46 protein-coding genes and 1 pseudogene (1 of these 47 cut by a window edge) are annotated in these 57,671 nt (G+C 55.8%); 32 read left to right on the plus strand and 15 right to left on the minus strand.

Annotated elements, in window-relative coordinates; translation table 11 throughout:
• Window positions 1–160: 160 nt before the first annotated feature.
• From GSUB_RS19065 to tnpA, 9 genes and pseudogenes are all read left to right on the plus strand, one after another.
• Window positions 161–313 (plus strand): annotated as a pseudogene (locus tag GSUB_RS19065) (IS66 family transposase); the annotation flags it as partial.
• Window positions 267–1,157: a TetR/AcrR family transcriptional regulator gene (locus tag GSUB_RS08760; RefSeq protein ID WP_235269767.1), complete on the plus strand. Its 891-nt coding sequence runs from the start codon at window positions 267–269 to the stop codon at window positions 1,155–1,157. The pseudogene GSUB_RS19065 and the gene GSUB_RS08760, both read left to right, overlap by 47 nt.
• A 17-nt stretch (window positions 1,158–1,174) precedes the next feature.
• On the plus strand, window positions 1,175–1,705 hold the full coding sequence (locus tag GSUB_RS08765) for a carboxymuconolactone decarboxylase family protein (RefSeq protein ID WP_040200329.1): 531 nt from the start codon (window positions 1,175–1,177) through the stop codon (window positions 1,703–1,705).
• A gap of 125 nt (window positions 1,706–1,830) precedes the next feature.
• Window positions 1,831–2,163: an arsenosugar biosynthesis-associated peroxidase-like protein gene (locus tag GSUB_RS08770; protein WP_040200330.1), complete on the plus strand. Its 333-nt coding sequence runs from the start codon at window positions 1,831–1,833 to the stop codon at window positions 2,161–2,163.
• 13 nt (window positions 2,164–2,176) lie between these two features.
• Window positions 2,177–3,154 (plus strand): arsenosugar biosynthesis radical SAM (seleno)protein ArsS, encoded by a 978-nt coding sequence (arsS, locus tag GSUB_RS08775; protein ID WP_052464805.1) that lies wholly within the window; start codon window positions 2,177–2,179, stop codon window positions 3,152–3,154.
• 75 nt (window positions 3,155–3,229) lie between these two features.
• Window positions 3,230–5,371, plus strand: coding sequence for a dihydrolipoyl dehydrogenase family protein (locus GSUB_RS08780; RefSeq protein WP_040200331.1), 2,142 nt, complete (start codon window positions 3,230–3,232; stop codon window positions 5,369–5,371).
• Between the two features lie 14 nt (window positions 5,372–5,385).
• Window positions 5,386–7,032 (plus strand): acetolactate synthase large subunit, encoded by a 1,647-nt coding sequence (locus GSUB_RS08785; RefSeq protein WP_040200332.1) that lies wholly within the window; start codon window positions 5,386–5,388, stop codon window positions 7,030–7,032.
• Window positions 7,033–7,070: 38 nt separating this feature from the next.
• Complete coding sequence (locus tag GSUB_RS08790; RefSeq protein ID WP_158414067.1) at window positions 7,071–7,481, plus strand: aldehyde dehydrogenase family protein; 411 nt, start codon at window positions 7,071–7,073, stop codon at window positions 7,479–7,481.
• Window positions 7,482–7,589: 108 nt separating this feature from the next.
• On the plus strand, window positions 7,590–8,024 hold the full coding sequence (tnpA, locus tag GSUB_RS08795) for an IS200/IS605 family transposase (protein ID WP_040200334.1): 435 nt from the start codon (window positions 7,590–7,592) through the stop codon (window positions 8,022–8,024).
• A 106-nt stretch (window positions 8,025–8,130) separates the two neighbouring features.
• On the opposite strand, the gene GSUB_RS08800 is transcribed toward tnpA, so the two are convergent.
• The 5 genes from GSUB_RS08800 to GSUB_RS08820 are packed head-to-tail and all read right to left on the minus strand — an operon-like array spanning window position 8,131 to window position 15,541.
• Window positions 8,131–9,903, minus strand: coding sequence for an ABC transporter ATP-binding protein (locus GSUB_RS08800; RefSeq protein ID WP_040200335.1), 1,773 nt, complete (start codon window positions 9,901–9,903; stop codon window positions 8,131–8,133).
• A gap of 2 nt (window positions 9,904–9,905) precedes the next feature.
• Window positions 9,906–10,682: an ABC transporter permease gene (locus GSUB_RS08805; RefSeq protein WP_200890129.1), complete on the minus strand. Its 777-nt coding sequence runs from the start codon at window positions 10,680–10,682 to the stop codon at window positions 9,906–9,908.
• A gap of 49 nt (window positions 10,683–10,731) precedes the next feature.
• Window positions 10,732–11,694 (minus strand): ABC transporter permease, encoded by a 963-nt coding sequence (locus GSUB_RS08810; RefSeq protein WP_040200338.1) that lies wholly within the window; start codon window positions 11,692–11,694, stop codon window positions 10,732–10,734.
• A complete protein-coding gene (locus GSUB_RS08815; RefSeq protein ID WP_052464807.1) occupies window positions 11,691–13,304 on the minus strand; it encodes an ABC transporter substrate-binding protein in 1,614 nt (537 codons plus the stop codon). The genes GSUB_RS08810 and GSUB_RS08815 overlap by 4 nt, the downstream gene beginning before the upstream one ends.
• A gap of 17 nt (window positions 13,305–13,321) precedes the next feature.
• Entirely contained in the window at window positions 13,322–15,541 is a 2,220-nt protein-coding gene (locus tag GSUB_RS08820) for a TonB-dependent receptor (RefSeq protein WP_052464809.1), read from the minus strand.
• Window positions 15,542–15,749: 208 nt separating this feature from the next.
• On the opposite strand from GSUB_RS08820, the gene GSUB_RS08825 reads away from it, so the two are divergent.
• From GSUB_RS08825 to GSUB_RS08835, 3 genes are all read left to right on the plus strand, one after another.
• On the plus strand, window positions 15,750–17,603 hold the full coding sequence (locus GSUB_RS08825; protein WP_040200339.1) for an SLC13 family permease: 1,854 nt from the start codon (window positions 15,750–15,752) through the stop codon (window positions 17,601–17,603).
• Between the two features lie 346 nt (window positions 17,604–17,949).
• Window positions 17,950–18,948 carry a methyltransferase gene (locus GSUB_RS08830; RefSeq protein ID WP_040200341.1) on the plus strand — a complete coding sequence of 333 codons (999 nt, stop codon included), beginning with the start codon at window positions 17,950–17,952 and terminating at the stop codon, window positions 18,946–18,948.
• Between the two features lie 117 nt (window positions 18,949–19,065).
• Window positions 19,066–19,425: a c-type cytochrome gene (locus GSUB_RS08835; RefSeq protein WP_052464811.1), complete on the plus strand. Its 360-nt coding sequence runs from the start codon at window positions 19,066–19,068 to the stop codon at window positions 19,423–19,425.
• A 21-nt stretch (window positions 19,426–19,446) separates the two neighbouring features.
• Here the strand turns inward: GSUB_RS08835 and cls are convergent, their stop codons facing one another.
• Both cls and GSUB_RS19545 read right to left on the minus strand, forming a co-directional pair.
• Window positions 19,447–20,838: a cardiolipin synthase gene (cls, locus tag GSUB_RS08840; RefSeq protein ID WP_200890130.1), complete on the minus strand. Its 1,392-nt coding sequence runs from the start codon at window positions 20,836–20,838 to the stop codon at window positions 19,447–19,449.
• 46 nt (window positions 20,839–20,884) lie between these two features.
• The gene (locus GSUB_RS19545; RefSeq protein WP_162483922.1) at window positions 20,885–21,130 is read right to left on the minus strand and encodes a hypothetical protein; all 246 of its coding nucleotides are present in this window, start codon (window positions 21,128–21,130) and stop codon (window positions 20,885–20,887) included.
• 87 nt (window positions 21,131–21,217) lie between these two features.
• On the opposite strand from GSUB_RS19545, the gene hisF reads away from it, so the two are divergent.
• Entirely contained in the window at window positions 21,218–21,979 is a 762-nt protein-coding gene (hisF, locus tag GSUB_RS08845) for an imidazole glycerol phosphate synthase subunit HisF (RefSeq protein WP_040200343.1), read from the plus strand.
• A 68-nt stretch (window positions 21,980–22,047) separates the two neighbouring features.
• Here hisF and GSUB_RS08850 read toward each other — a convergent pair whose 3' ends face one another.
• Window positions 22,048–22,728, minus strand: a complete 681-nt coding sequence (locus tag GSUB_RS08850) for an ISAs1 family transposase (protein WP_040199265.1) — start codon at window positions 22,726–22,728, stop codon at window positions 22,048–22,050.
• Between the two features lie 41 nt (window positions 22,729–22,769).
• Window positions 22,770–23,771 (minus strand): Druantia anti-phage system protein DruA, encoded by a 1,002-nt coding sequence (locus tag GSUB_RS18050; RefSeq protein ID WP_052464442.1) that lies wholly within the window; start codon window positions 23,769–23,771, stop codon window positions 22,770–22,772.
• Between the two features lie 291 nt (window positions 23,772–24,062).
• Between GSUB_RS18050 and GSUB_RS08860 the strand changes: the two genes are divergently transcribed.
• The 4 genes from GSUB_RS08860 (at window position 24,063) to GSUB_RS08870 (ending at window position 28,018) form a co-directional block, all read left to right on the plus strand.
• Window positions 24,063–25,001, plus strand: coding sequence for a 1-phosphofructokinase family hexose kinase (locus tag GSUB_RS08860; protein WP_040200345.1), 939 nt, complete (start codon window positions 24,063–24,065; stop codon window positions 24,999–25,001).
• 313 nt (window positions 25,002–25,314) lie between these two features.
• The gene (locus GSUB_RS18610; RefSeq protein ID WP_158414068.1) at window positions 25,315–25,887 is read left to right on the plus strand and encodes a PEP-CTERM sorting domain-containing protein; all 573 of its coding nucleotides are present in this window, start codon (window positions 25,315–25,317) and stop codon (window positions 25,885–25,887) included.
• Between the two features lie 358 nt (window positions 25,888–26,245).
• Window positions 26,246–27,520, plus strand: a complete 1,275-nt coding sequence (locus GSUB_RS08865; RefSeq protein WP_040200346.1) for a 4Fe-4S dicluster domain-containing protein — start codon at window positions 26,246–26,248, stop codon at window positions 27,518–27,520.
• A 96-nt stretch (window positions 27,521–27,616) separates the two neighbouring features.
• Entirely contained in the window at window positions 27,617–28,018 is a 402-nt protein-coding gene (locus GSUB_RS08870) for a hypothetical protein (protein ID WP_040200347.1), read from the plus strand.
• Window positions 28,019–28,197: 179 nt separating this feature from the next.
• Here the strand turns inward: GSUB_RS08870 and GSUB_RS08875 are convergent, their stop codons facing one another.
• Window positions 28,198–29,862: a hybrid sensor histidine kinase/response regulator gene (locus GSUB_RS08875; RefSeq protein WP_040200348.1), complete on the minus strand. Its 1,665-nt coding sequence runs from the start codon at window positions 29,860–29,862 to the stop codon at window positions 28,198–28,200.
• Window positions 29,863–30,270: 408 nt separating this feature from the next.
• Here GSUB_RS08875 and GSUB_RS08880 point away from each other — a divergent pair, with 408 nt between their 5' ends.
• The gene (locus tag GSUB_RS08880; RefSeq protein ID WP_040200349.1) at window positions 30,271–30,609 is read left to right on the plus strand and encodes a P-II family nitrogen regulator; all 339 of its coding nucleotides are present in this window, start codon (window positions 30,271–30,273) and stop codon (window positions 30,607–30,609) included.
• A 134-nt stretch (window positions 30,610–30,743) separates the two neighbouring features.
• Window positions 30,744–32,153 carry a type I glutamate--ammonia ligase gene (gene glnA / locus GSUB_RS08885; RefSeq protein WP_040200351.1) on the plus strand — a complete coding sequence of 470 codons (1,410 nt, stop codon included), beginning with the start codon at window positions 30,744–30,746 and terminating at the stop codon, window positions 32,151–32,153.
• A 121-nt stretch (window positions 32,154–32,274) separates the two neighbouring features.
• Here glnA and GSUB_RS08890 read toward each other — a convergent pair whose 3' ends face one another.
• Window positions 32,275–33,174 (minus strand): AEC family transporter, encoded by a 900-nt coding sequence (locus tag GSUB_RS08890; protein WP_040200352.1) that lies wholly within the window; start codon window positions 33,172–33,174, stop codon window positions 32,275–32,277.
• A 191-nt stretch (window positions 33,175–33,365) separates the two neighbouring features.
• Between GSUB_RS08890 and GSUB_RS08895 the strand changes: the two genes are divergently transcribed.
• Window positions 33,366–34,499, plus strand: a complete 1,134-nt coding sequence (locus GSUB_RS08895) for a deoxyguanosinetriphosphate triphosphohydrolase (RefSeq protein WP_040200354.1) — start codon at window positions 33,366–33,368, stop codon at window positions 34,497–34,499.
• 344 nt (window positions 34,500–34,843) lie between these two features.
• Here the strand turns inward: GSUB_RS08895 and GSUB_RS18615 are convergent, their stop codons facing one another.
• Window positions 34,844–35,143 carry a YhbY family RNA-binding protein gene (locus GSUB_RS18615; RefSeq protein ID WP_235269768.1) on the minus strand — a complete coding sequence of 100 codons (300 nt, stop codon included), beginning with the start codon at window positions 35,141–35,143 and terminating at the stop codon, window positions 34,844–34,846.
• A gap of 179 nt (window positions 35,144–35,322) precedes the next feature.
• Between GSUB_RS18615 and GSUB_RS08905 the strand changes: the two genes are divergently transcribed.
• Window positions 35,323–37,338, plus strand: coding sequence for a bifunctional diguanylate cyclase/phosphodiesterase (locus GSUB_RS08905; RefSeq protein WP_158414069.1), 2,016 nt, complete (start codon window positions 35,323–35,325; stop codon window positions 37,336–37,338).
• Here GSUB_RS08905 and glgP read toward each other — a convergent pair.
• Entirely contained in the window at window positions 37,326–39,050 is a 1,725-nt protein-coding gene (gene glgP, locus GSUB_RS08910; protein WP_040200357.1) for an alpha-glucan family phosphorylase, read from the minus strand. The genes GSUB_RS08905 and glgP overlap by 13 nt on opposite strands.
• 226 nt (window positions 39,051–39,276) lie before the next feature.
• Between glgP and GSUB_RS08915 the strand changes: the two genes are divergently transcribed.
• Complete coding sequence (locus tag GSUB_RS08915) at window positions 39,277–40,176, plus strand: ExeA family protein (protein ID WP_084211907.1); 900 nt, start codon at window positions 39,277–39,279, stop codon at window positions 40,174–40,176.
• Between the two features lie 113 nt (window positions 40,177–40,289).
• On the plus strand, window positions 40,290–41,411 hold the full coding sequence (locus tag GSUB_RS08920; protein ID WP_040200359.1) for a hypothetical protein: 1,122 nt from the start codon (window positions 40,290–40,292) through the stop codon (window positions 41,409–41,411).
• Window positions 41,412–41,415: 4 nt separating this feature from the next.
• On the opposite strand, the gene GSUB_RS08925 is transcribed toward GSUB_RS08920, so the two are convergent.
• Entirely contained in the window at window positions 41,416–42,285 is an 870-nt protein-coding gene (locus tag GSUB_RS08925) for a ChaN family lipoprotein (RefSeq protein ID WP_052464816.1), read from the minus strand.
• Between the two features lie 14 nt (window positions 42,286–42,299).
• Window positions 42,300–44,384: a M1 family metallopeptidase gene (locus GSUB_RS08930; protein ID WP_040200360.1), complete on the minus strand. Its 2,085-nt coding sequence runs from the start codon at window positions 44,382–44,384 to the stop codon at window positions 42,300–42,302.
• A gap of 302 nt (window positions 44,385–44,686) precedes the next feature.
• Here GSUB_RS08930 and GSUB_RS08935 point away from each other — a divergent pair, with 302 nt between their 5' ends.
• The 9 genes from GSUB_RS08935 to GSUB_RS08975 form a co-directional block, all read left to right on the plus strand.
• On the plus strand, window positions 44,687–45,973 hold the full coding sequence (locus GSUB_RS08935) for a TolC family protein (protein WP_084211909.1): 1,287 nt from the start codon (window positions 44,687–44,689) through the stop codon (window positions 45,971–45,973).
• A 28-nt stretch (window positions 45,974–46,001) separates the two neighbouring features.
• The gene (locus GSUB_RS08940; protein ID WP_052464820.1) at window positions 46,002–47,510 is read left to right on the plus strand and encodes an efflux RND transporter periplasmic adaptor subunit; all 1,509 of its coding nucleotides are present in this window, start codon (window positions 46,002–46,004) and stop codon (window positions 47,508–47,510) included.
• A gap of 338 nt (window positions 47,511–47,848) precedes the next feature.
• On the plus strand, window positions 47,849–51,073 hold the full coding sequence (locus tag GSUB_RS08945; RefSeq protein ID WP_040200363.1) for an efflux RND transporter permease subunit: 3,225 nt from the start codon (window positions 47,849–47,851) through the stop codon (window positions 51,071–51,073).
• A gap of 42 nt (window positions 51,074–51,115) precedes the next feature.
• Window positions 51,116–51,658, plus strand: a complete 543-nt coding sequence (locus GSUB_RS08950) for a hypothetical protein (RefSeq protein WP_040200366.1) — start codon at window positions 51,116–51,118, stop codon at window positions 51,656–51,658.
• Between the two features lie 199 nt (window positions 51,659–51,857).
• Window positions 51,858–53,768, plus strand: coding sequence for a TolC family protein (locus GSUB_RS08955; RefSeq protein ID WP_084211911.1), 1,911 nt, complete (start codon window positions 51,858–51,860; stop codon window positions 53,766–53,768).
• Entirely contained in the window at window positions 53,765–55,294 is a 1,530-nt protein-coding gene (locus GSUB_RS08960) for an efflux RND transporter periplasmic adaptor subunit (protein WP_052464822.1), read from the plus strand. The genes GSUB_RS08955 and GSUB_RS08960 overlap by 4 nt, the downstream gene beginning before the upstream one ends.
• A complete protein-coding gene (locus GSUB_RS08965) occupies window positions 55,294–55,995 on the plus strand; it encodes an ABC transporter ATP-binding protein (RefSeq protein WP_040200368.1) in 702 nt (233 codons plus the stop codon). The genes GSUB_RS08960 and GSUB_RS08965 overlap by 1 nt, the downstream gene beginning before the upstream one ends.
• A gap of 3 nt (window positions 55,996–55,998) precedes the next feature.
• On the plus strand, window positions 55,999–57,270 hold the full coding sequence (locus GSUB_RS08970; protein ID WP_040200369.1) for an ABC transporter permease: 1,272 nt from the start codon (window positions 55,999–56,001) through the stop codon (window positions 57,268–57,270).
• A gap of 181 nt (window positions 57,271–57,451) precedes the next feature.
• Window positions 57,452–57,671: the 5' portion of a phage holin family protein gene (locus GSUB_RS08975; RefSeq protein ID WP_040200371.1), read on the plus strand. The gene runs 182 nt beyond the window's last position; 220 of the gene's 402 nt are visible here — the first part of the coding sequence; it begins with the start codon at window positions 57,452–57,454; its stop codon lies off the right edge, out of view.

Raw genomic sequence — 57,671 nt, forward strand, 5'->3', positions numbered from 1 at the left:
ACGCATCGGGTGGTGCGAATAAAGCATAACCTTGTGGCCTAGTCAATCAGGTCGAGACAATTGCATTGCCGTAGAGTTTTTCATGCAACCCGCCAGGTGATGTTGCTATAGACTTCTATGCCATGCACAGCCAGACCAGCTTTCAATCCTGTTATAATGGACCAAGGTTCAGCAGAAGATCTCAGGTTGCTTCCGCTCCTGGGAGGACGCAAAGATGTTCTGCCGAATTCGCAGCTACTTGTCTACATGCCGAAAGCAGGGACTGAGTGCCTCTGCTGCCTTGCGCCTGTTGTTTGAGGGCAGATCGCCTTGATTTATGGAATCGGACTGACCCATTTCCAGGCATCTATATTGCTCTGCTCGGCATGGTAACTTTTACTTGCGATCAAATAGGGAAAAGACCTCAAACTGTCATCCTGGTGACAGTTTTTTTGTTCCAGCCTAAGTTATTATCAAATTTCCATTTGACTTCTTTGGGGTCCACGATAAAAGTAAAGCAAGCAATAAACCAAACGGTATGTTTTTTTGTGGAGGAAAGAAGAATGGGAGCCAAGGGTGAAAAAACCAGGCAGAAAATTCTGGAAGATGCCGCGGAGCTGTTTCATACCAAAGGTTTTGGCGCAACCAGCGTGAGAGATCTGCTGCAGGTCACCGGCATGACCAAGGGCAGCCTCTATTTTCATTTCAGCGGCAAGGATGAGATTGGGCTGGAGTACCTGCGTCAGGCCGGCGAAAGATTCATGGCTTTTCTTGATGAAGGTCTCGAGGGGCCTTCGGCTGTTGAGAAGCTTGATAACTTTTTGCAGCAAGCTTTCGCTTATCACCGTGCGAGAGGTTTTGTGGGCGGATGCCTGTTTGGCAATACCGCATTGGAGACCAGCGATACGGCGCCCGCATTTGCCAGGGTGACGGCCGCTACGTTTAACCAGTGGCGTAAAAAATTGGCCGTCATTATCGAGCAGGCGCAGAATGACGGTACCGTTTGCAGAATTCGATCTGCCGACGAGCTGGCTGAGTTCGTGATCGCTGCTCTGGAGGGCGGTATCATGCAGTCGCGCCTGCATAAAAGCGAAGCGCCCATGAGAAACTGTGTCGAGACATTACGCATGATGCTCTATAGCGACAAAACGGATTTGCAACCTCATAAACCCCATTGAACCAAGGGAGAAAAATCATGACCCGTATCCATTCTTTTGATCCACAGAAAGCGCAGCAACAAACTGCGGAGATCTTTGCAGAAATCAAACAGGCCTTTGGCATGGTCCCCAACCTGTTTCGGGCTTACGCCAACCACCCTCCGCTGCTCGAAGCCAACTGGGTGAAAGTGAAGAAGGTGATGATGGAGGGCACCTTGTCGCGCAAAGCCAAAGAAACCATTGCCGTGCTGGTCTCCAAGGACAATGGCTGCAACTACTGCGTGGCCGCTCATGAGACGGCGCTGCGTTCCATCGGCGTTTCCAGCGAGGAAATCAACGCGATTGAAACGGATCTGCAGCAGTCCGACTTCAGCCCTAAAGAGCGTGAACTTATTGCTTTTGCACGCAAGGCGAACATTTCTCCCTTATCGATTAAGGATGAAGAGGTCCAGGCTCTGCGTGATCTGGGTGCCGTGGACGCCGAAATCGTTGAAGCCCTTGGGGTGATGGAACTTTTTGTCGGCTTCAACAAATTCCTCGATGCGCTGCAGGTCGAGATCGATTTCTGAAATGAGTCGAGGGGGCCATGCCCTTCGCTTTGTAAGCCGGACAACAGTTGTTGTCTCGCAAAGGCCCGTTAAAGGTATTAACATTTCCAGTGGAATAAATTATCCAAGCGTTCTGTGGAGGAACAATGGACACCTATTACGATCCCAGGGATTTGAACCTGTTTGAAAGCATTGGCAAGGATGCACCGGAGCTGGCGAAAAAGTTCTTCGATTATTACGGTGCCGTTTTTACCGAGGGCGCCTTGAGCGAGCGCGAGAAGGCTCTGATTGCGCTGGCTGTTGCCCACACGGTGCAGTGTCCGTACTGCATCGATGCCTACACGCAGGCATGTCTGGAAAAGGGTTCGGACCTTGAAGAAATGAGCGAGGCGATGCATGTCGCCGCGGCGATTCGCGGGGGCGCGTCACTGGTGCATGGTGTACAGATGCGCAAGATCGCTGAGAAGTTGTCGCTGTAAAAGGAAATCGATCATGCAAGAACCAAAAAAATCCGCTGGGCAGGAACCGGCCTCCGGTGTTGAACATTTCTCCTGCACGCTGAAACGCCATGACCTGCATTTTGCGCGCAGGCGGTGCCGCATCCTGCAGATCAATACCGGCCTGTTATGCGATCTGGCCTGCAAACATTGTCATCTGGAAGCCGGGCCGCAGCGCCGCGAGATCATGAGTGCGGAAACCATGCAGGAGGTGGTGGCTTTTGCACATCGCGGGAACTTTGAAATGATTGACGTGACGGGCGGTGCCCCGGAGCTGGTGCCGGGCATTGCCGGCTTTCTGTCTGAGCTTGCCGACTGCGCCCCCCATGTCCTGCTGCGCTCCAACCTGACCGCCCTTGGCGGCAAGGCGCGCGAAGAACTGCTGGCAACGCTCTGTCGCCATCGAATCGCCCTGGTGGTTTCTTTCCCTTCCCTGCGAGAGGCCCAGGTCGAAGCCCAGCGCGGTTCGGGTGTTTGGGAGAAAAGCCTGGCGATGCTCAACCGCCTCAATGAACTGGGGTATGGCCGTGCTGATTCAGGGCTGGAGCTGCACCTTGCGGTCAACCCCGGGGGTGCTTTTCTTCCCGCCAACCAGGAATCGATGGAAAAGCGTTACCGGCGCGAGCTTGAAAAGCGGTGGGGGATCGTCTTCAACCGCCTGTTTACCCTGACCAACGCACCGCTGGGGCGTTTCAAGCACTGGCTGGAAAAGTCGGGCAATTACCAGGGCTACATGCGCAAACTGGCTGAGTCATTCAATCCGGAGGCCGTTCCCGCTGTCATGTGCCGGGAACAGATCAGCGTCTCCTGGGACGGCACTGTTTTTGACTGCGATTTCCATCTGGCAGCCGGGATCTGCCAGGGCGAAAAGCGCACTCAGGTTCGCGATCTGCCCGGACCACCGCCTGAAGGAACGCCCATCGCCACCGCAGATCACTGCTATGCCTGCACCGCCGGTGCAGGCTTTACCTGAGGGGGCGAAATCGCGACCTAGTTAGGTCGCAGAAAAGCTTTACGATTATACACATTGGCATGAAAGGACCTCATCATGACAGGCAATGGCAAAAAAATTCTCATTGTCCTGGCCATTGCCATCGTGGTCGCGCTGTTCTTTGCTTTCGATCTGCAGCGTTACCTGACCCTGGCTGAGCTCAAGGCAAGGCAGGAGGCGTTTCAGGATTTTTACACCGCCAACCGCGCTCTGACTCTGGGGGCGTATTTCCTCCTCTATGTGATCGTCACCGCCCTGTCACTTCCTGGCGCCGCCGTCATGACTCTGGCCGGCGGCGCGCTGTTCGGTTTTCTGCCGGCGCTCGTTGTGGTGTCATTTGCCAGCACCATCGGTGCGACGCTGGCTTTTCTCGTCAGCCGCTTTCTGCTTCGGGACTGGGTTCAATCCAAATTTAAAAAGCGCCTCAAGGCGTTGAATGCCGGGATTGAAAAAGACGGCGGGTTCTACCTGTTCACACTGCGGCTGGTGCCGATCTTTCCCTTTTTTGTCATCAACCTGGCGATGGGTCTGACCCCGATGCGCACCCGGACGTACTACTGGGTGAGCCAGGTCGGCATGCTGGCGGGCACCGCCGTCTATGTCAACGCCGGCACTCAGCTTGGTCAGATCGAGACGCTCGGCGGTATCCTCTCGCCGCAGCTGCTGCTTTCTTTCGCTCTACTCGGTATCTTCCCTCTACTGGCCCGCAAGGGAGTCGACATTATGCAAAAACGCCGCAGTCTGAAAGATTTCCCCAAACCGGAAAAATTTGACTACAACACGGTCGTCCTCGGCGCCGGCTCCGCCGGACTGGTCAGCGCCTATATCGCCGCGGCGGTCAAGGCCAAAGTCGCTCTTGTTGAAAAAGATAAAATGGGCGGCGATTGCCTCAATACCGGCTGTGTGCCGAGCAAAGCCCTGATCCGGACGGCGAAAATGCTCGCCTACGGTCGTCGCGCCCAGGAATTCGGTCTGCAGAAAACCAAAACCGATTTTGATTTTGCCGAGGTTATGGAGCGTGTACAGGCCGTGATCAAAAAAGTCGAACCCCATGATTCGGTGGAGCGCTATACGGGATTGGGGGTTGAGTGCATCAAAGGTGAAGCGCGCATTACTTCGCCGTACACGGTCCAGGTCGGCGAGCGCACTCTGACCAGCCGCAGCATCATCGTCGCGACGGGAGCCGAACCTTTTGTGCCGCCGATCCCCGGTCTTGACCAGGTTGATTATCTGACCTCGGACAACCTCTGGCAGCTGCGCCAACTGCCCAAGCGTCTGGTGGTGCTGGGCGGTGGTCCCATCGGCTGTGAGATGACACAGGCGTTTGCCCGCTTCGGTGCACAGGTGACGCAGGTGGAAATGGGTCCCCGGCTCATGAGCCGTGAGGATGCCGATGTCGCGGATTTCGTCCGTGAGCGCTTCGAAGCCGAAGGCGTGCGGGTACTGACCGAACATGCCGCCCGGGAAGTCCAGGTCAACGGCGGTGAAAAAATCCTGGTGTGCGAACATGGAGGAGAACGCGTCGAGCTGCCGTTTGACGCCCTGCTGGTCGCCGTGGGGCGGCGCGCCCGCACCACGGGTTTCGGCTTGGAGGAGCTGGGCGTGCATGTGAGTGATCGCGGGACGATCGACACCGATCCCTTTCTGCGCACCAACTTCCCCAACATTTTCTGCGCGGGCGATGTTGCCGGACCGTATCAGTTCACCCATACCGCCGCCCATCAGGCCTGGTATGCCGCGGTCAATGCCCTGTTCGGCGATTTCAAGAAATTTCGTGCCGACTACAGCGTCATCCCCTGGTGCACTTTTACCGATCCGGAGGTCGCGCGGGTGGGACTCAACGAAGCCGAAGCGCGGGAGGAGGAGATCGAACACGAAGTCACCCGTTTCGAACTGGCGGAACTTGACCGCGCCATCGCCGAGGGCGAGGATCACGGCTGGATCAAGGTCATTACACCGCCCGGCAAAGACAAGATCCTCGGGGTCACCATTGTCGGCACCCACGCCGGGGACCTGCTTGCTGAATATGTCCTGGCGATGAAGCACGGCCTGGGGCTCAACAAAATTCTCGGCACCATCCACCCCTATCCGACCCTGGCGGAAGCCAACAAAATGGCTGCGGGAGAATGGAAAAAGGCCCACGTCCCCGAAAAACTGCTGGTCTGGATCGAGAAATATCATGCCTGGCGGCGGGGCTGAGAAAAGAGGATGTTATGAACGCGGCTCAATTATTTGTAAAAGCCCTGGAAAATGAAGGGGTCGAAGTGATTTACGCAGTGCCGGGCGAGGAGAACCTGGACTTGCTTGAAGCCCTGCGCACCTCCTCGATACGCCTGATTCTGACCCGCCACGAACAGGGCGCGGCATTCATGGCGGCAACGCATGGACGACTCACCGGAAATCCCGGTGTCTGCCTGGCGACCCTGGGACCCGGGGCGACCAACCTGGTGACCGGCGCGGCTTACGCTCAACTCGGCGGGTTTCCCATGCTGATGATCACCGGCCAGAAGCCCATCAAGAAAAGCAAGCAGGGGCGCTTTCAGATCATCGATGTGGTGGATATGATGCAGCCGCTGACCAAGTTCACCAAGCAGATCGTCAACGTCGATCGGATTCCCGGCAACGTACGCGAAGCCTTTCGTCGAGCCCGGGAAGAGCGCCCTGGCGCGGTGCACCTGGAGCTGCCTGAAGATGTCGCTGCAGAACCCGCAGATTTATCCAGAACGCCGCTTTTTGCCATCAGCCATGCCCATCTGCCGCAGACAGACGACAAACTGATCGATGAGGCGGCCGCAATGGTTCGCGCCGCCGCCTATCCGCTGCTGTTGATCGGAGCCGGGGCCCAGCGTCACCAGGTCTGTCATGCCCTTGGCCGATTCATCGATGAAACCGGCTTCTACTTTCTGACGACGCAGATGGGCAAGGGCGTGGTCGATGAAAGCGGACCTCTGTTTCTCGGCACGGCGGCTCTTTCTGAGAACGATTATATCCATTGCGCAATCGATCGCGCCGATCTGATCATCAATGTCGGGCACGATGTGGTGGAAAAACCACCTTTTTTCATGGAACACAGCGGCAAAAAAGTAATCCATGTCAATTTCAGCTCAGCGGAAGTCGATAATGTCTACTTTCCGCAACTGGAGATGGTCGGCGATATTGCCAACAGTATCAAGCGACTGGGTGCGGTACTGGGGCGGCTGAATCAGGATTTTTCCTATTTTCACCGCATCAAGGAGCACCTCGACGAGCATCTGCGCGAGAAAATCGCGGACGAGAGCTTTCCCCTCAAGCCGCAGCGCATTGTCGCCGACGTGCGCCGTGTTCTGCCTTCAGAAGGAATTCTGGCCCTCGACAACGGCATGTACAAAATCTGGTTCGCCCGCAATTACCTGACGCATAAGCCGCACACCGTACTGCTCGACAATGCCCTGGCCACCATGGGGGCCGGCCTGCCTTCAGCCATGGAGGCGGCGCGACTGTTCCCCGAGCGCCGGGTCATGGCGGTGTGCGGAGACGGCGGTTTTATGATGAACAGTCAGGAACTGGAGACTGCGGTACGACTGAACCTCAATCTGGTGGTCCTGGTGATTCGGGATGAGGCGTTCGGCATGATCCGCTGGAAACAGGAAACCATGGGACTGACAGACTTCGGGCTGCAATTCGGCCCTGTCGACTTTGTGCTCTATGCGCGCAGCTACGGTGCCTCTGGCCACCGTGTCGAGCGCGCCAGAGATTTCGCACCCTTGCTGGAACACTGTTTTTCACAAGGTGGCGTGCATCTTGTCGATGTGGCGGTCGATTATTCAGAGAATATGAAGGTGCTGGGTGAGGAACTCAAAGAAAAGGTGTGCCTGATATAACAAGCCCGACTCCCGGGAAAATAAATGACGAGTTGAATGTGACCTCACCCTGCGACGGCCGCCTGATCAAGACACTGCGCTTGCAGACGATAGAAGAAGCCGATCGCATGCTGCAAACCGGACAGCGCCTTTTTAAGGATCGCGAACAATGGCTCAGCGCGGAACGTCGCATGGTGATACTCAATAAGCTGGCCGAGCTGGTCGCAGCACAAGCTGAGGATTTTGCCCAACTGATCGCCTCCGAAGGCGGCAAGCCCCTGCGCGATGCGCGGGTCGAGGTCTCACGGGCGGTCGCCGGTATCCGTCTGGCTGCTCAGGAAATCCCGTGTGTTTTACGCGGACAGCAAATCCCCATGGGACTCACGCCGGAAACCCACGGGCGCATGGCTTTCACTCTCTACGAACCTATCGGGCAGGTTGTCGCTATCAGCGCCTTTAATGCGAAGTAGAAATCCCCGTCCTTTGGACGGGGTCAGAGTCCTTTGGCTTTGCCAAAAGGGCTCATGGCAGACCATATTTAGGTGTTGTTCCCGCAACGACCTGAAGAAAGGAATGCCATGAGCCGTTTTCGAAAATTAACACATGCAATATGGCACTGTCAGTATCATGTGGTCTGGGTGCCAAAATACCGCTTCCGAGTTCTGGAAGGCGAGTTGGCTCAGGAAGTTCGAGCCTGTATTCGGATATTCAGCGAACAAAGTCACTGTGAAATTGTTGAGCTAAATATTCAGAAGGACCATGTTCATCTGATCGTCATGGTGCCGCCTAAGGTGTCCATCTCGGAATTGATGGGGCGGCTGAAAGGTCGATCAGCGATACGGATACTGAAACGATTCAGCGAGTTACGCAAGAAACGTTACTGGGGCAACCACTTTTGGGTACCCGGTTACTGTGTTGATACCGTCGGACTGGATGCCGAGATGATCCGCCGTTACGTGCGGTATCAAGAGAAGCGCGAAAAAGATATCGAGCAACAGCAACTCAAATACTGACCCGTTCGGACGTGGGAACAACGGCCCCGGCTACCCTCTTTGGGGGTAGCCGGCAACGCCCCCTCTGGGGGCGCCTCTCAAAGCCCCGTCCTCTGGGCGGGGTTGTTTACACGTGCCCCCCATGAGCCTGCCCAAGCAGGTGACGGGTCTGCGGATGTTGAGGCGTCTGCAGGATACGGGCGGCGGGGCCGACTTCGACCAGGCGGCCCTGATGCATGACGCCGATGCGATCGCTGACTTTGCGGGCAATACCCAGATCGTGTGTGACCAGCAGCAGGGTCAGCCCTTTTTCGATCTGCAGATCGAGTAGAACCTTCATCACCTTGGCCTGCACGCTGGGATCGAGAGCGCTGGTTGGTTCGTCGGCGATCAGCAGCCTCGGTCCGGTGATCAGCGCGCGGGCGATACACAGCCGCTGCAGGGCCCCCTGGTTGAGCTGATGGGGGTAATGGCGAAGAAACTCCGGTCGGGTCGGCAGATGGACTTCGGCCAGAGACTGTTTCACGCGCCGTTCGATATCCTGCAGCGGAAATGACGGCTGCTGGATGCGCAGCGGTTCGGCCACAATGTCCAAAACGCAGAGGCGGTGACTGACCGCCAGATCCGGATGCTGATCGATGACTCCTACCTGGCGGGCAAAACCGAGACGGTCTTTTTTGAGCCAGTCGTTCATGTCACGGTTTTCAAAGGAACGCCGGCCGCCGTCAGGGGGCATGGCCCCGGCTGCGATCATTGCGAGGGTGCTTTTGCCTGAGCCTGTTTCCCCCACCAGTGAAAAGACCTCCCCGCAACGCAGGGTCAGATTCTCCGGGTGCAGCGCGACCGTTTTCCCATAGCGTTTTCCGACCTGATGCAGTTCCAGCAAAGGGGCGATTCCGCCGCGCCGGCATCTCACCCGGTGGGTATTCCGACGAATCATGGCAATCTCACCCGAGCGACACGGGAGCTGGGCCTGGGTGCAGCGCGGGGCGAACAGGCACCCCTGGCGCGGAGCGTGACCGGCATCGTCATTGTCCGCGGTGACAATGTGCGTATGGTCGAAACCGGCCTCGTCGTGGGCGTGAGTGATGCGATAAAAAGCGTCGCCGCGAATGCCTCCCAGTTCACGCCCGCCGTCGAGTGTCGGGTACGAGCGTGCCAGGGCCAGGGTGTAGGGGTGGCATGGATCGGTGAACAGATGATCCGCCGGCAGCTGCTCCATGATCTGCCCCAGGTAAAGAACCGCCACTTCATCTGCCAGGCGGCGGCAGGTATCGAGATCGTGGGTGATCAGCAGGATTGCTTTGCCGCGGGCGCACAGACGCACGATAAGCTCAATAATGAAATTACGGGTACCTGGATCGAGTGACGCCGTCGGTTCATCCAGGATCAGCACCGGGGGATCGAGGATCAGGGCCATGGCCAGAAGGGCACGCTGAATCTGGCCACCGCTCAGTTCATGGGGATAACGCCCGGCCAGCACCGGATCGAGGCCCATTTCTGCCAGCGCGCTGGCGGCCTGCTTTTGGGCTGGGGATTTCGCCATGCCCCGATGAACAATCAGCGGTTCGGCCACCTGGTCGGCAATGCGGTGAGACGGATTGAGCGCTGCCGCCCCGTTCTGCGCCACCAGTGCGATCTGCGACCAGCGCAGGGTGTTCCACTGTTCTTCCGTCAAACGCGTCAGATCCTGCTGCCGAAATTGAAGTTGCCCGCTGACCCGGGCATTGGCTGGCGACAACCCTGCCAGGGCCCGTGCCAATGTCGATTTGCCCGACCCCGATTCTCCCACCAGCGCCAGCACCCGGCCGGCCTCCAGTTGCAGATTGATACCGTCCACCGCCAGCAGGTTGTGATCGTCCTCGCGGTAAACCACCTTGAGTTGTGAACAGTGCAGCATAATCATCCATCCTTCAGGCGCGGGTCGAAAGTCTGCTCCAGTCCGATGGCGATGAAGGTCAGCGACATCAGCATCAGAGTCAGGCAGAACACCGGCGGCAGCAGCCAGTGCCACCACAGGTCGAGATAGTAGAATTCGATGGCGTCGCGAATCATGACACCGAGGGATTTGCGCTCGGGGGAGAACAGACCCAGAAAGGCCAGTGAGGCTTCCATGAAGATCGCCATGCGGATTTTCGTCACCCATCCAGTGGGATAGAGGGGGAAGAGTTCGGGCAGCAGATGCCGGGTGATGATGTAGCGTCCGCCGGCCCCCATGCGTTGCGCGGCTCGGACATGGGCGCGGTTGCGAACGGCCAGCGCCTGGGCACGCAGCCCCTTGGCGGTGGTGGGCCAGCTGAACAAGGCCAGCAGCAGAGCGATGACCTCCGGCGAAGGACGCAGCAGAACCGCCACCAGGATCAGGGGCATCACCACCGGAATGGCGAGCAGCACATCCCCCATGCGCATAAAAAAGCGGTCGTACCATCCACCGTACCAGGCACTGCTCAGGCCGACGAAAATCCCCAGCAGCAGCGCCGCCGTTCCCCCCAGCAAGCCGAACCAGAGGGTGTTGCGCAAGCCATAAAGCAATTCAGCGCCGATATCCATGCCGCCGTCATTGACTCCAAGCCAGTGCTGCGCCGACGGCCCGCTCAGCGGCGTAAACCCGATATCATGAGGATCATGAAAGGTGAGGGCGGGACCGAGCAGGGCGATCGTGAGCAGAACAAGCGCCACTATAAATCCGGTTCGGAACCATCCATCTCTCAATGCCGTTTTAAATCCGCTAACGGCCATGGCAGACTCTCGGATCGATGCGGCGATAGAGCAGATCGAGCCCCAGATTCACCGACAACAGCAACAGCGAGGACAACAGGACAATCCCCTGCACCAGCGGCAGGTCCCGTTGCGCGATGGCCTGATGCAGCAGCGTGCCGAGGCCGGGGTAGGAGAAAAGATTTTCCACCACCAGCGCCCCCGTCACCATGAAGGAAAAACGCAGGCCGAACCGCGTCACCATGGGCAGCAGCGCGTTGCGCGCGCCATGCGCGTAGCGAACCCGCCAGGGCGGCAGACCCTTGGCGCGGGCGGTTGTCACATAGGGTGCGCGCAGCACCATCACCATGCTGCCCCGCGCCAGCAGGACATTGCCCGGCAGGTAGGCTAAAAACAGGCAGCTCAACGGCAGCAGCAGGTGGCGACCCAGGTCAAAAAGCAGGGATATCGGTCCCAGGTCGGCATATGGGGTTATTGCGCCGCCGGGCGGCAGCCATTTCAGGTGCAGGGCGAATACCAGCAGGAGCAGCGTCCCGCTGACCAGCTCAGGGATCGCGTCAAGGGCGCTCATCACCCCGATGCCGAATCGCTCCCGTTTCGCCCCGCGCCGCCAGGCCAACTCCACGCCGATCAGGAAGCCGCACAGGCTCGCCATAAGGTGAGCGCCGCCCATCAGTAGCAGCGTCCACGGCAGGGCTTCGCTGATGAGGGAAAGCACAGGCTGTTCCAGGGCGAAGGAATATCCCCACTGGCCGCGCAGCAGGTTGAGCAGATAATTCCCGAAGCTCTGATCCTGAAGATAGTGGGTCCGCAATGCGGCTTCCTGGCTGGCGGTCAGGATCGCTTCGCTCTGCCCCCAGGTGGCGCTGACGAAATCGCCGGGCAGCAGGCGGGGCAGGGCATAGCTCACCCCGATGAGAGCCAGGGCGGCCAGCAGGTATGTGGCCAGCGTTGCAACCGAGTCGCGTCTCATGGCAGCAGCGCTCTCTTGTTCTGGGCAATGGGCACGCCCTTGCCGAGACCGCCCGGGGTGTAGAACCATTCGATGCCACTTTCGGAGCGGTAGGCGCTCAGGCCGCGCGGATGATAGAGAGGGATCGCCGGCAGCTCGCGGGCGATGATCTCCTGCGCCTGCGCGACCAGTTCATGGCGCCTGCCAGGGTTCATTTCCGCCAGCTGCTTCTGCAGGAGATCCGTCAGGAGTGGACTGTCTTCGAAACGCGCGTTATTGAAATTGGAGCCGCCCCGGCCCGGCAGGATCATCTCGTTGAGAATGCGCGGATCGCCGGCAATCCCGCCGTGCCCCGAGAGGGCCAGATCGAAATCGAATCCGCTTATTTTCTGGTCGGCAGTGGTCTGTTCGAGGGTGAGCAGATCGACTTCCATGCCGATGGCTTGCAATTGTTGTTTAAGGATAAGACCGTCACGCTCGCCTCCCGTTCCTCCGGCCACGGTCATCCGGGTGCTGAGAAGCTGCACACGCAACGGCTTGCCGTCACGTTCCAGTACGCCGCCGTCGTTGCGGGTGAAGCCCAGCTCCGTCAGCAGCTCAAGGGCCCGAGCGGGATCGTGCCGGTAATGGGGAGTGTCGGGGTTGTAGAAAGGATGGTCGGCGGACAGCAGACCAAAAGAGGCCGCCTCGGCATGCCCGCGCTGGCTTTTTGCAATCAACTTGTCCCGGTCAATGGCATGAGCCAGAGCCTGGCGGAAACTGCGCTCCGAAAAAGGAAACCGCCGGTGATTGATCATCAGCTTGCGCACCCAACCTCTTTCATCCTCGATGATGCACATCCCTTCGCGCTTTAGCGGTTCGATCATCTCCGGACGGATCGCTGCCAGATCGGCCTGTCTCGTCGCGAGAGCCGCCAGGGGATTGGCCGAGCGCAGGTAAATCAGGCGCTGCACCCGGGGCGCTCCAAGGTGGTAATCCGCAAAAGCTTCGAAGAGATAGGTGCCGCGCACCTTATTGAAATCGCGAAACTGGTAAGGGCCGCTGCCGATGAACGCCTCCGGTGCATTGAACCGGCGCGGGTCATCGATATCCTGCCAGATGTGTTTCGGAATGATCGGCAGGGTGCCGCCGATCTCGGCCAGGAACGGCGCATAGGGGCGGCGGGGGTAAAGCTGCACACTGTGGGGAGACAACACCTCGACCTTTTCAACAACGCTGGTGTCGGCCCAGGGGTAGGGGTGCTTCTCGTAGTAGGCGAAGCTGAAGGCCACATCGTCTGCCGTCACGGGGCGCCCGTCGTGCCAGCGCGCCTTCTCATCCAGGTTGAAGATCCAGGTACCCTCTTTTTCTTCATAGGACCATGAAGCGGCCAGGGATGGGACGAAAGAACCGTTGCGGTCTTTCCAGACCAGCGTGTCGAACACCCAGCTCATGCGGACATAGCCAGAGCCGCGCGGATAGTGACGGAAAGGATTGGGTGCGCCATGGTCGCCGCGATCGTCGGCGATGCGGATCTCGTTCGGCAGGGAACCTGAATTTTTCAGCTTTTCGCAGGGTTGTGCACTTGCGTCTAAAGCACAGGTAAATAGCAGAAGGCAAAGCGCACAGATTGATTCCGTGACAGGATTCATTACGGCTGCATTTCTACTCAGAATTGTATCGAAGCTGTCAGAATCGTGGTCATGGGCGCACCCGGATAAAAAGTCGTTGCGCCGGCCAGAGAAGCATCAAGCTCATCAATAACGGCCGTGTATCTGCGGTCGAACAGGTTGTTGAGTTCCAGAGAAATTCGAATCTGCTCGCCGATACCGGGGTTATGAAAGGTATAGCTGCCCCGCAGGTCAAAAACAGTATAGGAGCTTACCCGCTGGCGGTGTTCCATATCCGCATAACGCTCACCGATATAGCGCAGCATGGGGGAGATCTCGAAATGACCCGGGGTCCAGATGATCCCGGCGCGCAACTGTTCGCGTGGTGTCGCAACGACCTGGCGCCCGTCGGCATCGACTCTGCGGCCTGCAAACGTCAGATCATCATCATAGGTCAGGACCGTGTATGTCAGATTGCAGAAGAGCGTAATATTCTCGGCAGGGTAGAGATTAGCTTCAAGATCGATTCCGTAGCCGGTCGCTTCGCCGACGTTCTGCTGATAGTTAAGACCGACGCGTGGATCGTAAACGGTGGTCAGCAGGTTTTTATGGCGGGCAAAGAACAGGGTCGGTGCGAGATCGAACCATTCCCCCAGGTACCGCGCGCCAAGATCGACAGTGTGCGATCTCTCCATGGCGTATCCGTCGAACAGTTTCTGCAGGGTGATCTCCTGTCCCTGAAAGGTTTCACGATGGGTGTTGTACAGGTTGACCAGAGGCATGTAGGCGTAGGGGCGGATAAAGTTTTTGCCGTAGCTTGCATAAATGCTCAGACTGGGGTTCAGATCGAAGGATGCTCCCAGGGTCGGCAGCCAGATGTCGTAAGTGGTTTCGCTGCGGCTCAAATCGGCCGCCGGCTTCAAGTCAAAATCAGGCCCTGAGCCTGTCACATAGCCATCGGCTGCGGCGTCTTCAAAGTGAAAGTATTTAAGCCCTGCCTGCCAGTTGAAAGATCCTGAACCACCGGAGAATTTAAGGTAGGGGCTGTTGATGTAGCTTGTCCCGCCGGAGGCCAGGATTCCCATGCCGCGATAATCGAGACCATCGGGTGTCACCGCGAAATTGCGACTGAAAATATCCATGTCCAGGCTCTCGAAATGATGCCCGGCCACGGTCTGGATACCGGGCAGATCGGCACGGACTTCTGCGATCACTCCCTTGCGTTCGATCTCCCGATTGCGCTGCTGTACCAGGGCGCCCTTGGCGGGGTTGCCCTGCAGCACACGGGTGTCCTCCTTGGAGTAAAAAGGCTTGACGCTGACATGAAGCACATCGGACGGATCGAAGGTGAGGGTGGAGATCAGGTCGCGGTTGCGGTAGCTGCCGCGATTGTACTGATAATAATAGACGTCTTCAGTCGGATTGCCGCTCAGCTCTTCGTTGAAATCCTTGCGGTAATTGTCATCGAGATTGCGGATCTCTTCAAAGTTCAGGGGCCGGTACAGGTGCTGGTCGAGGTCGTTGTGATTGTACCAGAGCTTGACTTCCGCATGTTCGCCGAGGGGCTGTGCCAGCCCCAGATTGGTGTTGTGGCGAGGTCCAAGTTCCCCGGGCCCACGCCATTTGTCTGCATCGGTATAGGAGTAGGAGCCTGACAGGCGGGTTTGCGTTTCGAGCAGTTCTCCACTGTCGAGACGGCCAAAAGTGCGATTGTAGCTGTGCGATCCCAGGCTCTGCTTGAATTGCAGGCCGGCGTCTTTCTGCGGCCACAACGGGTGCAGCACGATCGCGCCGCCGCGGGAGCCGACCCCGGTGCCGATATCCCCCGGTACTGCCCCCTTGTAGACCGAAATGGCTTCGATGTTTTCCATATCGTAGAGGTAGTCGCGCGGCCCGATCGGATTGCCTCCGTAGTTTGGAACCCCTTCAACTGTCATCGCGCCCAGTCGCCCAGGCACGCCACGGATGCGAAGGTCGTTCTGTTCAGCTGCCAGACCGTATCCATCACTGCTGGACAGATTGACGCCGGGCAGCAGGTTAAGTGCTTCATGCACGCTGGTGCTGGCCCGCTCTCCCTGCAGGCGTATGCCGTCACGGGTGATTTCACTGCCGGTGTAGACCGTTTCACTGGCCTGGCGGGTGGGGATGATCAATTTCTGCCCAACAACCGACAGAGTGGGCAGTGCTGTCGATTGTTCGGCAAAGACATGACATGGATGCAGCAGAAAGAGAAAAAAAAATGGTAATACGACAAACCATTCCAGAGCATAATGGTACATGGACAACTCCCTTAACCCCCATAAAAGCATGTAGTGCTACGAAATAAAAATTCGTGTAACCATAGCGTTTTTATTGTACGGGGTCAAGGGTGGGTTTAAGTCTGTTATGCCCTTGGGGAATTATCGGATTGATATTGACGTCAAATGTGTCTAAATACTGGAAAGCACAGGTTGACTTACCTCTTTCTGCAAGGAATGCCGAATTGTTATGACTTTTGATCAGATGCTGATTATTGCCGTGCTGCTGTTGACCATGGCGGTTTTCATCCGAGGGCACAGACGCCATGATCTTGTCGCCATGGGCGCATTGCTCGCGTGCGTTGTTTTTGGTCTGGTTCCAGGTGAAGAGGCTTTTTCAGGTTTCGGACATCCGGCGGTGATTACTGTCGCCTGTGTGCTGGTGCTGGGTCATGGACTGCAGATCACTGGTGCCGTCGATGAAATGACAAGACGGGTGCTGCCCGCCTCGGCGGGACCAACCGTAAGCCTCTTGGCCCTCTGTTCCTTAGTGGCGGGTCTTTCGGGGATTATGAACAATGTCGGTGCCATGGCACTGCTGATGCCCGTCGCTATACAGATGGCTGAAAAGCAGAAACTCCCACCTGGGAAAGTTCTCATGCCGCTTGCGTTCTGCTCCATCCTGGGTGGCATGACCACCATGATCGGCACCCCGCCGAACCTGATTGTTGCTGGGTTTCGCGCGGAGGCAGGTCCCGGTGGTTTCGGTCTGTTTGATTACACCCCTGTGGGGCTGTCTGTGGCCGTGGTGGGAATCTTGTTCATTGCCCTGGCGGGGCGGCGCCTGGTGCCGGACCGGCAGCAGTCCGATCTGGACCGCTTCGATATGGGGAAGTATCTGAGCGAAATCAGGGTTGATGAAGACAGCAAGGTTATCGGCAAGAGGTTGCGCGATGTTGAAAATATGCTTGAAGGTGCCGATGCTCAGATCGTGGGTTTGGTTCGTTACGATCTTCGAGTCTCTGCACCAAATCCCTGGCATCTGCTGCGCGAGGGAGACATCCTGACGATTGAAGCCGATCCTGAAGCTCTTACTTCGGCATTGAGCGAGTTGAACCTGAAGCTTGAAGAGGATGTTTCGCCCGACGAAGGCGAGGAAGAAGAGGGTAGAGATAAATCTTCCGAGCGTTTAGGGAACGGAGGTAAGGACAAAAAGGAAGAGAAGGAAAAAGAAAAATCTTCGACCGAAGAAATTTTTATTCAAGAGATGGTTGTAAGACCTGGCGCTCAGCTGATCGGCCGAACAGCCAGTGATATTGAGTTACGCTCCCGTTACGGCATTAACCTGCTTGCCATTTCACGTCAGGGGCGCCGCTCCATTAAACGTCTCCGGTCTACCGTGATTCAACCGGGTGACGTGCTCTTAATGCGTGGCATGCCCCAGGCCCTGACCGGCTTCGGCAATACGTACGGCTGTCTGCCTCTGGCTACGCGCGACATTCGGGTCCCGAAAAAGGGTCAGTCTATTCTTGCGGCCGGCGTAATGGCGGCAGCCATACTCGCAACCGCGCTGGGGATACTGCCTGTGGCCATATCTTTTGCCGGGGCTGTTCTTGCATTCATCGTTCTACACATCGTGCCGCTGCGGTCGCTTTATAGCGCTATTGACTGGTCTGTCATCGTTCTACTTGGTGCCATGCTGCCGGTCGCGCACGCCATGGATTCCACCGGCACAGCGGATCTCATTGCTAGTTTTTTTATTGACAACGTTGCCCAGGGCAATGCAGTCATCGGTCTGACAGTGATCCTGATCGTCACCATGGTCCTGACGGATTTCATGAACAACGCCGCCACTGCCGCATTGATGTGCCCTCTGGCTCTGAGCACGGCTGCGCAGCTTCAGGTCAACCCCGACAGCTTTCTCATGGCAGTCGCCGTCGGCGCATCCTGCGCTTTTCTGACCCCTATCGGCCATCAGAACAACACACTGATTCTCGGGCCGGGTGGGTTTCGTTTCGGCGACTACTGGCCTCTGGGTCTGCCGACAGAAGTGCTTGTGGTCCTCGTCAGTGTTCCCATGCTGCTGTGGGTCTGGCCGCTGTAAAGGATCGATAAGAACATGAATAGGATGATTTGCTATTGCTTCAATTACACGGAAAATGACATTCGCGATGATGTGCTTCAAAATCATGGTCGATCGTCAATTCTTGAAAAGATCGCTGCAGAAAAACAAAAGGGGGCATGTCAATGCCCAACGAAACATCCCGAAGGGCGGTGATGTCTTCCGGACGTTCACCGTGTTGTGAACGAAATAAATACATAAGGTAATCCCCCGGCTTTGCCGGGGGACAGTCAATGTTTTCCCCGAAAACGGATAAAGGTCATTCTTATTGATGACGACCTCGGGCTTTAAAAATCTTGAATCTTAAACAATGCATGGAGACGTTGAAATGAATCAAAAAAGCGAACCGGATCATCTTCTTGGAATTTCAGGAGCTTACTGGGAAACCTGCACACTGCACGCGGCGGTCAAGCTGGATATTTTTTCCGTCATTGGCGATAAAGTTCTCGACGCCGAAGGAGTTGCCCAATGCATAAATGCAGACACCAGGGCCACAGCCATGTTTCTCAACGCCCTGTGCGCCATGAGGCTGATGCGCAAAGAAGGGGAGACCTACCGTAATACGGAAGATGCACGTACCTTTCTGTGTAAAGAGTCCCCGCGTTACGTGGGGTATATGATCATGCATCACCATCACCTGATGGAATCCTGGATGCGTCTCGATGAAGCCGTAATATCCGGAGAATCGGTCTATCCCCTGATGATCCAGCATGATGAAGACAGCCGTCGCGAGAGCTTTCTTATGGGGATGTTCAATCTGGCGATGGGAATTGCGCCGGAACTGGTGCCGACCCTGGATCTGTCCGGCAAAACCCGACTTCTTGATCTGGGAGGGGGGCCTGGAACCTATGCCATCCATTTCTGCATGCACAATCCGCAGTTGGCCGGAACCGTCTTCGACCTGGCAACCACCCAGCCTTTCGCTGAACAGACGATTGCAAAATTTGACCTCTCGGATCGCGTAAAATTCTCCCCGGGAGATTTCCATACTGACGACCTGGGTGGGCCTTACGATGTCGCCTGGCTCTCTCATATCCTGCATGGAGAGAGCCCTGAGGCCTGTCGCAAAATCATGGCCAAAGCTGCGGACGCCCTTGAGCCGGGGGGGATGATGATTATCCACGAGTTCATCCTCGACGACACCAAGGACGGCCCCCTGTTTCCCGCCCTGTTTTCACTGAACATGCTGGCAGTGACTGACTCCGGGCAGTCTTATTCGGAAAAAGAGATCAGGGAGATGATGGAGGCGGCAGGGATTGGAGAGACCCACCGCACTGCTTACCGCGGTCCCACTGATTCAAGTGTGCTGGTAGGAATAAAGAAGTAGGATTTTTGACCGGATGTGAAGAGCGGTTATTTTTTGGAAAAAATTAACGTGTCATAACGGTTTTACAATATTTTTGGGAGGTCGAGCAATCAGAATATCTGCCTGATTTTTATCAGTTTGACTTTTGCTTTGGGGTTGACGGCGTGCAGTGAACAAGAAATCCCTACGGAGAGGCGCTCGACGCAAAGCGCTTCAGCGGATGAGGCCGGGGGTTCGCAGGAAAAGACTGAACTGCAACGGGGCCAGACTCTGTTCGATCGGATGTGTGCCACCTGCCATGGATCCAGGGGCAATGAGCGAGGGACCCGTAAGGGGCCGTCGCTGCAGCGGGACGAATTCACTTATGGCAGAAACCTGGAGTCGGTCATGGAGAGCATTCGGGACGGACGCCCCAATGGTATGCCATTTTTCCATCACGCGTTGTCGGATGAGGAGCTTGAGGTTGTGGCGAGGTACGTTCTGAGTCTTGGCCAATGACGAAGTGTTGATTCGTCTGCCTCACTGTATCGGCGCAAAAAGGCGCGCGACTCGAACCGCCAGACGAAAAATAAAATGTCGCTCTTCAAGTTCTTTCGCAGAAGAGAGGCGCGAATCGGCAAAATCATGCAGGAACATCTCTTTGACTTCCTGTGCGAATTCTTCATCCTCCACTTCCAGCGTAATCTCGAAGTTGAGCCGAAAAGAGCGGTTGTCGAAATTGGCGGTACCGACGGCGCTTACGCTGTCATCGACCAATAAAGCTTTGTAATGGAGAAAACCGTTGGTGTGGCGATAAATTTCCACGCCGGCTTTCTCTAATTCAGCCACATAGGACCACCCCGACAGGTTCACCATGAAGTTGTCGCAGTTTTCGGGGATCAGGATGCGGACATCCACTCCGCGCAAGGCTGCCATTTGCAGCGCGCTGACAATCTGTTCATCGGGCACGAAATAGGGGCTGGCGATCCAGAGTCGATGCGTTGCGTTGTTGATCATGTGAAGGAAATAAAGCGCGCAGGTTTCAAAACGATCAGCTGGACCGGTCGGCAGGACAAACACCTTGCGTGACTTTCCGGTGGAGGCAGCCTGCGGCGCCCAATCGAGGTCAGGAATGTCCCCGCTGGTCCAGTACCAGTCTTCCAGAAACGGAACTTGAACTGCCTGCACGGCGGGTCCTTCAACTTTGACCATGGCATCGATCCAGGGTGAAAGTTTCGGGTCGGCATGCAGGTATTCCTCGCCAATATTGGCACCGCCAAGCCAGGCCTGGCGACCATCCACAACAACAATCTTGCGGTGATTGCGGAAATTCAACTGAAAGGGACGAAAACGGTCCCGGGTGCTGATAAAGGAATGGACTTTGACCCCGCTCTGTCGCAGAGCATCAAGGTAGCTGTGCGGTAGCTTGCGGCTGCCGATCTGATCGTATAAAAACTTAACCCGCACGCCCCGCTGGGCCGCGGCAAGCATCTGCTGCTGGAGTTTTTTCCCAAGATCGTCATCTCTGACAATATAGAATTGCACCAGCAGGTAATCCTCCGCGCTTTCCATGCCGCGGAAAATGGACGAATAGATCTCCTCGCCGTTGCGCAACAATTGCACATCATTGCCCCTGGTGGTCGGGAGCCTGATCAGCCGTTCTAGAAAGTGTGCTTCTATATCCTGGTCGGGATCGGGAAAATCTTTTTTGGCCGAGTCGATAAATTGGCGTACAAAAGGGCTGGTCTCATCAATTCTGTCCTGCCGCTTTTTGACATATCCTTCAAATTTTGTACGACCGACAGCCCAGTAGGCAGGCACTGCCGCGTAGGGGATGGTATTGAGAGAAACCGCCCAGGCAATTGCTCCCTGTGCGGTGCGTGTTTCCATAACGGCCTGTACCGAGGTCAGGGCACCGGCGATGTGGGCCAAGGCCAAAAGCGCGGCGAAAAAACTTTTCCGGCGTCTCCTGGTAATTTCAGCCCATTTTTTCAGGGAATCTAAGAATTTTTCCAATTGAACCTGTAATAACCGCATTCACTCTCCAGAATCCGGAAACCGGACCGTCAAGACATTGCATTGCGCCAAAAAGCAGTTTGACAAGAAAAGCTTGATCGAAAAGTAAGAATGTAACAAATAATCTGAGGAATGGAGCGAACAAAATCAGGGTGGTTAATATATCGACCGGCTTGATGCGTGTATATGGAGGCTTGCGGGATTCCATGAATTTCGTTAGATATAAGGTAGGTTTCTAAAACGAATGAGATATTATCCGCAGCAGAAAATAACGGAAGATCGGAGACATGACGTTATGACAGTAAAAATCATGCCCTGCCTTGATATGAAGGAGGGAAGAGTGGTCAAAGGGGTTCATTTTGTCGACATCAAAGATGCCGGGGATCCCGTACAGTGCGCCAGACGCTACCAGGAAGAAGGGGCTGACGAGCTGGCGATGCTCGACATCGCCGCGACCCTTGAAAACCGCAAGAACCGCCTTGAATGGGTCAAGCAGGTCGCAGAAGTTATCGACATCCCCTTGACGGTGGGGGGCGGCATCTCCTCCCTGGAGGATATCGAGCTTTTATTTGAAGCGGGGGCAGATAAGGTTTCGATGAACAGCGCCGCCGTCAAGCGCCCGGAGTTGATCCGTGAGGCGTCGCAGGCTTTTGGCTCAGAGCGCATCACCGTTGCTATCGACGCCCGTCGAAATGAGTCGATGCCGTCGGGTTTCGAGCTGGTCGTCGCCGGCGGCACCAAGCCTATGGAAATTGATGCCGCACAATGGGCTACGCGCTGCGAGGAGCTGGGCGCCGGGGTGATCCTGCCGACCAGCATGGATGGCGACGGAACTCGGGCCGGATATGATATCGCCTTTACCCGCGCGATTGCCGACGCCGTCAAGGTCCCCGTCATCGCTTCCGGAGGTGCGGGCAAACTGGAGGATTTTTACGAGGCCGTTGAAAAAGGCGGGGCAAGCGTGCTGCTGGCAGCTTCGGTCTTTCACTTCCGCGAGCTGACCATACGGCAGGTTAAAGAATACCTGCAAGAAAAGGGAATCAGCGTTCTGCTATAAAACCACAATCTAAACATATCAGCAGTCGATGCGGGGCGGGACAAGGGATACTTCAAGGCAAATTTGTTCTAATTGCATCCAGCAGCCGAGCGCCTGCTCCTTGTATTATCGGTCATTCGCAGGTAGTCGAAGACGGCGCGGGGGTTCATGGCGAGCATCCTCATTTTCTGCGCAACGCTGCCGACGCTTTTTGATTTAATCAGACCGACCGCGAAGCGTCGGAGCCGGGTGATGTTTTCCGGCCCATGGCCGGTGCGTATCCGGCTTCGGTCTTCGTCGTAATTCCAGTCAATGATGTAGTGGCAGCTGTTTTCTATGCACCAGTGGTTGCGATTAGTCTTGAGGATGCGCTGGGCGTCGGCCTGCTGCGGTGTGTGGCTGGTGATTCCGTAAACGGTTTCGGTTGAGACTTTCCCGCTCTTTTTGTTGACCCTTTCGCGTTCGACCATGAAAGCCTGACCGACGTGAGGAAAGTCGAGATAGTCGTTGAGCTCGGCGGTGACCCAGATCCTCCGCGTCTCGATCCGGCCATGGTCGGAGTCGACGGTGACAGCGTGAGGTTCTTGGCGGCCATGAAAATACAGGGTGAGGTCTTCGAGAAGCCGGGGCTGATTGCCTTTGACGGTGAAATGGTAATGGGCCTGCCTGTCTTCGACCAGGTAGCGGGCCAATCGGCGTTGCGTCAATAGGGCGTCGGCGCTGATGGTCTTGCCTTCGATGCTGATCGCCTCGAGCAAGGGGATGGCCATTTTGATTTCGTTCGTTTGCTTGACCTCGTCGCTGCCATCGTCTATCGGCAGGAGGCCGACTTTTTTTGGGTGTGGCAGGTTTTGGTCTCGTGGCCGATCGCGCTCATGATATGCGTCTTGCGGCCTTGCTCGTCGGTGGCGTTGCACATGGTCTTGCCGTCAATGGCGAGGCTTTCATCCGCGCCTGCGTAAGCCTCGTTCCAACGTTGAAAGCTGCGGTCGAGATGATCCGGATCGACCCTGATGAGGATATCGCGGATGATGTATTCGCTCGGGACAAGGTACTGCCCTTGTTTTTTACGGCATCCGAAGCGCTCGCGCGCCTTGGGGCCAAGACTTTTGGCCCAATCGGAAATCGCCTTGTACCCGCGCATCCCGCAAAGCGTCGCCCCGGCGGCAATGGCCAAAACGGTGGACAGCCGGTGGCGTTTCCCTGCGGCGCGGCGCGGGTCGGGGATGTCGGTGAAAAACTCTGGCAAGGATCGCATTTGATTGGCTGTCAACAACATTTTCACGTCTCCTGGACAATAGGGCGCCCCAAGCAGGGGGCGGGACAAGAGCGATTGGGCATTGGACTGCAGCGCACGAACAAACACCATCTTCGGGGACTGTGCGAGGTTGCTATAACCTTGACGGGTTCGGCGAAATCCCTTGGTCTGACCCAGGCATAGCCAATTGGCCGCCTTGTAAACCGTGCCTTGATAGCGCTGCGGATCGACAAAGGTCTCCATCAGCACAAGCGGATGGCCAAAGCGCTCCAGCCAGTCGCGCTGGATTCTTTGTTCGCACAGCGCCAAGACGCGCGAGCCCAGATTGGGCAAATGCCACTGCGGCAGGATCAGAAAACGGCTATTGTTGGCAACCAGCTTCAAGCGGTCATATTGGCGCCGATGATCCCAGCCAATCCACTGGTCGCGAACGGCGCACTTCAAGGCCGCAGCGGAAAAGCTCAGCAAAGCGACCCACTGCTGGCGCAATATGGCAACGTACCAGAGGGTTTCGCCGATCTTGGGCAGATCTCCCAGATAATGATGCGCTTGCATTGTCTCCCGATATCGGTCCTCCTCGAGGGCTGAAACGGGTCGTACATGGATTTCTTTCAGATTCACGACAGGGTCTCCAAGGGCAAAGGACGAACCCTTTATACCCCATCGGAGAACAAATGACCAGAACTTTATGCTGGGGCAAGGCTTAGAGCGTGTTCCCGGGAGGGAACAAATTCGCCCTGGGGATACTTGAAAGTTTCTTTTTTCGGCCCCTTTAACGGGTCGTATGTCGTCTTTTCGTATCCGCGATCCTGACAGATGCCGCAGTTCATAAAGAGGGAACTTTCTATGAAAAATATCGTCACGCTGACTATGAATCCTGCGATCGACAAGAGTTCAAGTGTTGCGCGCGTGGTTGCTGAGCGAAAGCTCTACTGCAATCCGCCCCGTTTCGAACCGGGTGGTGGCGGGGTGAATGTCTGCCGCGCCATAAAAAAGCTCGGTGGGGATTCTGAACTCCTTTATCCGGCGGGGGGATTGACGGGGCAGAGACTGCAGGGACTTCTCGACAGAGAAGATCTTTTCCACCGTCCGCTGCCGATAGCGGGCGCGGTTCGCGAGAGTCTCGTGGTTCTGGAGGAAGAGACCGGGCTGCAGTATCGATTCGGGATGCCGGGGCCTCATTTGCAAAAGGACGAATGGCGGCAGTTTCTGGCGGAAATTGAAAGTATTGAGCCGTCTCCTGACTACCTGGTGGCCAGCGGCAGCCTGCCGCCGGGCGTTCCCGTCGATTTTTACGCTCAGTTGGCGCGCGCCGGCAAAAAGTGCGGCGCGAAAACAATTGTCGATGTCGCGGGAAAGGCTCTTGAGGAGGCTCTCAAGGAGGGCGTATTTCTGATCAAGCCCAATGTCCGCGAATTCAGGGATCTGGTCGGCGATCATGTCACCGAAGAGGCTCAGATCAAGGAACAGGCTCAGAATCTGGTCAAAGAGGGCCGCTGCGAAGTTGTGGTGATCTCTCTCGGGGCGGCTGGAGCTTTAGTCGCTGCTGAATCGTTCACGGAACATATCCTGCCGCCCACCGTGCCCATTATCAGCAAGGTCGGTGCCGGCGACAGCATGGTGGGCGGCATCGTTTTGAGCCTGGCCAGGGGAAAACAACTCCGGGAAGCAGTCATTTTCGGGATCGCCTCCGGAACCGCTGCCGTCATGACTCCTGGAACGGAGCTGTGTCGCAGGGAAGATGCCGAGCGTTTGTTTAAGGCCATGATGAAAGAGACCGTTTGACGGAGCGCCTGAACCGCATTCCCCGGGGCGCTCCTCCCCCCGAGCTGTTGATCCGCATTTCTTCCATGCGGATTTTGTAATTTTTTCCGTCAAAGTGTTGTTTTTCAACAACAGTACCGTCGGAAAATTTTACACTTCAAAACATATGACAACCAGCAAAGTCCAGAAAATAATAACTAAAACAATAGCTTATGTTTGAGGCACTAAATGTGCATACTCCGTGTGCAATTCCATTTTTGTTTTGCAGTCTTTGTGTGTGTGTCATTTGTCGGTGTTTTTATTTAACGGTTTTTTAGTAGAAATGAGGCTGAAAATGAGTAAAAATTTTTATGGACTGATTTTTGTTTCATTCTGTGTGTTTTTTTTGTCGAGCCAAGTACAAGCTTTAACTGTCGACTTTATTGAAATTTTTGATACTAACAATAGTGGAGTTCTTGAATTTGGAGACAATAACACTAATAAAGATAATTATCTAGAATCACAATATTTATCTTCTGTTGTTAGAAAATTTAATCTTTCAAATTTTCCTGAACAAAATTCAGTTTTTGATATTTTTATTAAATATGAAGGTGACGATAGTCGGGCAGATAATTATTTTGTATTAAATGGACATGAGTTTAGTCCTCTGCCCAATGGCAATGGTAGTAAGACATACTCAGGAGAGAATTCTTTACTGAATTATGGAGAGAATGAGATAGTTTTCAATATTGGATATGTCAATTCATATTGGGGTTTTGACGATTTTTCAATTTCTGAGTTTAATTTAGAGTATGCTGCAGGGCAACAAGCACCCTCTGCCGTCCCGGAGCCATCTTCTTTTCTTATTTTTGGAATAGGAAGCATTGCTTTGTTTTTGTTTTCAGGAAGAAAAAGAAAGAATAAATAGTTAAAAATACAGAAAATCTGATGCCATGAAAAGGCTCAGGATGCTGCAGAAAGTCTTTGTGGGTTCTTGAGTCTTTTCTTATTTTTGATAAAGATTATTCAAATATATCTGTGTCCCCGAAATGGTACACTTGCAATTTGAATCTACCCTGTAAGAAAGGGAAGTTTTAATGTCTCCTGAAACATCAGATTCTCCCTGCTCCATGATTGCAGTTTTCATGGATGTAGCTTTGATTCTTGCAGCCATTTCAAGCCTGGTCGGTTTCGGACCCCAGACGTGAGAGATGATGAGAGGCTTTTGTGTAACGAACGTCAAATTTAGCGTACCCCTTGGCTGACCTGGCGAAAGAGACCGTTTAATGGCCCACCTGACCGTCCGCAACTCCTACCACCATTTGACGGAGCGCCTGAACCGCTTCCCGCAGGGGGCCCCTCCTTCAGAGATGCTGACCCGCATTCTCTCCATGCTCTTCAGCCCGCAGGAAGCCGAGCTTGTTTCCGATCTGCCGCTGCGACCGTTTACATCTGCAAAAGCCGCCAAGGCCTGGGGAAAAACCGAGAGTGAGGCGCAGAACATTCTGCAGGAACTTTCCTCCCGTGGGCTGCTGGTCGACATGGAGCAGAAAGGGCGGATGCATTATGTTCTGCCGCCGCCCATGGCCGGCTTCTTTGAATTCTCCATGATGCGGGTGCGTGCGGATCTGGATCAGAAACTGCTGGCCGAACTGTTCGAGCAGTACATAACGGTTGAGGACGATTTCATCAAAGCCCTTTTCGTCGATGGTGAAACGCAAATGGGCCGCGTTCTGGTGAGCGAGGACGTTCTCGGCTCGGAGAATGCTTTGCATGTTCTTGACTATGAGCGGGCAACGCACATTATCGAGTCGGCCACCGATATCGGCATCGGGCTCTGTTACTGCCGGCACAAACGCGCCCATCAGGGACGTGCCTGCAATGCAGAGATGGATATCTGCATGACCTTCAACACCGTGGCGTCTTCGCTGATCCGCCACGGGCATGTCCGTCGCGTCGAAACGAGTGAATGCAAGGAGCTTCTACACAAAGTCTGGGAGCAGAACCTGGCCCAGTTCGCTGAAAATGTCCAGAACGGGGTCAGTTTCATCTGCAACTGCTGCCCCTGCTGCTGCGAGGCGATGATCGCTCACCAGCGTTTTGGTCACCAGCATCCAATCCATACCAGCAATTACATTGCCGTGGTGGCCGATAAGTGTTCCGGCTGCGGGCGCTGCCTGCCGGCCTGCCCGGCGCACGTGATCAGCCTCGAGACAGCAGATGCCGATGGTGTTGGTCGGCGTCAGGCCGTGATCGATGAGGAACTCTGCCTGGGATGCGGCGTCTGTGTGCGGGTGTGCCGCCTGCAGGCCCTGCACATGAAGCCGCGACCAAAGCGCGTCATTACCCCGGTCAATTCCGTTCACAAAACCGTCAAGATGGCCATTGAACGGGGGACTCTCGAGCACCTTGTGTTTGACAACCAGGTGTTGTGGAGTCATCGAGCGTTGGCGGCTCTTCTGGGTGCTGTGCTTCGCATGCCTCCGGTCAAGCGCAGCCTGGCTTCGAGTCAACTCAGCTCAAGATATCTGGAGCAGTTATGCAGAAAATTTGATTTTTAAAATTTTCTAAAAAAGACGTGACAAATCTTAAAAGTCCGCTACAATTAGTAACAACCAACTTTGCATATTCCCGTTATAAAAAAAGGGGAGGGCGTCATGCCCAGGTCGCGCAGGAAAATCTATGAAGGACTTGTGGCTCTGAACGAAGAAATGTTTCCCAAGGTTTGTGGGCGCTGTGGCCAGGTCTTTTATTCGGTTGATGATTATGTGCATAAAACCAGGCGGCTTTTTTACTGCTCAGGACTTCGGCGCTATGACGAACCGAACCTGAGTTTTGTCGGCCTTTACCGCAACTGCCGCTGCGGGTCGACGCTGCTGGCCATGTTCCAGGACCGTCGCGACGAATCAGAATTCGGCATGCACCGTCGCACCCGGTTTCAGGCGGTTCTCGATCAGTTGGTTGAGGCCGGCTGGGACCGCTCTATTGCCCGGGAAGAGGTGGAAAAAATTCTCGCCGGTCAAAAAAGCACCCTGCTGGAACTGTTTCTTGCCCGCTGATTACCCTCCATCCCCAAAGCCAAAGCTTCCCCCCCCCTTGCATCTACGCCCTCCTTGTCCTATGGTGAAGTGCGCGAAATCACAGGAAATCCGAGGTGAAAATTAACGAGGTGCTTTCCGGACCGATTTCGCCGGCTATGCAGGAACAATCTGAAAGCTTCGACAGTGAAAGGGGAGGCTCAGGAAGGGGATGTTTCATCAGGCAGGGGCAAGGTGAAAGAAAAACGGCTGCCGATATTATCATCAATTGGACTTTCGACCCAGATGCTTCCCTGGTGCAGCCGCACTATTTCCTTGCAGATCGCCAGGCCTAGACCGGTGCCCTTGCGCCCTTTCGGTTCTCCGGAATCAATCTGCTGATATCGTGCGAACAAACCTTTCTGCTGTTGTGGCGGGATGCCCGGCCCCTGGTCTTCGACATCGATCCGAACGGTCGTTTTGTGCAGATATGCCCGCAAACGTATGCATCCGTCCTGAGGACTGAACTTGGCTGCATTTGTGAGCAGGTTGGCCAGAACGCGGCCCAGTTGCTGCCCGTCTGCATTGATGATGGGAAGATCGTTCTCTATCTGCAAACCGATCGAGAGGTTTTTCTCCATAAACAGGGCGGCGAGTTCCTGGGACGTCTCTCGGGCGATCTCCTCGACGGAGACCGGCAGGAGAGTCAGGGTCATTTTGCCGGCCTCGAGCTTTGAAAGGTGCAGAATGTCTTCGATGAGGGAAAGAAGGCGATTTGATCCACTTTGGATATTGCACAGTGCGCTTTTCTGATCATCGTTGATTGGGCCGAGCATCTCCTGGGTCAGAACCTCGGAAAAACCACGGATGCTGGTCAGGGGCGAGCGCAGGTCATGTACCAGCATGGAGATAAAATCGGCTTTGATCTCTTCGATCTCGTTGAGCTTGTTGAGATAGCGGGCCACAATCTCGAAACGGTCAGCGACCAGGTCGAGGGCATGGGCAATGCCTTCGGTCAATGCTCGCTCTTTTCTGTTGAACAGGCATATCAGGCCGAATGTTTCAGCACCCCGACGGATGGGCAGAGTGTGGAATATGTGAAATTCCTCGGGAAGGTCATCGTTTAATGGGGGGGATTCAGGAAAAATGAAAAGCCCTCCGGAACTCTCATAATGAGTGTTCACCGTGGGGATCTGCTTAATCATGATTTCCCGGGCCGCTGCGATAAAACCGGTTGGCATGGGTTGATTGATAGAAAATGCCAGGGTCAGTTTGTCGTGTCCCTGGCGAAGCAGGAGGGCACTTGCGTCATGACGGCAGATATCTCCCAGGAACCTGAGGAGATTTTCGCTGAGAAGTTCCGTGTCATGAGTCAAACTGGTGAATTTAAGAATTTCGTTGGAAATCGTGGACTCGTACAGGAGTCGGTCAAGGATGTCCGTAATGCGCGCCTGGATATCATCCTTGTTCAGGGTGTCTGCGGCTTGCACAGGTTTCCGAGGTGTGGGGGTGCGACCGGCAAGCACATTTTCGACCGTGTCGGCGATCAACTGCGTGTCTGAGGATTTTTCCAGGTAGAGGTCCGCCCCGGCATTTTTCCCCCAGAAACGATCATGTTGCTCGGTGAGGTTGGTCAGCAGGACCACGGGAATCTGGGCGGTTGCCGGGTCGTTTTTAAGAACACGGCACAGGTGGTAGCCGTTGAGTTCCGGCATAATGATGTCGGAGAGTACCAGATCAGGTTCGATCTGGTAGACTCTTGCAATAGCCTCCATGCCGTTTCCCGCCTTCTCGACGGTAAAACCTTTTTGTTCGAGGGCATCCTGCAACAGTGCGATTTGAGTAGGGCTGTCGTCAACGACGAGGATGGTGAAAGCCTGATCCATGAAGCCTCAACAAAAATAAATAATGGAAATAATGTTGTATACCGTTTTTAATCTTGTGATTTTATACAATATTTCCTAAAAAAAGGTCAAAGGTTTAATCTTGGGGGGTGGAATCCTGAATGATGAGATAATCATCAGGGGTGCATTGCTTCTGCCTAAAGTTTCATCAGTAAAAGGTTTTTCATCATCAACTGAACTTTTTTAAAAAATAAAATTCTCCTTTGTTTATAAGCGTTTGTATATTTTTTTGAGAGATCTTTCTGATTTGGCAATTTCTTTGCTATTGTGAATAACCGCCATCAGCGCAAGGGGCAATTCCCTTGATGGGCTGGTAATCGGTGGTTATAATTTGATCTTAAATTTTTATTACCGAAAACCTTTTATTTCACTGCCCCGGAGGTCAGACAAATGCGAAAAGTCGAAGCGATTATCAAGCCCTTCAAACTCGATGAAGTCAAGGAAGCCCTCAATGAGATCGGCATACAGGGTCTTACTGTGAGCGAGGTCAAGGGCTTCGGTCGCCAGAAAGGGCACACGGAACTTTACCGGGGCGCCGAGTATGTGGTCGACTTCATCCCAAAAATCAAGATGGAGATCATTGTGCGCGACGACCTGGTTTCGAAAGTGGTTGAATCCATTGCAGAGGCTGCCCGCACAGGTCGCATCGGTGATGGTAAAATCTTTGTAACGCCGGTTGATGAAGTTGTGCGTATTCGTACGGGAGAGTCCGGCGACGACGCGCTTTAATCGCCTGCACAGTTCTTGCTGATCATTTATTTATGGGCCGCCTTTCACAGGAACCGGCGGTTCATTCGAGATGGTTTTTATCCGCCCGGTGCGGATAAGGGCAGCAGTACTACGCCGATTTAAAGGAGATATGTATGACCCCACAAGAAGTAGTCGAATTTGCAAAAGAGAATAATTGCGGAATGGTTGATTATAAATTCCTCGATTTCGTAGGGATCTGGCAGCATTTTACCACTCCCGTCAGCGAATTCGATGAAGAGGTTTTCGAGGAAGGCCTGGGGTTTGACGGCTCTTCAATTCGGGGCTGGCAGCCGATTCACAACAGCGATATGCTGCTGATGCCTGATCCGACCACTGCGAAAATCGATCCTTTTCCCGAAGTGCCGACTTTGAGCCTTATCTGCAACATCATTGATCCTTTTACCCGTGAAGGTTACAGCCGCGACCCGCGTTTTATTGCGCAGAAAGCCGAAGCCTATCTTAAATCCACCGGCATCGGAGATACCGCTTTCTTTGGCCCTGAACCTGAATTTTTCATATTTGACGATGTCCGCTATGCAAACACCTCCAACGAATCGTTTTACGCTGTCGATTCGGTTGAAGGCATCTGGAACACCGGGCGGGAAGAATTTCCCAACCTTGGATACAAGCCGCGCCATAAAGAAGGCTACTTCCCCTGCGCCCCGACCGACTCCATGATCGACCTGCGCAACGAAATGGTCCAGGTTCTGCAGAGCGTCGGCATTCGTATAGAGGCGTCTCATCACGAGGTTGCGACTGCCGGCCAGGCCGAAATCGACATGCGCTTTGATTCTCTTCTGCGTATGGGCGACACCCTTCAGTGGTTTAAGTACATTATCAAGAATGTTGCCTTGAGAAACGGGAAAACCGTGACTTTTATGCCGAAACCCATTTACAACGATAACGGCTCCGGCATGCATTGTCACCAATCGATCTGGAAAGACGGCAAGAATCTTTTCTGTGGAGACGGCTATGGCGGATTGTCCAAAGAAGCCCTTTGGTACATCGGCGGGATCATGAAGCACGCCAAAGCACTTTGCGCCTTTACCAATCCGACCACCATCAGCTACAAGCGCCTGGTGCCTGGCTTTGAAGCTCCGGTCAACCTTGCGTATTCCAATCGCAACCGCTCGGCTTCACTGCGCATCCCCTCCACCAGCAACCCGAAATCGAAGCGGGTGGAATATCGCACTCCCGATCCGTCGTGCAACGGCTACCTTGCCTTCTCTGCACTGCTCATGGCAGGGCTTGACGGCATCGAAAATAAAATCGATCCGGGCGATCCCCTTGACAAGGACATCTACGGTCTTTCTCCTGAAGAACTCAAGGATATTCCCAACGTTGCCGGAACCCTGCAGGAAGCCCTTGATTCCCTGCGGGATGATCACGAATTCCTGCTCAAGGGAGACGTCTTTACTGAAGACGTGATCGATATGTGGATCAACTACAAGACCGAAGCGGAGGTCAACCCGGTGCGTATGCGCCCGACCCCGATGGAGTTCGCGCTTTACTATGACTGCTGATTTCGCTGCAGTTGATAATCGCGAATAAATAAAAAGCAGAAAGCCCCCGATTCATGACAGGTCGGGGGCTTTCTGCTTTTCTGTGCAACTACCCGGAAAGGGGGATAAACTTCATCCCCTGTCATTGCGGGGTAAGCAGGTAAAGCAGAAGGGTCAATGTTCCTGCACTCACCAGTGTTGTGGTCAGGATGGTGCCTGCTACCAGGTCCGGCCGTACGCCGAAGCGCAATGCGTAAAGCAGGGGCAGGACTGCCGATGGGGTGCTCGTCTGCAATATGACGACGGATCGGGGCAACCCCTTGATGTCAAGAAGTACGGTCAACCCCCAGGCCAGCAACGGGCTGACGGCCAGGCGGGTGAGGGTGGCCAGCGACAGAAATCCGACTCGCTTCTGCCATTTGGTTCGCGCCAGTTGCATCCCGAGCATCAGCAGCATAACGGGGATTGCGGCCTGTCCAACCAGATCGATGGGGCGCAGCAGAAAGGTCGGCGGAACCCAGTCAAGCATTTTGAATAAAAACGCCAGAGCCACGCCGTGGAAGATGGGGATTTTTGCCATGTTGAGCAAGGCGGTGGAGAGCGAGCCTCTGGACCCCTGGGCGATGACGATGGCCAGTGTCCCCAGTGGAATATTGAAAAGAACAAACGTCAGTACGCTGACTTCCAGGGCGGCCTCGCCGAAAGCAAAAAAAGTCAGAGGCAGGCCGAAGTTACCGACATTCATCATCACCGTTGTCAGCAGCAGCGCGCTGCGACTTTCGCGGTCGAAGCCTGCCGCTCGGGCGATCAACCAGGAGAAACCGTAGAGGGCAGCTGTGTAGAGCACCATGAACAGAAACAGGTCGCCCGCCAGGGTCAGCTCGAATTCCCGTTTCATCAGGGCGGAGAAAACGAGAGCCGGGCAGAACACATAAAGCGAACTGATGGTCAGAGTGCGAAAATCCAGACGCGCAGTTTTTTCCAGCATGATGCCGGTACATACGATCAGAAATACCGGGAGGACCACCTGAACAAAGAGCATTTCAGCCTCATCACCCGCTTTAATTTGTGATAACTCCGATGAGCGGCAGGTTAGCACGCGCCGCGCCCGGCGAACAACGTCTTTCAGATCACGGGTTACGGGTTATCTTACGTCTGGCCTGCTTCGATTCCGTGTGCGATAATCATTTTTTTCTCTGTCTCTCAGGCCCAACCAGCGAGGAAACTGCAATAATGGAACGCCCCGATCTGGCCCCTTATGCGACACGCGGCAGCGACAGCCGCGGGAGACGTCACTCCGAGACGTTCAAGGATGGACGCCCTCCCTTTGAACGTGATCGCGACCGCATCATCCATTGTGCCGCTTTTCGGCGGCTGGAGTACAAAACCCAGGTATTCGTCAACCATGAGGGCGATTATTATCGCACTCGTTTGACTCACTCGCTGGAAGTTGCGCAGATCAGCCGCGGCATTGCCCGGCAGCTTCACCTCAATGAAGACCTGGTGGAAGCCCTGGCGTTGGCGCATGATCTTGGTCACACACCCTTCGGGCACGCGGGGGAAGAGATTCTGAACCGCAAGATGGAGAGTGCCGGTGGTTTTGAGCACAACCGACAATCACTGCGCATAGTCGAGCTTCTTGAAGAACGCTATCCTGGTTTCAGCGGCCTGAACCTGAGTTGGGAAACACGCGAAGGGATCATCAAGCATTCAAACCGAAAGGATTTTTCGGCGCAGGGTGTCGAGGACGAGTACGCTCCCCGGGAAAGGCCGACTCTTGAGGCTCAAATCATCGATCCGGCTGATGAAATTGCCTACAACAATCATGATATTGACGATGGCCTCAAGTCCGGATATATCCAGTTGTCCGATCTCTCCCGGGTTGATCTCTGGCGGGAAACCTGGGAGATTGTCGCCGGCAAGTTCCCTCGTATCGATCAGGAGCGACACATCTATCAGACCATCAGCCATCTGATCGGAACACTGATTCAGGATCTGGTGGAATATACCCTCGCAAAACTTTCCGAACTGAAAATTAACTCGGCGGCAGATGTGCGCTGCCAACCCGAAAATATCGTCTCTTTCAGCCCGGAGATCGCAAAAAAGAACCTCGAACTCAAGCGCTTTTTATATAAATATCTTTATCGTCACCACAAGGTCGAGCGCATGCGGGTCAAGGTTGAACGTATTTTGACCTTCCTCTTTGATATCTATGCTGAAAACAACAACCTGCTGCCGTTGGAGCAGCAGCGAAAATTTGAAAATTACGGCACACAACGTGTCATCTGCGATTATATCGCCGGAATGACTGATCGCTACGCTTTTGATGAATACCGTCGTCTCATGGAGCCCTATGAGCCTGTATGATTCGTATAATTTGATTGGACTGGCACAACTTGCAATGATATTATCCCGCACTCCGGCATGCTTCTGATCATAGATTTCTATCGCAAAGCCCTCTGGCGCAATGAAGAGCGCCTGAATGAAATGGTACGCGGTGTTTCGGCCACGACCGGAGAGGCGTTCTTCTGCCTGTTGACGCAGAATATGTGTCGGACCGTCGGCGCTGATTATGCATTTATCGGTGAGTTGATCGGTCCTGAACGAGACAGGGTGCGAACGGTCGCGATCTATTCCGACGGGCAGGAGGTGGAGAATTTTGAATTCGACCTCAAGCAAACGCCTTGCGAAATTGTCGTGAACAGCGGACCTCAGAGCTTTCGCAGCCGAGTCCGTGAGCTTTCCCCTCTGGGGCATCCTCTTTGCAACTTGATTTTGACCAGTTCGTGGGCCACGAGTGATTCATCGGTTGATTCCACCAGGTTGTCGGTAACCCCGTCTTTCCCGACCATGATCACAGCTTCAAGATGATGACCCAGCGATCTCAAATAGCGCGCCTGCTTGCCCGTCAGTTTTATCTCAGCCACTTTCAGATTTCTCCTTGGTGAAAATTTAAATTTCAGGGAACCTAACACGCCTTCTGCGGGATTGCCAAGCACATTATCTGTCATTTGACGCATTCACCTTTTAGGATAATCTTATATCAATTCATTCGCCGTGCAGCCTTGTCAAATCTCCTTGAATACAGCGGAAATCCGGTTTGTTTTTCAGGCCGGGCCCTCAACGGTGCGGCTTAAGGGGTGTGTTCATGGGTTTATTCAACTTCCGGAAGGAGGCACAATCTCACGGATTGCCGCCTTCCAATCGCAAAGTGGCTTTCAGGATAGTTCTGCTGTATGTTGGCGCCGCTCTGCTCTGGATTATTTTCTCTGATCAATTCCTTGCCTTTCGATTTAAAGACCCTTCTTCCCTGAGTCGATTTCAGACCTACAAGGGGCTGTTTTTCATTGTCGTTTCCGGTCTTTTCCTCTATTTCCTCATCTGGCGCTACCTCTGTGCGTTGGGGGCTGCCGAGGGTCGCCTTCTTGTGGCTTCTGAAGCGGTCACCACCCAGACCGGCGCAAAATTTTTCTCCATGTTGACCGACCACCTGAGTCGCGTCCTGAAAGCCGATTGCGCTATGGTCGCCGCAGTCTCTCAACAGGATCCTGAGGTTATGGAAATTGTCGCCATATCCTGCGAAGGCGATGATGTCTTAAATCAGAAATTCACCATGAAGAACACGCCGTGCGAACACCTGACGCGGGACCAGGTCTGCTATTGCCCCTTTGGTGTGCAAGGAAAGTTGCCGCAGGATCACCCTCTTTCGCAGCTTGGGATCCAGAGTTGCCTGGCGATGCCCCTGGTTGATGCCCAGAAAGGAACCCTTGGGGTGATGATGGTGCTGAGCCGCAGGCCCTTCCCGGATCGCTCCGCAGGCGAATCAATCATGAAAATATTTGCATCGCGTGCCGCATCTGAATTGGAGCGATGCCGCAGCGAAGAAAAAATCAAACGCCTCGCCTACTATGATCCCCTGACCGGTCTGCCCAATCAGCAGCGTTTCAGCGAGTTGCTTGATGAAGCGCTGCGTGAGGTCGGATCTCCAGGCCAACGCCTGGCCCTGGTCTATCTTGATTTTGATCGATTCAAGACGATCGCGCGGGCTTTGGGGATAGATCTGAGCAATCAGGTCCTGCGTGATGTGGCTTCACGTCTGCAGGCCATGACTCCGCCAGGGGGAGTGACCGCCCACCTGAAAGGGGATGAGTTTGCGCTGTTTCTCAGGTGCAGCGGGTCGCTGAACCCGCTGGATGAATGGCTTAAAGAGTTGTTGAGTACCTTTCAGGCACCTGTTCGCATCGCCGGGCACGAACTCTATGTCACGGTCAGTCTCGGCGTCGCTGTTTCGCCGGACGATGGCCAGGATGCCCAAACTCTGCTGCGTAATGCAGATGTGGCCATGAGTCGCGCCAAAGCGCTGGGTCGAAATAATTTTCAGTTTTACAGTGCTGAAATGGGACAGGTTTCCTTTCAGGCCATGGTACTTGAAAATCGCCTTTTTCGTGCCATGGAGCGCGAGGAGTTTCTGTTGCTTTATCAACCTCAATGTCGGCTTGACAACGGGGTGATCGAGGGGATGGAGGCTCTCGTCTGCTGGAAGCAGGATGGGCACTCGCATTATTCGCCGTCCGATTTTATTCCGAAGGCCGAGGAGACAGGATTGATCGATCCCCTTGGGGAATGGATCCTGGAAACCGCCTGTGCCCAGAATCGCGCCTGGCAGCAGCAGGGACTCCCGCCGCAGCGAATCGCTGTCAATGTCAGCGCAAGGCAGTTTCACCGTCGGGATATCGTGGAACTTGTGGCGCGAGTCCTGAAAAAAACGGGTCTGGAACCGCGCTGGCTTGCACTTGAACTGACCGAAAGCGTTCTTTTTCAGGATATCGCCGATACTGCTGAAACGCTGGGTAAACTCAGAGAATTGGGAGTGCATCTGGTTATCGACGATTTCGGCACCGGCTACTCATCCTTGAGCTATTTACAGAATTTCCCCATCGGTACGCTGAAAATCGATAAATCCTTCATTGCCGGCATCCCCGGTGATAGCGGCGCCAGCACCATTACTTCGGCGGTGATCGCCATGGCCCATCATATGGAAATGGATGTTATTGCCGAAGGGGTGGAGACCCCAGAGCAGAAAGCCTTCCTGCGGGACAAGGGGTGCGATAAGATCCAGGGATTTCTGTTCAGCGAGGCGTTGGCTCCGCAGGATTTTGCCGCTCTTCTGTCCCGTACATCCGACAAGACGGCTCAGCGTATATAGGCTTCCGTCACATAGCGGCGCATCATGACATGGGTGTTGAAATAGTAGGCATTTTTGCTGACGGCGTTTTTCATGACGCGAATCCATCCGGCCCGATCCTCGTAGTATCGCGGGATGATCTTTTTCTCGAGTTTGTCGTAGAGGTCGCGGGCATCTTCCTGGTCGCTGCCGTTTTCCGCCAGACTCTTCTCCCGGGGCGGAGGACCGATTGCCCAGCCAGTCACGTCTTCGATATGCCCTTCGATCCACCAACCATCCAGAATGCTGAAGTTGGGCACACCGTTGAGTGCTGCTTTCATGCCGCTTGTCCCCGATGCTTCCAGAGGCCGTTTGGGAGTATTGAGCCATAAATCGACGCCCGGAATCAGGCGGTACGCCACATCCATGTTGTAATTCTGCAGAAAGACGACCTCAATTTTCCCTGACAGGGAATGAATCCCCTCGTGAATGCGATGAATCAGTTCTTTCCCCGGCGCATCATGGGGATGGGATTTGCCGGCGAAAACCAGCTGCAGCTTTCCGTTTCCAATGTCCACCAGGCGTTGAAGGTCGGAGAAGATCAGGTCAGCCCGCTTGTAAGTGGCGTAGCGTCGGGCGAAGCCGATGGTGAGAATTTCCGGATCGAACTTTTTACCGGTGGTCTCTTCAATAAAAAGCGTCAAAAAGGCTTTGGCCCCCTGGTGCGCGTCCCAGAAATCCTCATCGGAGATGGTGTCGACCCGCACCAGCAGTTCGGGCTCGAATGCCCAGCCGGGGAGGTGGCGATCATAGAGTTGGACGAAGAAGGGAGATGCCCAGGTGAAGGGATGGATGCCATTGGTGATGGCATGAATTTCGAAGCCGGGAAACATGCTTTGCGAGATTTCGCCGTGCTTTTTTGCGACACCATTGACATAGCGGCTCAGTTTCAGCGCCAGTATGGTCATGTTCAGAGAATCCTTGCCGATAAGGTCGCGCAAAAGGGCAAAGGGCACGATCTCCGGAAGGATCTTCTCCACCACCGGCCAGGGAAACTTGTCGTGACCGGCTGCCACCGGCGTGTGCGTGGTGAATACACAACGGTCCATGACCTGCTGCACATCCCATGAAGCGCGCTCGTTGAGCGTATTTTCAATGGGGGCGCGTATGTTGTTGAGCAGCTCCAGAGTGAGCAGGGCCGCATGGCCTTCGTTCATGTGATATTTACGCACCGTAAAATTGAGAGCCGCCAGCATGCGGGCGCCGCCAATCCCCAGAACAATCTCCTGCTTGAGGCGGTATTCGGAATCGCCCCCATACAGGGTATCCGTCAAGCGCCGATCCGCCTCGGTATTTCCTGGGATATCGGTGTCGAGGAAGATCACGGGAACAACCCCGCCCGCCGGGCTTTTCACGCGATAAAGCCATGGCTGGATCTTGACGTCACGCCCCTCGATCGTCACCAGGGTTTTGACCGGCAGCAGTTCGAGAAGCCTTTCCGGATTCCATTGTACCGGGTATTCGTGCTGCCAGCCGTCGGAATCGATCTGCTGGCGGAAATAGCCCTTGCGGTGCAGCAGGGTGACTGCCACCATCGGGACTTTGAGATCCGCAGCGCTTTTAATGGTGTCCCCGGCAAGCACTCCCAGACCGCCGCTGTAAGTCGGGATTTGGCCACTCAGGCCGATCTCCATCGAAAAATAAGCGATCCGCGATTCCCAGGCGAAACTCTTCCAGGCGTTGTGTTTGTCCATGATCAGCCTCTTTTTTCTGTCCCTGTTTCAACTCTTCTGAACGTTGGGATAAGATCTTGGCTCGAAAATCCAAGAATAGCAGGAATTCCAGGCCTTGACAGGATCTTTCCCGGGAGAGCGGGCTTGCAGCGCAGTTTACTCTTGAAAAACAACCGGAACTGTGGGAAGTTAAAAAGGTTTATGACTCACAAAAACCTTTTCTCGGCCCGGCGGCCTGGATGACATTATGTACCTTGATCATTACGGCCTTAAAGAAAAACCTTTTTCAATTACGCCCAACCCCCGATTCATCTACTTGAGCAAAAACCACAAGGAAGTGTTCGCGCACCTGCTCTATGGCGTGCGCGACCAGGCTGGGTTCATCGTGGTGACGGGGGAGGTGGGCACAGGCAAGACGACCGTTCTGCGCACCCTGCTGGGGGAATTGCAGGAGGCGCAATACTGCCTGGCCTTTATCTTCAACCCCACTGTTTCGGCGCTGGACCTTCTGCGCAACATCAACCGCGAGTTCGGCATTGATGCCGATGGGGCGAATAACTCCAACCTGATTCGCGTACTCAATGATTTTCTCCTTCAAATGCGGGGCGAAGGGCGAACTGTCGTACTGGTGATCGACGAGGCTCAGAACCTGGAGCCTTCCGTTCTTGAGCAGATTCGCCTGCTTTCCAACCTGGAGACGGATACGGACAAACTGATTCAGATTATCCTGGTGGGGCAGCCCGAACTCAATCAGGTCCTGCAGCGCGACGACCTGCGCCAGCTCAACCAGCGCATTACCGTACGATATCACCTGCAACCGATGGATTTTGGGGATACCTGCGATTACATTGCCCATCGGCTGCGTATCGCGGGAGGAACAGCGCAGAAAGTTTTTACCGATGGGGCCCTTAAGAAGATTTTCTCTTTTTCCCGGGGCTATCCGAGGCTGATCAATATTCTGTCCGATCGAGCGTTGCTGGTCGGATTTGCCGAGGGGTGCCGCGAGGTGGACGCGCGCATGGTGCGCACTGCGATCAGGGAAACCGGTCACCAGGTTCGCCGTTTTTCTCAACGTTCTCTGGCCTGGTGGGGGGGAGGCGGTCTTGTGGCCGTTGCCGTGGCTCTGGGTGTTTACTTCCTGACGTAATCTATAGCAGATGCATTCTTTCTGATGACCGTGTCGAATCCCCGCATTTCCTGTATTTGTGCAGCGGCGGCCGTTCGACATTTTTTCTACGTGCATGCGGGAGACGGAACATTATGAGCTCTATTCTTAAAGCTCTGAAAAAACTTGAAGAACAGAAGTCGGAAAAGAAAGAGGGTGCGGTTAATATCGCCCGCGATATTCTGCGCACCAGTCGCAATGCAAAAAAAGCCGAAAACTGGATTCTGCCGACGGCGGTCGTCGCTCTTCTGTTGACGGGGGCGATGGTCGCTTACTTCCTGGTTGGCGGCTTTTCTCCTGATTCGGAATCGGAGTTCGTACTGCCTGTTGCTGAGGTCGAGAAAGAAGCAACACCTGCTGAAGTAACAGGCCCTTCACAGGTGGAAACTGAGGAAGGTCAGAATGCGGCGGCAGCAGGCGAAGAAATGGTCGCTGAGACCGAAGCGTCTGCACCTCCTTCCGAAGCAAGGGCTCCCGTCGTCGATCGACCTGAAGCTGTCTTTGCCGGAAAATCCCAGCCCGAGTCTTCGGCCGCCGGTAAGCAGGAGTCCGAAACCCCACTTTCGGATGGGGCTGTTGCGGCAACACAGAATGCCGGGGCCAGCGCGGCACGTGTCGCCGCCGATGAGGAAACGATACGTCATCAGAAAGAAACCGCTGCGACCCTGAAAGAAACCGCTCAGGTTCTCAAGGCGACAGCGGAATCACTGCGCGAAAAGGCAGAGCAGGCTCGCCAGGCTGCCGTCGCTGCGCGGGCCGCCGAACAGTCAGTGGCTTCCGGCGGGGGATCGAGAGCCGCAGCATCCGTCACAACGGTGCGCCTGTCTTCCGCATCGGATACTTCTGAGGGCACCGAGCCCCCGACCCGACACGTCTACCGCCCCTCGGACAGCGGGGCAGCAGGCGGTTCCGCCAAGGCCGCTCTGTCGAAAGGAGAGGCTGCGGATCAGGAGGAATCTCTGCCCCGGGTTCTGACCTCAAATATGGAGTCGGGAAAATCACGCTGGACGACAGCCTCAGCGGCTGGTGCATTTCCCGAACTCAAAGTAAGCGAGATCCATTACCAGTACGACGTCGAAAACCGCCTTGCGGTGGTCAATGACCTGCCGGTGATGGAGGGGACGGTCATCGACGGCGCCCGTGTCGACCGCATCCTCAAAGATCGTGTTCGTTTTATCTTCAACGGCCAGTATAAAGAAATCCGCGTCTCCAGGTAGAACTTTACTCCATTTGTCCCCATCCCTGCGGGCCGGAATCGAGCCAGAGGTAATCCGCGTCCCGCAACTGGGCGCTGGTTCGATCGATGCGGCCCCTGACTTCGGGGAGAATAACTTTTTTGTAGCTTCGGTCCGCAATCTGGTCGAGCTGGTGGGCAATGCCGTGCTTCCATGAGTGGCCGCTGCCCGCCAGGACCACCAGGGTGGTTTCGGGGTGGCGTTCAAGATAGTTGTCGATATTGCGCGCCATGACGGCATCCCACAGCAGCTGGGCTTCGCAGAAGTAGATGAAGTCGGGTTGTCCATGGCCGTGCCCTCCAAGGGCGCGGCGGATAAAATCCTCATAGGCCGGATCGACGCGGCAGCTGACCCCTTCAAGCCCCTCACGCTGCCCTTCGGTGAGGCTCTCAAAGCCGCTGCGCGCCACCTGCCTTGTGACAGATCGATTGACATTGAGGGCCACCATCGGCAGGTTCCGGGAACGGGCCTCGATAAATATGGGACGATAAATAGGCCACATGCTCCAGTTCTGATTGTAGGTCAGAACGAATCCTTCCTCCGTCATCTCACCGGCGACCCACTTATCCAGGGCGCCCTGATAATCCTGCTGGAACATCTCCAATCCGACAGCAACAGATTTTCCCAACCGGTTCAATCCCCGAATGACTTCGAGCTGCATCCGGTGGTGCCCTTCATGGTCATGAAGTTCGCCGATGAAAATCACCTGCGCATTTTTGAGCTCCTCCAGAAGCTGGTTAAAGTCGAGATCCTGGTTTTTCTCAATATCCAGAATGTGGGGGTGGGCCTGAGCGTCGATCGAGAAAAAGCACAAAGATGCTGCAACAAAAAGGCTGATAAAAACTCGGAACACCATATGCTTACCTCATGTTATCTGAAGTTGTGTATCAAGGGTGATCTGCGGATCTCCCAGGTTCCTTTGTCCTGATTTTCTCCCTGCTCGAACGCCAAGAAGCTGTATTTCCCGTAATGGGGGATTTTACGCGCGGCAACGCGCGCTTCCGCCTCCGAGAAGGGCACGAAATAAGCCCAGGTCCGCTGCGGATCCTGATTCGGCGAAAGGGCAGCGAACAGAGCCACGTCGGGGCCGCTGTAATGCCTGCCATGCAGTGTGAACCCCTTTTCGTCGATCTCGATTCCCGGGTGATCCCGCAGCGGTTCGGTAAACTTCTTCGGCAGTCCGAAAAAGAGCACAACGCCGCCTAGCTTTTCCACCTCCCGGCGGGAAATGTCGCTCTCGGACACGACGGTCGCATCGGGCCGGTTCATGGCCTGAAGCAGCAGGCTCGCCGCCTGTGCGGTCTGCTCGGGCAAATCGTCTGCGACCACCACTGTCAACTCACCGGCGCCCCGAACGGAATTGACGATCGGCGGAACCTCTTCGGCGGCAAGTCTCCGAAAAATATGCGCTTCCGGGTCGACCACAAGACGTTTCGGGATCCGGTCGGTTTCAAAGACAAACGTCTGTTCACGCCCATTCAGCCTGACCCTGTTATCGACGGCGGCGGCATCTGTCTCGAACCGAACGTCTACTTCAAGGTCATAAACCGGGTCATCCTGTACAAGGGCCCCTTTGATTCGGGTTACTGAACCGCTGGTCACCGCTTCAACCGCATCGAGACGCAGAAACGGTGCTCCCTCTCGCTTGACCCATTGATCGAAAAAACCGGTCATGTCCTGCTCCCCGAATCGCCCCAGTGTCCGTGCAAAATCGGACCAGTCGATTTTTTTGAACATGGATTCTTCGGCAATGGTCCGCAGAGCCTTCCAGAAAGCCTCGTCTCCCACCTTCTGGCGGGCCATGTGAAACACCATGGCCGACTTGCCGTAGCCGATGGCCTGGGCGGCGCGGCTGTCGCGGCGCGTGAAACGCTTCAGGGGAAAGTCGTTGTCCTTTGAAACCAGCGCGGCATAATCGCGCAAGACCTTGAGGCGGTAATTCTTTGCATCCTCCTGCGAGCTGCGTTCCTGGTAGAGGTAGTCGGCAACGTAGGTGGTGAGCCCTTCGGACCAGTTGCCGTGCCTGAAATCCACACGAACGCCGGTTCCCCACCAGGAATGGGCGATTTCATGGCCGAGGCTGGTTTCGACGATGAAGGGAAGGTGCACGACGCTGCTGCCGAGCAGGGTCCAGGAGGGGAAGCCGTAGCCGGTCGGGAAAAAATTCTCCACCACCGCGAATTTGTCGAAGGGGTAGGGGCCGAAGAGATCCTGGTAGAGTTCCAGATACTCTGCCGCTGCATCCAGGTAGGTCTGCGCCAGGTGGCGGCTCTGCGGATAAAAGAAGGTATAGACCGGAACCTTACCGGCCATTTTCTCATCCAGGGTGTATTCACCGGCCGAGATGCTCAGCGAGGGGATGGCATAGGAGGTTTCCCAGGTCGTGGTGGAGCGTCCGTCCGTGGTCTGTTGTTCAACGAGACGTCCGGAGGTGACGGCGAAGGTCCCTTCAGGGGCCGTAACCCGCACATGAAAGCGGCTGCGGCTTTCTGGCTGATAGGGATACCATCCGGCGCCGCCCCCCAGGAAAGTGCCCTCCGGGGTGATGGTTGCGGCGACGCCGTAAGTCGGGTCTTCGGTATTCAGAGGTGCGCCGTGCGGCGCAGGATCGTCGAAAAGCCCTGTGTAGCCGATGGCGATCTCCACCGATTCAGCGTCCTGTTGATCACCAAGATCGATGGTGAGCCCTCCTCGCTGAAAGGAATAGGGCGCCTGCCGTCCGTCGATCTGGACACTTTCGATATCAACCTGGGTCGCGAGAAAGAATACCGCTCTCTTTCCCCCCTGCGGCCGGTATGTAATCTTGTCGACAGCAGTCAGGCGGCTTTGCTGCGGCTGCAGGGTGAGATCGAGAGCGTGCCGCTCAATGACTCCCGCGGTCACGGGTATCGGCAGACCGGCACAGAAGACAAAAACGCACAGGGCGATAGCCATTTTAAGTGCTGTATTTTTCATGGGCCAAATTATAACTCGACTGGTGAAAATTCCAAGACTCGCAAGTGATCTATGATTATTTTCCAGGAAAATTTTTCCAAGTATTCAAAGGCGTAGATGTTGTCAATGCTGATCGGAATTGTAGAATAATCTCTAACATGGTGTTGAATATTCTACATCCTTACGATCAGAAAAAAATGTGAAATGCTATGAAATGACTAAAGTTTCGACCAATTTTTGAAATATGGGTTTCGGCACGCTCCGTGTAGAAGAACAAAGCAGAACGGACAGGATCGATTCGTTGATCCGCCAACAGGAGTTTGATGATGGGACGCATAGTGTTGTTGATGATGACTTTAGGTTTTCTGCTGACCTCCTTCAGTGAATCCCCCGCGCAGGAGAGTGATGCTGCTTCACCGTCTTTGCAGGCATTGATCGACGAGGCGTTGACCCACAATCCGGAACTTGAGGCTGCCCGGGAGCGCTGGGAGATGTTTCGCCGCAAAGAATTTCCGGCCCAGACCCTCAGTGATCCGCGCCTGACTTTTGCCCTGAGCAATTACCCGGTTGACACCTTCAGCAGTGATGACACGCCGATGACCGGCAATGATTTGCGCATCGACCAGGCCTTTCCCTTCCCTGGAAAACTCAAGGCGCGAGGGGAGGCCGCCCGCCAGCAGGCTCTCTGGTACAAAGGCGTTTATGAAGATGCGCGCCTGCAGCTGGTGATGAAGGTCAAGGATGCCTGGTATCGAATCTTTTATCAGGATCGCGCCATTGACGTGACGCAGAAGAACATGGCGCTGCTCGATGATTTTATCCGCCTGACCGAAACACGCTACGAGGTGGGCGAGGGGCTGCAGCAGGATGTGCTTAAGGCCCAGATAGAGCGATCCAAACTCTTGGACAGGCTGTATACCCTGCAGCAGGAGCGCGAGAGTCTTCTGGCCGAGTTCAACCGTCTGCTGGCGCGCCCTTCGGCAACGCCGCTGACTGTGCCGAAAGATATCCCGGAGCAGCGATTGGAGGTGAATCTTGAGGAGATTCAAGGTGCTGCCGAGGAGCATCGTCCGCTTTTTGCCTCCTACCGTGCGTTGATCGGGCAGTACCAGTCGCAGAAGAAGCTGGCGGAACTTGATTACAAACCTGATTTCAACCTGTTTGCCGGGTATCGCTTTCGCGACGACGACCTGCCGGACGGCGGGACCGATTTTCTCAGCGCCGGAATCAGCATCAATCTGCCGGTCTGGCGGGAAAAGAGATCCGAACAGGTGGCAGAGGCCGATTCGGGGATCCGAATGGCGCGCAGTCAGTTCGAAGATTTCCGCCACCAGGTTCAATCACGGGTACACGATGCCTATGCCCGTGTTGAGAAAAACCGCACCCTGGTCGAATTGTTCGATTCAGGCATCCTGCCCCAGGCCCGCCAGACGTTCGAGGCCAGCCTTGCGGCATACCAGGTGGGCGATGTCGATTTTCTGAGCCTGCTGGACAGTCTGATGACCCTCTATCGCTACGAAATGGATTTTTTCCGTGCCGTTTCCGACCACCGGCGGGCGTTAGCGGTTCTCGAAGCCGCTTCAGGACGGACAGTCCCTGCTGAACAGTAACTAAATATCCATCTAAAGGCTTGAAACCATGTTGCGACCTAAAAAAATCATTCTTGTCAGCGCCCTGAGCCTGCTCTTCGTTGCGAGTGGCGCCACCTGGTACGTTCTGCAGTGCGTCACCCAGATGGGGTGGGAGAGTTTTACCGGGCCGGCTCATGTCCACGCCCAGCAGCAGTGGACCTGTGGCATGCATCCGATGATCGTGACCGATGAGCCGGGCCAGTGCCCGATCTGCGGCATGGACCTGACACCCATCAAAGAAGATAAGGGCGGATCGAAGGCCAGGGCCGATGGCGAGCGCAAGATCAAATACTGGGTTGCGCCCATGGACCCGACCTACATCCGGGATGAACCGGGCAAATCCCCTATGGGGATGGACCTGGTGCCGGTCTACGAGGATGAGGCGGCCTCCGGCTCGATCATCAGCGTCGCCCCGGAAGTGCGGCAGAGCATGGGTGTGCGCACCTCGCTGGTGGAGCGCCGCGACCTGCACCGCACCATCCGCACGGTCGGGCTGGTCGATTACGACGAACCTCAGCGGTATTCGGTCAACGCCAAGATCGACGGCTGGATCGAGCGCCTGTATGTAGATCAGACCGGGCAGGAGGTTAAAAAGGGGCAGCCTTTGCTCGAACTCTACAGCCCCAAGCTTGTTTCGGCCCAGGAAGAGTACCTGCTGGCGTTACGCAATCGCGACGCGCTTAAGGACAGCTCGTTTTCCCAGATCTCCGAAGGGGCCGAGCGCCTGCTGCAGTCGAGCCGCAAGCGTCTGCAGTATTTCGATATCAGCGACCGGCAGATTGCCGAGCTGGAGAAAAGCGGCCGGGTGCGCAAGACCATGACGCTCTATTCACCCTACCAGGGCGTGGTGACCATGAAAATTGCCACCGATGGGCAGTTCATCAAATCCGGCACGGAGCTGTTCAAGATCAGCGACCTCTCCAGTGTCTGGGTGATGGCGGATATCTATGCCTACGAGCTTCCCTGGGTGGAGGTGGGACAGCAGGCTGAGATTATTCTTCCCTATGTTGGAGATAAAACCCGGCAGGCCGAGATCAGCTTTATCTATCCATATGTGGAATCGAAGACCCGCACGATCAAGGCGCGCCTGGAGATCGCCAATCCAGATTTCGAGCTTAAGCCTGAGATGTATGTCAACGTGCGGATCAAGGGCAACGTGGTGGAGGATGCGCTGGCGATCCCTTCGGAGGCGGTTATCAACTCCGGCGAGAAGCAGACTGTTTTCGTCGATCTCGGCGACGGGGAGTTCGAGCCGCGGCAGGTGAAAATTGGCCTCCAGGACGATGAAGGTTATGTTCAGATCACTCAGGGTCTGCTCGATGGTGAGCGCGTGGTGACCAGCGCCCAGTTCCTGTTCGATTCCGAAAGCCGCCTGCGCGAGGCGACTAAAAAGCTGCGCCGACCCGCCGCCGAACCGGAGCCCGAGCCTGAACCGGAACATGATCACAATGGGGACGACATGGAAGACCTGTTCGAATCGGATGACGAGGAAGATCTGGAAAGTTTGTTTAATTGAGTGGGGTCTGCTGCCGGGGGATTGCGCTCTCTCTGCCCAGGGACGCTTTTCCCCATCCCTGGGCGCTTGCCACCGCCATCCCTGGCGGCGGGACACCCTTGGCAGAGAGAGCGCAATCCCCCTTGTCCTGAAAGGGCTTGGAGAACACACAAGGCCCGTGTAGCTGAACACTTCGTGGGGTCGCAGCTCCCATGGCAAGGGTGTCTGGCGCCAGGGAGGGCGCCAGTCAAACGGCCAGGGATGGCGAAAAGTGTCCCTTGTCATGGGAGTTGTGACCCCATGCTGTACATTTACAATCCAATAAGAACAACGAACCACTAACAACGGACAGCTTCTATATGCTTGAAAAAATCATCGAATGGTCCAGCCGCAATCGCTTTATGGTGATCCTGGCGACGTTACTCGTCATCGTCGGGGGGATTTATGCCGTGCGCAATATCCCCATCGACGCCATTCCCGATCTGTCCGACGTCCAGGTGATCATTTTTACCGAATATCCCGGGCAGGCGCCGCAGGTGGTGGAGGATCAGGTCACTTATCCGCTGACCACCCAGATGCTGGCGGTTCCTCATGCGAAGGATGTGCGCGGCTATTCGTTTTTCGGCCTCTCTTTCGTTTATATCATTTTCGAGGACGGCACCGACATCTACTGGGCGCGTTCGCGGGTGCTCGAATATCTCAACTACGCGGCCGGACGGCTGCCGCAGGGGGTGACGCCATCCCTGGGGCCGGATGCCACTGGTGTGGGTTGGGTTTACCAGTATTCCCTCGAGAGCGACCAGCACGACCTGCAGCAGCTGCGCTCCATGCAGGACTGGTTTCTGCGTTACGAGCTGGCGGCGGTGGAGGGCGTCTCAGAGGTGGCCTCCATCGGCGGCTTCGTCAAGCAGTACCAGGTGCGGATCGATCCGGACCGGCTGCTGGCCTATCACATCACCATCCCGGAGGTTCGCCGGGCGATTCAGCGCAGCAACAACGATGTCGGCGGCCGGGTGGTGGAGATGGCCGAGACCGAATACATGGTGCGCGGGCTGGGTTACATCCAGTCGATCGAGGATCTTGAGCAGGTCGTGGTCGGCACGGATGGTCGCGGCACGCCGATTCTGCTGAAGGATCTGGCCGAAGTGGGTATCGGACCGGAGCTGCGCCGCGGCCTGGCGGAGCTTGACGGGGAAGGGGAGGTTGTCGGCGGCATCATCGTCATGCGCTACGGCGAAAACGCACGCGCCGTCATCGAGCGGGTGGAGAGAAAGCTCGAGGAACTCAAGTCCGGCCTGCCCGAGGGGGTGGAGATCAAGACGGTCTACGATCGCTCCGGGCTGATCGATCGTTCGGTGTCCAACCTCAAGGAGAAGCTCACCGAGGAGAGCATCGTCGTCGCCCTGGTTATCATCCTGTTCCTGTTCCATCTGCCGAGCGCGATGGTGGTGATTCTGGCCTTGCCGGTGGGCATCCTCATGTCCTTCATCATCATGTATCTGCAGGGGATCAACGTCAACATTATGAGCCTGGGCGGTATCGCCATCGCCATCGGCACCATGGTGGATTCCGGCATCATCATGGTGGAGAACGCCCACAAGCGTCTGGAGCGCGAGCCGGATCGGCCGCGGACCGAGGTCATTATCGACGCGGCCAAGGAGGTGGGGCCAACCATCTTCTTCGCTCTATTGGTGATCACCGTCTCCTTCGCCCCGGTTTTTACCCTGCAGGAGCAGGCCGGGCGCATGTTCAAACCCCTGGCGTTCACCAAGACCTACGCCATGGCGACGGCGGCGTTTCTCGCCATTACCCTGGTGCCGGTTCTGATGACCTGGTTCATCCGAGGGAAGGTGAGGAGCGAATCGGCTAACCCGATCAACCGTTTCCTGATCGCGTCCTACAAGCCGGTGGTGGATTTCGTTCTGCGCTGGCGCAAGTCGACGCTGCTGGTGGCGCTGATTTTGACACTCTCCATCGCCTGGCCCATGAGCAAGATGGGCACGGAGTTCATGCCGCCCCTCTACGAGGGTGACCTGCTCTATATGCCGACCACGCTGCCCGGAATCTCGATCACCAAGGCCAAGGAGCTTCTGCAGCAGACCGACCGCATCATCGGGCAGTTTCCCGAGGTGGAGCGGGTTTTCGGCAAGGTCGGGCGCGCTGAAACCGCCACCGACCCGGCGCCGCTGTCGATGATCGAAACCACGATTATGCTCAAAGATGAGGATGACTGGCGTAAATTTCCTACGCCGCGTTTTTATTCCGACTGGCCGGACTGGACCAAGTGGTTGAAAAAACCGCTGCGGCTGGTATGGCCGGAAGAGAAGACCATTACGGTGGATCAGCTGACCGAGGAGTTGAACAACGCCATCGACTTCCCCGGCCTCACCAATGCCTGGACCATGCCGATCAAAACCCGTATCGACATGCTCTCCACCGGCATCCGCACGCCGGTGGGGATCAAGATCATGGGCGATGATCTGCAGACCCTCTCCGACCTCGGCGAGGAGATCGAGGCGCTGGTGCGCACCCTGCCGGGAACGCTGTCGGCGTTTTCCGAGAGAGTCACCGGCGGCAATTATCTCGACTTCACCGTAGACCGGGCCGCAGCCGCCCGTTACGGCCTCAACGTGGGGGATGTGCAGGATATTATCCAGAGCGCGATCGGCGGCATGAACGTCAGCCAGACCGTCGAGGGGCTGGAGCGCTACCCGATCAATATCCGCTACATGCGCGATTATCGCAACGACCTGCAGGCGTTGGAGCGGGTGCTGATTCCGCTGAAAGACGGCACGCATGTGCCCATCGCCCAGGTGGCGGATATCGAGATCAAGAAAGGGCCGCCTGCCATCAAAAGCGAAAACGCGCGCCCCACCGCCTGGGTGTTTGTCGACCTGCGAGGCATCGATGTCGGCACCTTTGTGGAAAATGCCCGCGAGGCGGTGAACGAGCAGATCGAGCTGCCCACCGGCTACAGCATCGTGTGGAGCGGCCAGTACGAATACATCGAGTCGACCCGAGCGCGCCTTATGATGATCATCCCCATCACGGTTCTCATCATCTTCGTGCTGCTCTACATCAGCACCCGTTCGACGGTCAAAGCGGGAATCATCTTCCTCGCCATCCCCTTCGCGCTGGTGGGGGCCTACTGGCTCATGTACTGGCTCGGATACAACATGTCGATCGGAGTAGCGGTGGGATTGATTGCCCTGGCCGGCCTCTCCGCCGAAACCGGGGTGGTTATGCTGCTCTATCTCGACCTGGCCTACGAATCATGGAAGAAAGAGGGGCGCATGCTGACCCGGGGCGACCTGCACCAGGCGGTGCAGTACGGCGCGGTGCAGCGCATCCGCCCCAAGGCCATGACGGTGGTCACCATTATCGTCGGCCTGTTGCCCATCATGTGGAGCACCGGTGCCGGGGCCGACGTCATGAAACGCATCGCCGCGCCCATGGTGGGCGGCGCGGTGACCTCGCTGCTGGTTATCATGCTGGTCATGCCCGTTATCTTTTTCATCTGGCGGGGTAGGGGCCTCGAAAAAACCATGGAGCCGACTTCGGAAGAGAAAATCACTGGAATATGAGTTGGAAGCCTCAACAACCCTCAACAAAGGAGAACAGAAAAAATGAAAACAAAACTGCTCATGATCTCAGCCGTACTTTTTGCCCTCAGCCTCCCCATGAGCGCTATGGCAGCCAATGGTCACAATGACCATGACTCCCATGATTCCCATGATTCCCATGGCGAACATGCAGACCAAGGTCACGACGCCCATGATCAACATGACGACCACGCCGGCCATGAAGGCATGAGCGCCGAGGGAGATATGGTCGTGGTGGGCAGCGTCACCGAAAAAGGCGTAAAAGCCATGGCCCACATGAAGGATGTGCGCGAGGCGATGGCCGATATGGGCATGAACATCACCCATCACTTCATGGTGGCATTCGTCGATGAACAATCCGGAGATCAGATCGAAGAAGGCATGGCCGCCCTGAAATTTGAAGGGCCCCAGGGTACTACTGAAGGGCCGATCAAAATGATGGGGATGGAGGGTCATTTCGGCGCCGATATCGAACTGGAACACCCCGGGCACTACAAACTGAAGGTCGGCACCAAACTGGCGGATGGCGAGAAACGCCAGTTTGAGTTTTCCTATGAGCTGAAATAGTAAGCTAAATGGCAGGTTTCAGAATCTCGTGGATTTTATAAATGGTTCGCGAGATTCTGGCCTGCTGACCTTTTTCCTCTCCCTGTCTTTCCGATCTCTGTTGCACAATATGCCCCGAAACAGGTAAGATGTTGGATAATTTTCAGATTTCGATTATCTTTCATTCGCAGGGCGACCGCAGGACTTTTAGCAACCCACCATGACGTTTCATTTCTCCAGTCACGTTCGCGACACACGGCTTCTGCGTTTTATCCCGGGGATCATCGCCGCGGTGTTTCTGCTCGCCGGTTGTGCCGGTCCGCAGAAACATCTCTCCCGTGCCGACGATGTGGCCCGGGAGATCCTCGCGAGCAAGCAGCAGGAAGCATTGGGGCGCACTGAGCCGTTTACCATTGAAAGTGCTGGGGAAACTCTGCGCAAACGGCTGCTTGAAGCTCAGAATCTGCAGAGGTCTCACCCGGCGTCTCTTGGTCGCGGAGAGTTGGAGCATATCGAACATTGGCCGGGCCTTGACGAGGATTTCGCGCGGGACGAGGCTGCTGCCCCGCCTATCCCGGTGGCGGACGGCCCCATCCGGCTCACCCTGCAGGAGGCGCTGGAGATTGCCGCCGCCTCCAGCCGTGATTTCCAGGACCGCAAGGAGAATGTCTTTCAGACCGCGCTGGTGCTGGACCTGGAGAGAAACACCTTCCGCAATATTTTCTCCGGTGAAGCTCAGAGTGGCATCAGCACCGACCTGGGCGGTTCGCGCACGGTGACCGGCAGCGAAAGCTCCGCTTCGACCTCACTCTCCCGCACCCTGAAAAGCGGCGCAGCACTCACCACCAGCCTGGCGTTTGATCTGGTCAAGCTGCTCACTGCCGAGCGCCCTTCAAGTCTTGGAATTATCGCCGACGCCTCCATCTCCATTCCGCTTTGGCGCGGGGCTGGTCGTCATATTGTGACCGAACCGCTGGTTCAGGCAGAGCGGGACGTGGTGTATGCCATCTGGGAATTTGAACGCTTTAAACGATCCTTCGCCGTGGATACGGCCACACGCTATCTGGGGGTGTTGAGTCAGCTCGACCAGGTTGAAAATGCGGAGGACAACTATCGGCGCCTCGTGTCGTCGACCCGCCGGGCCCGGCGTCTCGCTGATGCAGGACGCCTCCCGGAGATCCAGGTCGACCAGGCGCGCCAGGACGAGCTGCGGGCCCGCAACCGTTGGGTGAGCGCGCGCCAGTCCTATGCGAGCACCCTGGATCAGTTCAAAATTTTTCTCGGACTTCCCCCTGATGCGCAACTCGAACTGGACCGGGATGTATTGCAGTCACTCGCGGAAAAAGCGCAGGCACGCCTGAACATTGAACTCGAACAGGCGCCCCCTGACGCCGACACCGCTTTGTCCGCCGATGCGTCCATCGAACTTCGGATGCCTGACATGCGCTTTGCCGGGCCCTACGAGATAGAGCCGCAGCGTGCCGTTGCGCTTGCACTCGAGCACCGGCTCGATCTGCGCTCTGGCCAGGAACAGATCTACGACGCCCAGCGCAAGGTGGTGGTCGCTGCCGATGCCCTGGGTGGTGAATTTACCCTGCTCGGCTCCGCCCGTGCCGGTGAGAGGCGCTCGCTGGGGACGGCCGGCCTCGACAATGCTCAGCTGCGTCCGGAAAAAGGTTTTTATTCGGCCTTGCTGAGCCTGGATCTGCCCTTTGAGCGTACGGCGGAACGCAACACTTTTCGCAACAGCCTGATTGCCCTTGATCGACAGGTTCGCAGTTTCCAGGAGCTTGAAGACCGGATCAAACTCGAAGTGCGCAATGGGCTGCGCGACCTTCTGGAGTTTCGCGAAGGGTTGCGCATTCAAGCCCAGGCGGTACGGGTCGCCCAGCGACGGGTCGAGAGCACCAGCCTTTTTCTGCAGGCCGGCCGGGCCGAAATCCGTGACCTGCTTGAAGCGCAGGAAGCCCTGGTCAGCGCCCGTAACGCATTGACATCCGCGCTGCTCAACTACCGCATCGCCGAACTCGCCCTCCAGCGCGACATGGGTGTTCTGCAGGTCAATGAAAAGGGACTGTGGATCGAGTATCCTGTCGCGGACCTCAACACAGAAGACCGGAAGGACTCATGACTAAGCGGAAAGCTCTCATATTCAGCTTCATTGCCGTGGTGATCATCGCGGTTGGAACCATCTGGATGGCACTGTCCGGTCTGTCTGCTCTGCCAGGCGCTGTCGAGGCAGAGCAGCGCGCGGTTTTCGAGGTCGTGCGGGGCGATCTGACCATCAGCGTGCTGGAGGCGGGGACCATCCAGGCCCGCGACCAGGTGGTGATTAAAAACGAAGTCGAGGGGCGTACGACTATTCTTTCGCTGGTCGAAGAGGGCAGCCATGTGCGTAAGGGCGATCTGCTCATCGAACTCGACGCAAGCCAACTCCAGGATGCCCTGGTGGATCAGCAGATCCGCGTGCAGAACGCCGAAGCCGCCTACATCCGCAGCCGCGAAAACCTCGAAGTTATTCGCAACCAGGCCCGCAGTGACGTGGAAAAAGCCCGGCTTGACGCCCAGTTCGCTGTGGAGGATCTGCGCAAATACAAGGAAGGCGACTACCCCAAACAGCTCATGGAGGCGGAATCAACAATTACGATCCGTGAAGAGGAGTTGCGGCGCGCTCAGGAAAAACTGGAATGGTCGCGGGTGCTCTTCAAGGAAAAATACATCTCCCAGACCGAGCTGCAGGCGGATGAGCTGGCCGCGCAGAAAGCACAGCTCGACCTTGAACTGGCGCGGGCCGCGCTGGATCTGCTTAAGAACTATTCCAACAAGCGGGAACTGGATGAACTCGAGAGCCAGGTCAGCCAGACCGCGATGGCCCTTGAACGTGCCGAGAGAAAAGCCAGTGCCGACGTGGTTCAGGCCGAAGCGGAGCTGCGGGCCAAGGATTCCGAGTACCGCCGGGAGAAGTCCAAGCTGGAGAAGATCGAGCAACAGATCGCAAAAACACGCCTGTATGCCCCGAAAGACGGGCTGGTGGTTTATGCGACATCGGCCCAGGCTAACTGGCGCGGCAATGTGGAACCCCTTGACGAGGGGCAGGAGGTCCGCGAGCGGCAGGAGTTGATCTATCTTCCGGCGCCCGATTCGGTCAAAGCCCAGATCAAGGTGCATGAATCTGTGTTGGACCAGGTGAAAGAAGGACTGCCGGTGCGGATTACCACCAATGCGCTGCCCGGACGGATCTTCCAGGGTCGGGTGGCCTCCATTGCGCCTCTGCCCGATGCCATGAGCGTCTGGCTCAATCCGGATCTCAAGGTTTACAACACGGATATTCATCTCGAAGGTGATGTGGCCGGACTGCGGACCGGCATGAGCTGTCAGGCCGAGATCCTGATTGATGAGATTGAGGACGCGCTCTTCGTGCCTCTACAATCAGTGACGGTACTCAATGGTCTGCAGGTGGTCTATATCGAAGGCGCACGCGGATATGTCCCCCGGCCGGTGGAGGTCGGCCGCAATAACCGCCGCATGGTGCACATCCTCGACGGATTGGAGGAGGGAGATATGGTGCTGCTCTCCCCTCCGCTGGCTTCAGGTTCCGAACGTGGCGAAAAAGAAGAGGATGAATTGCCGGTCACTCCGTCCGAGGTGAACGACTGATGCTGTCACCGACCGATCGCAAAGGTCTTCCCATACGGCTTGAGGACGTCTGGAAAACCTACCGGGTGGGAGGCGAGGAGGTGCATGCTCTGGCGGGTGTTTCCATCGAATTTCTGCCCGGCAGTTTCTGGGCCATCATGGGGCCGAGCGGCTCCGGTAAGAGTACTCTGCTGAACCTGTTGGGCTGTCTCGACCGACCCAGCCGTGGACGGTATTTTATCCAGGGGCGCAATATTGCCGATTTGGTTGACGATGATCTGAGCGAGGTCCGCTTGCGGCACCTGGGCTTTATCTTCCAGAGCTTCAATCTCATCGCTCAGTTGAGCGTGCGGGAGAATATCGAACTGCCTTTATATTACCTTGGTTGGGAAGCAGACGAGAGCCGGCGGCGGGCGGAGGAGCTGGCAGAACTGGTGGGGCTTGAGCATCGTCTCGACCATCGGCCCAACGAGCTTTCAGGAGGGCAGCAGCAGCGGGTGGCCATTGCCCGGTCGCTGTCCAACGACCCCGACATGATTCTCGCCGACGAGCCGACCGGCAACCTCGATACACCCACCGGAAATCAGATCATGGAGCTGCTCGCCTCCCTCAACCAGAGCGGCAAAACCATCATCATGGTCACACACGAAGCGGAAATTGCCGCGCATGCCCATAAGCGTCTTCACATACGCGATGGTCTCATCGACCGGATCGAAGGGTGAATCATGCGTAAGCTCCGCATTGTCCGCAACATCCGCCTCGGCATCAAGAACCTGGTCCTCAATGGCCTGCGCAGCTTTCTGACCATGCTCGGTATGGTGTTCGGCGTTGGAAGCGTCATCGCCATGCTGTCCGTAGGGGAGGGCGCCAGCCAGGAGGCCCTGGAGCAGATCCGGCGGCTCGGCAGTGACAACATCCTGCTGAAATCCATTAAGCCGGTGGAAGATGAAAGCGCTTCCAAGCAGCGCACCTTCATCAGTATCTATGGTTTGACTTATGAGGATCAGCGACGCATCGTGGAAACCTTCTCCCAGGTTCGTCGCGTCGTCCCCGTTAAAGCCGTTCGCAAGGAAGCACGCTATGGCTCACGGGCGATGGAGGTCAGGGTGATGGGGGTAAACCCGGGATGGTTCGACCTGGTCGAGCGCCCCCTGCTTGTCGGACGTGTTCTTGGGCAGGACGATCTCGAAGGACACAGCTCCGCCGCGGTGGTTTCCGAGGCGGTCGCCCGAGAGCTGTTGGCTCTCGAAAAGCCCCTCGGTTCACAGATCGTCGTTCATGGAAATGTGTTCGAAGTGGTGGGTGTGGTCCGGTCGCAGGAAAACCAGGGCAACGGCGGAGTCCAGGCTCCGGATCGTGAAAACGATATTTACATCCCCCTGACGACGGCCCGGGATCGCTTCGGTGATATGATCATGAGAATGACATCGGGTAGTCGCTCCCTGGAGCAGGTCGAACTGCACCAGATTATTCTGCAGGTCGATTCGACCGAACAGGTGGAATCCGTCGCGACGGGAATCACAACCCTGCTGGAGCGGTTTCACCGTAAAACGGATTATGAAATTCAGGTTCCGCTGGCGCTGCTGCGCCAGGCGGAAGCCACCAAGCGCACCTTCAATATTGTGCTGGGTTCGATTGCCGGCATCAGCCTGCTGGTCGGCGGCATCGGCATTATGAATATCATGCTGGCGTCGGTGACGGAGAGAACACGCGAGATTGGAATCCGCCGTGCCATCGGTGCCAAGCAGGGCCAGATCGTGGGGCAGTTTCTCATAGAAACGGTGGTTCTCTCAACGGCAGGGGGGCTGTTTGGAATTGGAGTTGGGCTGCTGATTCCCTGGCTGATCACATGGTTTGCCGGAATGACCACCGTGGTGACCATTTCGAGTCTTATCCTCTCCCTGGTGATCAGCCTGTCGGTTGGAATTGTCTTTGGTCTTTATCCCGCCATTCGTGCGGCCCGTCTTGATCCCATCGAGGCCTTGCGGCACGAATAGAGGCTGACATCCGGGGCAGAACAAAGATGTCCTTCACGTTCTGGTCCAAGATCAACGGCAACGCGAGAGGTGGGCGATTTCTGGCGAACGCTCTTTTTGTTGTTAAAATGATTCGGGACCGATAAACTACCTCGAATTTCAATGACGCCGCAGTGCGTTTCGAACAAAAGGAGAAAAGATTTTGGCCGGATTGTTTCTGAGATGGTTCATTCTTACCCTGGCGATAATGGTTGCCGCCTACTTTCTTGACGGAATTCACGTGGCCGGGTTCGCTTCGGCCTTTTTTGCAGCAGCGCTGCTTGGCATCCTGAATGCCTTTTTTCGCCCCGTACTTTTTATCCTGACTCTGCCCATCAACGTGATGACCCTGGGACTTTTCACTTTCGTGATCAATGCTTTGC

The sequence above is a fragment of the Geoalkalibacter subterraneus genome (assembly GCF_000827125.1).
GTDB classification, from domain to species: domain Bacteria; phylum Desulfobacterota; class Desulfuromonadia; order Desulfuromonadales; family Geoalkalibacteraceae; genus Geoalkalibacter_A; species Geoalkalibacter_A subterraneus.

Excerpts from the sequence above, each read along its gene's own strand:
- GSUB_RS08950 (WP_040200366.1), top strand. The coding sequence starts at position 51,116 with ATGAAAACAAAACTGCTCATGATCTCAGCCGTACTTTTTGCCCTCAGC.
- glgP (WP_040200357.1), bottom strand. The coding sequence starts at position 39,050 with ATGGACAAACACAACGCCTGGAAGAGTTTCGCCTGGGAATCGCGGATC.
- GSUB_RS19545 (WP_162483922.1), bottom strand. The coding sequence starts at position 21,130 with ATGGAATCCCGCAAGCCTCCATATACACGCATCAAGCCGGTCGATATA.
- GSUB_RS08915 (WP_084211907.1), top strand. The coding sequence starts at position 39,277 with ATGTACCTTGATCATTACGGCCTTAAAGAAAAACCTTTTTCAATTACG.
- GSUB_RS08895 (WP_040200354.1), top strand. The coding sequence starts at position 33,366 with ATGGAACGCCCCGATCTGGCCCCTTATGCGACACGCGGCAGCGACAGC.
- GSUB_RS08920 (WP_040200359.1), top strand. The coding sequence starts at position 40,290 with ATGAGCTCTATTCTTAAAGCTCTGAAAAAACTTGAAGAACAGAAGTCG.
- GSUB_RS08785 (WP_040200332.1), top strand. The coding sequence starts at position 5,386 with ATGAACGCGGCTCAATTATTTGTAAAAGCCCTGGAAAATGAAGGGGTC.
- GSUB_RS08825 (WP_040200339.1), top strand. The coding sequence starts at position 15,750 with ATGACTTTTGATCAGATGCTGATTATTGCCGTGCTGCTGTTGACCATG.
- arsS (WP_052464805.1), top strand. The coding sequence starts at position 2,177 with ATGCAAGAACCAAAAAAATCCGCTGGGCAGGAACCGGCCTCCGGTGTT.
- glnA (WP_040200351.1), top strand. The coding sequence starts at position 30,744 with ATGACCCCACAAGAAGTAGTCGAATTTGCAAAAGAGAATAATTGCGGA.
- GSUB_RS08765 (WP_040200329.1), top strand. The coding sequence starts at position 1,175 with ATGACCCGTATCCATTCTTTTGATCCACAGAAAGCGCAGCAACAAACT.
- GSUB_RS08810 (WP_040200338.1), bottom strand. The coding sequence starts at position 11,694 with ATGAGACGCGACTCGGTTGCAACGCTGGCCACATACCTGCTGGCCGCC.
- GSUB_RS08770 (WP_040200330.1), top strand. The coding sequence starts at position 1,831 with ATGGACACCTATTACGATCCCAGGGATTTGAACCTGTTTGAAAGCATT.
- GSUB_RS08930 (WP_040200360.1), bottom strand. The coding sequence starts at position 44,384 with ATGAAAAATACAGCACTTAAAATGGCTATCGCCCTGTGCGTTTTTGTC.
- tnpA (WP_040200334.1), top strand. The coding sequence starts at position 7,590 with ATGAGCCGTTTTCGAAAATTAACACATGCAATATGGCACTGTCAGTAT.
- GSUB_RS08955 (WP_084211911.1), top strand. The coding sequence starts at position 51,858 with ATGACGTTTCATTTCTCCAGTCACGTTCGCGACACACGGCTTCTGCGT.
- GSUB_RS08830 (WP_040200341.1), top strand. The coding sequence starts at position 17,950 with ATGAATCAAAAAAGCGAACCGGATCATCTTCTTGGAATTTCAGGAGCT.
- GSUB_RS18050 (WP_052464442.1), bottom strand. The coding sequence starts at position 23,771 with ATGCAAGCGCATCATTATCTGGGAGATCTGCCCAAGATCGGCGAAACC.
- GSUB_RS08780 (WP_040200331.1), top strand. The coding sequence starts at position 3,230 with ATGACAGGCAATGGCAAAAAAATTCTCATTGTCCTGGCCATTGCCATC.
- GSUB_RS08865 (WP_040200346.1), top strand. The coding sequence starts at position 26,246 with ATGGCCCACCTGACCGTCCGCAACTCCTACCACCATTTGACGGAGCGC.
- GSUB_RS08935 (WP_084211909.1), top strand. The coding sequence starts at position 44,687 with ATGATGGGACGCATAGTGTTGTTGATGATGACTTTAGGTTTTCTGCTG.
- GSUB_RS08965 (WP_040200368.1), top strand. The coding sequence starts at position 55,294 with ATGCTGTCACCGACCGATCGCAAAGGTCTTCCCATACGGCTTGAGGAC.
- GSUB_RS08960 (WP_052464822.1), top strand. The coding sequence starts at position 53,765 with ATGACTAAGCGGAAAGCTCTCATATTCAGCTTCATTGCCGTGGTGATC.
- GSUB_RS08945 (WP_040200363.1), top strand. The coding sequence starts at position 47,849 with ATGCTTGAAAAAATCATCGAATGGTCCAGCCGCAATCGCTTTATGGTG.
- hisF (WP_040200343.1), top strand. The coding sequence starts at position 21,218 with ATGACAGTAAAAATCATGCCCTGCCTTGATATGAAGGAGGGAAGAGTG.
- GSUB_RS08870 (WP_040200347.1), top strand. The coding sequence starts at position 27,617 with ATGCCCAGGTCGCGCAGGAAAATCTATGAAGGACTTGTGGCTCTGAAC.
- GSUB_RS08815 (WP_052464807.1), bottom strand. The coding sequence starts at position 13,304 with ATGAATCCTGTCACGGAATCAATCTGTGCGCTTTGCCTTCTGCTATTT.
- GSUB_RS08970 (WP_040200369.1), top strand. The coding sequence starts at position 55,999 with ATGCGTAAGCTCCGCATTGTCCGCAACATCCGCCTCGGCATCAAGAAC.
- GSUB_RS08880 (WP_040200349.1), top strand. The coding sequence starts at position 30,271 with ATGCGAAAAGTCGAAGCGATTATCAAGCCCTTCAAACTCGATGAAGTC.
- GSUB_RS08925 (WP_052464816.1), bottom strand. The coding sequence starts at position 42,285 with ATGGTGTTCCGAGTTTTTATCAGCCTTTTTGTTGCAGCATCTTTGTGC.
- GSUB_RS08940 (WP_052464820.1), top strand. The coding sequence starts at position 46,002 with ATGTTGCGACCTAAAAAAATCATTCTTGTCAGCGCCCTGAGCCTGCTC.
- GSUB_RS08850 (WP_040199265.1), bottom strand. The coding sequence starts at position 22,728 with ATGGCCATCCCCTTGCTCGAGGCGATCAGCATCGAAGGCAAGACCATC.
- GSUB_RS18610 (WP_158414068.1), top strand. The coding sequence starts at position 25,315 with ATGAGTAAAAATTTTTATGGACTGATTTTTGTTTCATTCTGTGTGTTT.
- GSUB_RS08875 (WP_040200348.1), bottom strand. The coding sequence starts at position 29,862 with ATGGATCAGGCTTTCACCATCCTCGTCGTTGACGACAGCCCTACTCAA.
- GSUB_RS08820 (WP_052464809.1), bottom strand. The coding sequence starts at position 15,541 with ATGTACCATTATGCTCTGGAATGGTTTGTCGTATTACCATTTTTTTTT.
- GSUB_RS08800 (WP_040200335.1), bottom strand. The coding sequence starts at position 9,903 with ATGCTGCACTGTTCACAACTCAAGGTGGTTTACCGCGAGGACGATCAC.
- GSUB_RS18615 (WP_235269768.1), bottom strand. The coding sequence starts at position 35,143 with ATGACAGATAATGTGCTTGGCAATCCCGCAGAAGGCGTGTTAGGTTCC.
- GSUB_RS08890 (WP_040200352.1), bottom strand. The coding sequence starts at position 33,174 with ATGCTCTTTGTTCAGGTGGTCCTCCCGGTATTTCTGATCGTATGTACC.
- GSUB_RS08860 (WP_040200345.1), top strand. The coding sequence starts at position 24,063 with ATGAAAAATATCGTCACGCTGACTATGAATCCTGCGATCGACAAGAGT.